Genomic DNA, 57,671 nt, shown 5'->3' with positions numbered 1-57,671 from the left:
TCAGCTAACACCAAACACCAAACACCTAATACCTAACACCTCTCATCCAGTATTTATGTTCAGGAGCAAGATATTCAGATTAGGCGATCGCAAATTCTGTATATTGTCTCATAAGAGGTGGATGAAACCCTAAAACAATTTCCTCTCGTGTGATTCCTTTATGTAACAAATCTGTCGCCACCCCATTTTCTGTCCAATCTTCCTCAATCCAAATTTTGTTATCCTTTAAACGGATATGAATCATCACACTCTTAATCCTCTCATCTTTGTGCCAACCCATCAATAATAAAAGATACTGTTCGTGTACTTCATCAAAAGCTAAAACACTCTCGGTTTGAGAACCAGATTTTTCATTGATTTGATGATATTCTGTTAAGGTTTCTTGGATAATTTGACGATAATGCTTTAATTTATCCATTGCATTATTACCTCACTTTCAGCATCAACGATTAACAACTTAACTTGATTGCGATTAATAATCATCTGGGTTAACTGGCGTTGAAAATAACTTTTATAAGTTCCATAAGTAATCGCTAAATATAATTCAAAATCTAATTCAGTCTCTAACAAAATATCTCGATAAACTACATACTGTCCCACAGCTTGTTCTAAATCATGAATAAAAGACCGACCTAAAAAACTTTTGACTTCTACCAGAATTTTTTGACCCTGTTTTTCTGCTGCAATTGATTTTTCTGCTGCAATATCCACATATAAGCGATCGCCACCATATTCCAAAGTATAATCTTCTGTTAAAATGTTCCAACCATCCTTGACTAATGCAAATCTTACAGCGTTATGGTAAATATCTTTTGCTGGCATCTATATTTTTGAATTACATACCACATCAATGTTATCCTAAAATTGAAAGCAAACGATCATTGATATATAGCACGATGCCTTCCACGTTCTCTCGCAGGACTGAACTTTCAAAAATGCGTTTTAAACTGTAAGCGCGTTAAATTTCGGGGTATAAATCCTTTTGTCTTGGGCGTAGGTTGGGAATTTTACCCGTTTCTGCATCTTGATGGAATTGTCGCCATTTAGAAAGGCGATGGCGCGGAGCGCAGTGCCAGATACCGTTGGCGAATATAATACATCTTTGTATTTTAAAAGATTACATAAGCTCAAGCCTTCAATCTGTGGTTGCTGCTTTTAGTTGTAACACTTTTGTTTATCCGTTTGTAACACTTTCGCCAACAGTATCAGTGCCAAAGGCAATCGCGCAACAGGTCTTCTGTAATTTCTAAGATTCACCTGATCTCAAAAGGGTTGATATTGCAAAGAGAAATAAAATCCATTATCTTGCAAGGAGTCTCCCTTATCCTTCACTCCAAATAAGCGATGTGATTGCCTACGGCACTGGCGTAGCCAATCGCTGCGCTCTCTTCTGTTCGATACGCCGAAGGCATCGCTCTCCCTATTTTTACCAACCAGGCGATTGCGCTCCAGCGCAGCGCCGGAGGCGAATCGCTCGCAAACCCCCAACCCTTAATCCTTCGTTGCTGATTCTCAATAAAATGAGGTTTTTATCAATAAGGATGAGGTGCATTGTGTAAAGAGTAGGTAGATTCTTAGGTCTTGAAACCTTTGCCACATATAAGTTTTAAGATTGTTAAGAAAGATGGGAGTAACGCATAGCAATGGCAATTAAGGTAGTTTTGCCACCTAAAAACATATCAAAATAATTGAGGTGAAAATGAGTTTATCTAATGAATTGTGGACAGCGAATCATGATTTAGCCCTAGCTTGTTTAGAGCATCCTTTTGTACAAGGCATTGGGGATGGTACATTGCAATCTGAAAAATTTGGCTACTATGTAGGACAAGATGCTTTTTTCTTAGAAGCTTTTGCTCGTGCTTACAGTATTGCCGCAGCTAAAGCACCAGATTGGCAAGGTTTTACCATCTTTCATGATTTAGCTAGTGGTGTTTTGGAAGAATTAAAACTACATGAAAATTATGCTCATCAATGGGGTGTGAATCTCCATGATGTAGAACCAGGAACAGCCACCCGTCGGTATACTGATTTTTTGTTGGCCACTGCTTGGACTGGGGAAGTGGGTTTAACTGCTGCTGCAATGTCTCCCTGTATGCGTTTGTATGCTTTTTTGGGAACAAGTTTAGCGGCTGATGGTATTCCTGAACACCGATATACAAATTGGATTCAAACTTATGGTGGTGCAGAATTTCAACCATTAACACAGCAATTAGACAGTTTAGTTGATAATTATGCTGTTGATTCCTCTAAACTTCATTCAACATACCGCTATGCTATGGTCTGTGAATATGACTTTTTTGAAGCTGCTTGGATGAGATAAATTTCACCCAAGAATTTAACCTATAAATCTTAATATTCTGAATTATTGATTACTTTTATTCGCTGGTTATAGTGCTAGTTTGGGATTGTTGTCTGTTAGTAAAATAACTACAAAATACCCAAAAATGTCTGTAAATATTATAGTTGCGTATTTACATTATCTGAGTTTCATGTTGTGTTTTGGTGCTTTGACATTAGAAGCATTTACTTTAAAAAAAGAGTTGAGTTTGCATGAAGCTTGGAGAATAGTAATTGCTGATGCGGTTTATGGTATATCAGCAGTTGGTATTCTTGTTACAGGTATTTTGCGTGTTCTCTATTTTGGTAAAGGTACAGAATATTATTTAAATAATCCATTTTTTTACGTTAAAGTAACAATATTTTTGCTGGTAGGTTTATTATCTATTTATCCTACGGTTTCCTTTATTAATTGGGTAAAAGATTTACTGCAAAATCAATCGCCTAAACTAGATTCAATAAAATTAGATCGTCTGCTGTTGTTAATTAGAGTTGAACTGGTTGGTTTTATTTTGATTCCGTTGTTAGCAACAATTATGGCAAGATATTAACAATTGAGAATTGAAAATGGACAATTGACAATTACAGCAGTTTCTGAAGATATGAAGTACACCTTTGGCGGGCAAGATGCCCGCACCACAAGAGTTTGATGATTTGTTTTTTTACCTCATAACATCGGTAAGTGCTGTATATATATTTTACTAATTATCAATTGTTAATTGTCAATTATCAATTGTTTAAACTCTGCCACAAATACCAACAAGCAATAGTGCGGTAAGGTTGCCATTGTTGGGCGATTTGTTCTAATGTTTTTTTATTGGGCAAATCATCCAAATTATAAAGATTACGAATAGCAGCACGAATACCTAAGTCATCAACAGGTAAAATATCCCAACGATGTAATCTGAAAATCAGCAACATTTGTACAGTCCAGCGTCCTATTCCTTTGACTACAATTAAGGATTTAATGATTGTTTCATCGTCCATTGTTTGCAGTTCATCTATGTTTGGCAGTTCTGTAAAACGTTGTGCTAAGTCTTTGAGATATGTAATTTTAGGACGGGAAATACCCACAGAACGTAAAATATCATCGGGTGTATTGAGAATATCATTAGCTGTTAATGAATTATGATAAAGTTGTAAAAATCTCTGGTGAATAGCTGCTGCTGCTTTTCCTGAAAGTTGCTGATAAATGATAGCGCGAGATAAACAATAAAATAAATCTCCGGTTTGTTGTACCTGGTTTAGTCTGCATTCTCCTATCTGCAATATGACATCTGCTAAAATAGGGTCTTGTTTAAGTGTTTTGATGGCAACGGAGTAATTTATCATTAATTAGCTATTTCCTCAAATTTTAAATGCTGATAGTGAGAAAATTAATAATTTCATCTAAGAGTAATTGGGGTTCATCAACGCGGATCAAATGACCGCTATTTTCAAATATTTTCAAATGGGCGTTAGGAATAGCTTGGGCAATTTCTTCAGAAAATTCTGGGGGACAGATCCAGTCATGTCTTCCGGCAATTACAAGTGTTGGTGAGGTAATTTTAGGTAATTCGTTGAGAATATTATAGTTTCTTAAAAAGCCACTAAAGGCAATGTTAATGGCATCAACTGAGAGGATAGTTTGGTCTGAGTCTGGGGAATTTGTTTTCCGGTTATTGCTTTGGCAATACATTGGATTCATGATTTTAAAAAATTGCCGTAGCTGTTCTTCGTTTTCAAAATTACCTGCCCAAAGTTTTAGAGAGATCGCTTTTTGTTCTGGGTTTCCTCTTTGTGCTAAAATTTCTTGAGCGCGTTGTAAAAAACGAGAACTTGCTGTTGTGGCAATTACTATTAAATGAGAAACATTTTGTGGATATTTGATAGCATAGGAAAGAGCAACCATACCCCCATAGGAAGAACCAATTAAAATAATTTTTTCTAACCCCAAATATTGACGTAATGCTTCCATGTCGTCAACGTTATTTTCTAGGGTATAGGTTTCTTTTAGTCCACGGGCTGACCTTCCCTGACCCCGATGATCAAAATAGACCATTTGTAAATGATGACTGAGGGGAGAAAAGCAGGGTTTATAACTGGTGTGGTCTACTCCAGGTCCACCATGAATGATGAAAGCAACAGGTTTTTCACGTATTCCCTGTTCTTCAACTGCTAAACCACAACCGTCAATATCAAAATAGATTTCTGTATCTCTGATTTTTGCTTTCATTTTTAATTTACTCTTCAAAATAAACAAGATAATATTTAATCATTGTTTGGCGATCGCTAAATCTGACTAATAGGAAGTTACTGAATACCTCTGATTCCAAGATTAATTACCAAATTCTGTTAGTTGACATTTTTAGGGTAAAGTTAGCGATTCAAAATTAGCGATTCAAAATTAGCGATTCAAAATTAGCGATTCAAAATTAGCGATTCAAAATTAGCGATTCAAAATTAGCGATTCAAAATTAGCGATCGCATCGTTCACCGTAGGCATCACCCTACATCAAACTGACACTGGAACTCGCTTTTCTAAGCGATTTTTAAGTTCTAGATTCAGGTTATCACCACTGCGATGAGCTTCCCAGTTTCCAGAACCAAAGATACCTAAATCCCATGTTCCCTGCATGAAATCATCATTTTCGGATACAGTACCCTGATAATTTACTGGTGTTTGTTTGTGGAGCAAATATTTTTTAGTAAATTGCACCCGTCGGCCAATTACTTCACCACTTAACCGGGCTTCTCCCAGATAACTGTCGTCAAGGATATTACCAGTCAATGTATTACCAGATTGAATAAAAGTTGCTTCAAACCGAGTCGGGTTTCCCTCTTGCCAGTAAGTTCCCAACCACATACCACTCAAGTCTGCCATAAGTTAGGTTTTTAAACTGTTAATAAAATATAGCAATCAAACATGAACGTGCAAGCCCAAGAAACCAAAACGAAATTTAATCCATCAGGAGAAGAACACAACCTAAATCAAATCCCATCTTGCTAAACATTGCCGAAAATAGAAGTTGAAGACTCTTATCAAAATTTGAACATCAAGGGGAATTCTGATTATCTTAAACAAAGGTTACAATATATTCAGGGGATTATTCATGCCGTTATAAATTATTGTTCCAAATAATCTATCACTGTCTCCAGGTCTAACATTGCCTGATTGAATCTATTTAACATTGCTTCTGCTACTTCTGGGGGAGCATCAACTTTTGCTAGTTTTTCTCTTACTACAAAGTCCAGGGCTTCTACCCACAATGCTAAATTGGTGTGCTGGGCTGCTTTTAATAATCCCATATTTGTAAGCACTGCTAAATGAAACCCAAGCTGGTTTTGTCCACCGTATCCCATGTATCCGTTACTCAATTCTAATTTTTGGGGCGTGAATTCTACATATTGGTCAAAGGTAATTCCAGTAGGTTCTAATTTTGGTTGAGGTAATGGTGGTTGAGTCATAATGTTAAGCAGCTAGTAATTTTGACATTTGTAACATTCTATTATTCCAGTTCTCTAATTCCTTAGTAAATTGATTTTTAGTTTCTGTGTAACTCCAGGCTTCTACATTAAATAACCAACGAGTTAGAAATCTTCCTAAATTTGCTAACTCAAAAGCATGATCAAATTCTACATCAGGGGCAATCCACTCTATAAAATACATTGTCTCTTTAATCAGAGTTCTGACTACTTCATTATTATCATGATCTTCTGATAATCTCTGAATCTGTTTTAAGTGATTACTTAAATTATTTAACCTGATAGAAACATCATCCTTAATAAAACTTGCTTGGTTATAGGTTAAGTTAGTCATCCTAGAAACCCCATAATACTGCACAGAATGAAGGAAGAAATTTAATTATCCGTATTTATCTGCGGTCATCTGCGTACATCTGCGGTTAATTATTCTTGACATCTTATTCTATGCAACTTCATATTAATTTGGTATTATACTTAATCACTAAATATCCTAGTTTGGAAACAGCCGTTTTTAATACTCATCTTCTATAAGTATACAAATTGTAATTTTTGGTTGTTATATTCTCACCAAATTCATGTATGCTAAATATTAAAGTTTATCTCCATAAATGATGAGAACAAAGCTATGAAAATCCTTCATGGCACCTGGATACCTAACACAGAAACCGACTTTATTCAGTCAGGTTCATTTTATCTGTGGGTAGAAACGCCTGTACTAAAAAACAAACGCAATTCTAAACAACAGATTCATCCTGGACATCTCTCCAAAGATGAATTATTGCAATTTTTAGTTCAGGAATTAGGAATCAAAGAACCATTACCCATATTAAAAGAACGCATATCTGCTAAATATTTTGCGCTGCCAACCGCCGATAATCAACCTTTACCCTCACCAGAATTAATCAAGTATCTAGAAATAGAAACACCGGAAGAATACACAGAATTTGAATATTGGCAAGTAGATTGTTATCAAACATTAACTTCTCTTAAAGGTAATACACCAGGTATTAATATTATTAGACTGCTTAACGATATTCATTTTTTAGCCATCAATAATCTGAGCGAAATACAACTCGGTTCAGATTTATTATTTTGGTATCACTATACCCAATCATTTAAACAAATAATTCTCAAAGACCAATATATCCCGACTCTCAAATATCGCCAATTGGAATCTGCTCAAACCAAAAGTAAAACTAAAAAACCGATTCCAACTGCATTTGAAATTTATACTGGGTGGGAAATTATTTCTGAACAGTATGAAGCTAATATTCAGAAATATATTGAATATATGCCATTGATTTGTGTAGCTGGTTCAGCCACAAAGCATGAAAATATTGATTTTTTTGATGAAGAAACCCTATTACGCCACTTTTCTGAATCTATCCTCAATAACATAGTTAATCATACACCCTCAACCATTGCCTTTGATAAACAAATTACAGATTCCTTAGTTTACTATTGTTTTTATTCTCAACATCATAATCCCCGCACAGCGAATGTAACCTTAGAAGAATATAAACAATGGCAGACATGGAAAAGTAAGATTACTCGCTCCCAATCAGAATTACCTTTTTATCTGTGTTTTCAACTTAACTCTCCTCCTGCTGAACAAATAGACAACTGGGAAATGCAGTTTTTGGTGTCTAGTAAACAAGACCCTTCTTTAAAGTTAGCTTTGGCAGATTATTGGCCAATGAATAAAAAAGAAAAAACTAATATTCACAAACATTATGGTAATAACTTTGAAACTAATTTGTTGTTAAATTTAGGATATGCAGCACGGATGTATCCTCAATTATGGCAAGGATTAGAAACAGATACTCCTATAGGAATGAAATTAACATTAGAATCAGCATTTGCATTTTTACAAGAAAGTGCTTGGGTGTTAGAAGATGCAGGTTTTAAAGTAACTGTTCCTGCTTGGTATACTCCTGCTGGTCGTCGTCGTGCTAAACTGCGACTCAAAGCTTCCGGTAACAGTCGTTCTGCAACTAAGGGAGAAAACAAAAGTTATTTTGGTTTAAATTCTTTGGTGCAATATGAATATGAATTAGCAATTGGTGAGGAAGTTGTTACTAAACAAGAATGGGAACAATTAATTAATGCTAAAGCTCCCTTAGTGCATTTTCGCGGTCAATGGATGGAATTAGACCCAGATAAAATGCAGCAATTACTAGAATTTTGGCAATCTCATGGTGAGGAAAAACCAGAGATGTCTGTCTTGGAATTTCTACAACGGAATGCGGAAGCTGGGGAAGATTGGGATATTGAACATGATGAAATTTTGTCAGATATGATGGTGAAACTACAAGATAAAAGTAGATTAGAACCAATTTCTGACCAATTAAATTTGCAAGTAAGTCTGCGAGAATATCAAAAGCGTGGTGTTGCTTGGTTAGAATATTTGGAACGGTTGGGTTTAAATGGTTGTTTAGCAGATGATATGGGTTTAGGGAAGTCGGTACAGGTAATTGCTAGACTTGTTCAGGAGAGAGAGTCACTTCCTTTTGAGAGGGAGATAGGAACATCGGAAGATGAGAAAAACAAGAAGGATAAAGAAGATAGAGGAAATAAGAGATACCAGAAAGAGTCGCTTCCTGTTGAGGGTGAGATAGAAACAAGGGAAGATGGAAAAAAGAAGAAGGATAAAAAAGATAGAGGAAATGGGAGAGATGGAGAGAATATCAACCGTTCTCAAACATCTGTGTTACCGACGTTATTAATTGCACCTACATCTGTAGTTGGTAACTGGCAAAAGGAAATTGCTAAATTTGCACCTCATCTTCAGAGTATGGTACATCATGGGAGCGATCGCATCCAAACTGTTCCTGAATTCAAAACCGCTTGTCAACAACATGATGTAATCATTACCTCTTTTACCCTAGCTCGCAAAGATGAAAAACTATTGCAAAGTATTGAATGGCAAAGAATTGTTTTAGATGAAGCACAAAATATCAAAAATCCTAAAGCTGCACAAACCAAAGCTATTCTCAAACTGGCAGCTAAACACCGACTAGCTTTAACAGGAACTCCTGTTGAAAACCGTTTATTAGATTTATGGTCAATTTTTAATTTTCTAAATCCTGGTTACTTAGGTAAAGAAGCACAGTTTCGTAAATCTTTTGAAGTTCCGATTCAAAAAGATAACAACAAAGTAAAATCTACTACCCTGAAGAAATTAGTTGAACCTTTAATTTTACGGCGAGTCAAAACTGATAAATCTATTATTAACGATTTACCAGATAAAGTTGAACAAAAACTCTACACCAACTTAACTAAAGAACAAGCATCTTTATATGAAGTAGTCGTCAAAGATGTAGAAGAGAAATTACAAACAGCCGAAGGAATTCAACGCAAAGGTTTAATTCTTTCAACTTTGATGAAATTAAAGCAAATTTGTAATCATCCTGCTCAATTTTTACAAGATAACAGCGAATTTTCCACCGAACGTTCTCATAAACTTAGTCGCTTAGTAGAAATGGTAGATGAAGCTGTTTCTGAAGGTGAAAGTTTGCTAATATTTAGTCAATTTACAGAAGTGTGCGAACAAATTGAGAAACACATCAAACATAATTTACATTGTAACACTTACTATCTGCATGGTGGCACAAGTCGCCAACGTCGGGAACAGATGATTACTGAATTTCAAGACCCGGATACAGAAGCATCTGTGTTTATTCTGTCACTAAAAGCAGGTGGTGTAGGGATTACTTTAACTAAAGCTAATCACGTTTTTCATTTTGATAGATGGTGGAATCCAGCAGTTGAAAATCAAGCCACAGATAGAGCTTTTCGGATTGGACAGAAAAAGAATGTATTTGTGCATAAATTTGTGGCGATTGGTACTTTAGAAGAGAAAATAGACCAAATGATAGAAGATAAGAAAAAACTGTCTGCTGGGGTGGTAGGAAATGATGAATCTTGGTTAACAGAGTTAGATAACGAGGCATTTAAACAACTGATTACTTTAAATAAAAGTGCAATTTTGGAGTAAAATAAGTAGTGGTAAATAAATTGTATATTTAGGAGAGGCAACAGGGAATAAATAAGGAATATAGGCATTTTGGGTTTCAATCAATATGTTAAATTAATTTTGCTCAGGTACTTATTATGGCTAAATTTAGTCGGACATGGTGGGGCGATCGCTTTATTCAAGCATTAGAAAATTTTACTGATGATAGTCGCCTGCAAAGAGGTCGTTCCTATGCCAATAATGGTAAAGTTTTGAATTTTGAAATCGAACAAAATCATATCACTGCCAGAGTCAAAGGTTCAATTAATCCTTACTTTGGCGTGTATAAAGAACCGACTTACAATATTTCTATTGAAATTAAAGCGATCGCTAAAAGTAGTTGGAATGAAGCTATTGAGCAGCTATCATCCAAAGCTAGTATTGTTTCTAGATTGTTACTGAATGAAGTTCCAGAAAATATAGAAGATACTTTTCAGGAATTGGGATTACACTTATTACCTCATAGTAGTAAGGATTTTAAAACTAAATGTTCTTGTCCTGATTATGCTAACCCCTGTAAACACATTGCTGGAGTTTATTATTTAGTTGCTTCCCAATTAGATAATAACCCATTTCTATTATTTGAACTACGTGGTTTATCAAAACAGGAACTTCAGACTAAACTAGCTAATTCTAACTTAGGTAAAGCACTAGCACAGGAATTGAATACCCAAGAAATTAGTTTAGAGTCTTCTACTTCGTTTTATACCAAGCTAGAAAAACAATCTGTTAGTAAAAAGCCCAGTGTAAGGGAATTTTGGTTAGGTAAAAAGCGTTTACCTCAAACTATAGAAGTACCAACTTCTAGTGGTGTTTCCGCAATTCTTGTTAAGAAACAAGGAGATTTTCCGGCTTTTTGGCATAAAGATAATTCTTTTATTGAAACAATGGAGGAATTTTATCAACGGGTGAAAACGAAAAATCAAAGTTTAATTTAGGGCTTCTTCGGTACTTGTTACACTAAATCTAGTTTAAAAAACCTATGTATATTTAGTTTTGGAAAAACCTGGCAGTATGAGAAGGGAGCATCCCAAATGTGTAAATTTATTTTTATCTAAGGTCAAAATGATTTAAGACCTTGATATGATTGAACCGCAAAGGGCGCAAAGGACACAAAGGTAAGAGACTTACAAAGGTTTTTTAGTGTTGCTGCCGTTATTTTTTCAAAATTGGGATGCTCCCGTATGAGAAAGCTATTTTCACCTTTTGTTAAAATAAAATATAGCCGTAGACAGAGTAGTTAGGACATCAATTAATCATGAAACTATTACTACAAAAGAGTTTTACTCCTGACTTCTGACTTCTGCTATAACTTCCTGCTACCGTATAAATTTATGACTTATTTGGATTGTTGATTTTCGTGGTTTAGGTGGAATGCAATTTATTGGTAGTCCTAAACAACCTACTTTCACAGTCTGTCAATTAGTGAAGGGCGTATATCAACAGCAAAAATATCGTTTAGGAGATATAATTGTTTCTGGACTATTTCCCAATTTGCAACTTAAACTTGATGATGTTATGCCATGTTAGAAAACCAGGCGTTCCATAAATGCGAAGGGAAAGTGAATCAGCCAATTTATCCGGGAGTTCGGAGATTTTATAAAAATGTTAATCTCACGCAGGAGAAAGGTTTTGGGTAAGGATTCAGGATAGAAAAAATGATATTGTACCTCTGTTAAAATCTTTCTAAAATGCACATGAGCCAGAAGTAGTAAAGAGAACACTAATGAGACGAGTTGCTATAGCCCAAAATACCTTAGAAATTCTTGATGTCGGTAGCTATATATATCCTAATGGCAATCAAGTTGATATCGCTCGCGAATTACAATTATGAATCAGTACATTACCTTCTCCATGATAACGGGAGTCTTGGGGACATTCAGCCAGCGATCGCAACCAATCAAATTCTGTTTCTAATGCTTGCCAATTTATTATCCAATTGTTTGCATCTGGACAATAGGGAAAAGTCCAATTCATATCTTTATCCTCCATTTATCTAATAGTGGCTAATACCAATTCGCTACAATTTTGTTGCAGGAGCGAGCGTATATTGCCCCCGTTGGATGTTCATATCTTGCACCTCTGGTTACAAACCCAAATGATCTAAAAACGCCATAAGACCACCTTATTTTTATTGGTTTTAAAGAGTAAATTGTAAATTAGGGTGTTTGGGATTATACGGTGCAATGAAATTGCATCAATTTCTATTGGTGCAAGATATCAGTCAATCAATTTTGCATTTTGGATTGACGTTAGCGAAGCTTACGCAGCGCAGCGAGTATTTTGGATTATCCTTTCCTTTAAAGAAGAGGATTGAAGGCGAAAAAATTTGTATTTTTCTCCATAAATGGAGAGGACTGAAACCTTATTTTTAGATTTTAGACTTTGATTTCAATCTAAAATCCAAAATCTAAAATCTAAAATTTTTTTGGTCAAATTAACCTCCTGCCTTCTGCCTCCTGCCTCCTGCCTTCAGGCATGAACTAACTAAATAAATCCACATTTGGACCCAACAAATTAGGGATAATAGGACGGTTAAGCCAATGACTTTCAGATTGTAAAATAGTAGTCAAAAAGCTAGAACGCACATATTTATAACGTGCTGTTACCGTATCCCCTGGTTCAACTTTGATGTACAAACCTTCCATCAAACCACTTTGATCAGTTTGTTTGAGGGCAAGTTCTATATTTAATCCTTGTTGTTGACAAGCTTGGGCAAAATTTTCTAAATATGCCGGGGTTTGATAATGAGATTTAGCCAATAACCCCAACATTTGCTGGTAAGATTGCAGTTTGCCTGTAAACAACACAGGAACAGAAACCAGTGGTAATCCTGCTAATAGCTGCTGACGGCGTTTAGTGCTAAGAAATACTTGGGTTTCTAAGTCCAAGAGGTCGTATTCTAAAAAGTAGTGGGGTAAAGCATCGTAAAAAACTGTGTGCTTGGCATATAGCCATTCCCCAAACAGAATAAAACGACTACCTAAAACTTCCCAAAGTACACTAGCGTGGGTATGCGCCCATTGTTTAAACAGATTAAAATGCTTTTCCCTGCCTCCACCTGTTAAATAATGTCCCCGACTTTGCAGTCGTAGTTGTCCATCAGCTGTAAAACTGATAGCTGCATTTGCACCATCAACTTTTTCTTCAATGACTAGATGCTGTGGTTGGATATTTGCAAAAGGAATGCTATCCAGGTCTTCATCCCCAGGTTGCGATCGCGAACCCTGAATATGAGGGGTACGCGGATATTTATAAATTTGTGACATGACTTTTATACCTTGGTGACTACAATCAAAATCATTGCGTAGGGAATCTTCACGAATAGGTATGTTTAAAGGTTGCTACCATTCGCGATAAATGAGAATTTGATTGAGCCAAGGGATTACATAATCGTTACCTGAATTTGTGTAATGTTTATATTATCTAAGACTTCACAAGCTGAAGCTAGGTTTCCAGAATTTTACACACAAACTGGGAAGATATGGGAAGCTTTGGGGTATAAACAAAACCTACGCAAAATCCTATTCCTTGCGATCGCATGAACTTAACGAGTAATGCGGAGAATTTTATCCCTCTGTGGAGGACAATTTCCCCTTCCATCACAGTTACTGGTGGTGACATATAATTCACCATCTGTCCCCATAATTGCTTCTCGCAGCCTACCATATTGGCCTTGCAAATACACCTCATGACGTTCAATTTTTTGGGGAGATTGGGGGTTGAAAACAACGCGCTGCAAGTGTTGAGAACGAAGAGTGGCAATTATTAAGCTGCCTTTCCACTCTGGAAGAGAATTGCCTGTATAAATTACTGCACCACCAGGAGGTAAAGCTTCACGCCAAACAATGGACGGAGTAACCATTCCTTTCTTTGATTCACAACGGTAGATAGTAGGCCAGCCCAGGTTGTCTCCTGCTTTTGCTAAACTGAGTTCATCGTGACCTCTTCTTCCCAAATCCCCACTAGGTCCGTGGTCTGTTACCCATAGTGTTGATTTATCCAGCCAATCAAACCCTTGAGTGTTGGGAATCCCAGTGATATAAACAGGATTGTTAGCATAAGGATTATCTGGTGGCACTTGTCCGTCAGGAGTGACACGCAAAATTTTACCAGCAAGGCTATTAACGTCCTGGGAAATTTGCGGTTCTCTGGCATCACCAGTGCCAATGTAAAGCATTCCATCAGGTCCGAAGCGAATGCGCCCACCGTTATGAAATTGCGCTACGGGAATATTATCAACAATTACTTTATCCGGTGAAGCAGTAAGTCCGTTCTGAGATAGTCGCCATCGTTCCACACGATTAACTTGTGATCCATTTTTATCAGCTGTGTAGTAAATGTAAAAAAATCGGTTTTCGGCAAAGTTGGGATGGGTGGCAATACCGAGTAAACCATCTTCACCGCTTTCTGTAACATTAATAGTAGCTACTGGTTGGGGAATCAGTTGACCATTCCGTACCAGGCGAACTCGTCCCGGTCGTTCGGTAACTAACATATCTTGATTGGGGAGAAAAGCTATTCCCCAGGGAACTTCCAGACCTGTTACTACTTCTTCTACCCGTAGTTTTACCTGTCCTTGTGAACCGAAGCCATTTTCTACTAAGGTACAGGCTTGATTGTTAGTAGCTGTTTGTTGGCTGACTTGTTGGGCTGTTTGTGTTTGTTGATTGTTAGTGTTGGCGGACTCAGTTGTTGCTAAGTTGCAAGCTGAAATTCCTACTACAACCATGCCAAAAAGTAATTTTGCTGCCAGAGTTTTTGTCTGTTTCATGATTTTTTTGTCTACAAAATTGCTACCTGTATGGTCTTGGGAATGGCAATCAGCTGATGTCTACATTGGATAATCCAAAAACGTTAAGTTATTGTAGTCGCTGCATCTTGCTACTTGGTTTTATCTGAATTAAATACACAACAGTTTAATAAATTTATTTAGTTCTTTCAACAATAGACAATTACCTCTGGCTCATTCGTGAGAGGATTGTGTAATAAGAAATTTTCTCTTTTTTTCTCTTTGAAAGAGGAGACTTTAAACTTGAATGAAAAAATTGTCAATTACAGCACTTTTGGAGTAAATGAGGTACACCAATTTTAGAAGGTAGTTTTAAAACTTGAAGTTCAATCTACTGTACCTCATAAACCTTGAATTTGCTGTATCAATTAATATAGTCAATCAATCCCAAGAGCGGGTTAATGGATCAATGGGTATACTTTGATCAATCTCAATCACGGTGATTTTAGCATTCTCCACCACCGTATTTCCCATAATTGTGTTGTGCATTGCCTCAAACTTCGATTCTTCTTCAGCAATGCGTTCGTAGTGCAGAATGACATGGTAATGCTTGGCAATTGGTTCTCCAGAGTCTGAACGCTCTACTGTTTCCCAATCTATATTTTGTCTTTCTTCCGCTATTCGGCGATACTCATCAGCTAGTTGTTCTAAGGCAATGGCGATGGCGTGTTCTTTTGTTTGACCATAACATTGCCAATTCTGTCTGGTATCATCTAAAGACGATGACATCTGGCAAATGTACTGTCCATTTTCTTGAGGTTGTACTGTGATTGTAATACTTGCAGTAATGTCGTTGTTCAGTTCCGTCATAATATTAAATGTGCTTGAAAGGTGAGGTTTTAAACCTTGAATGAAACGAAACAATTGTCAATTAATCAAAGATTTCTAGTCTTTCGATAATAAACCATTCATGATACAAAATTGCCAGAAAGAAGTTTTCATTTTTCAGGCGGTCACACACTGCCATAAAGCCAGAAAAGAAGGGATCATCTTCATAGGTGGTATCCGATAAAAATAGTGTAAGTGATTTTTTATCTTCAGCCCAAATAGAACGGATTATGGAAATATTGGGGTGATGAGATTTATCTACAGGTAATAATACTGGATATCCATCAATTTCCATAAATTCCGGTTCTTCATATTGCAAAACCGATGACCAATCTTCAGGTCCTTCATGTTTTTCAATAATTCTATCCCACCTAACCAGTTTGATTTTTTCTAATGTTTCTGGTGATAAATCTGATAATTTCATATCTTTTACCAAATCAAAAACTGAAAGTGATTGCTGTTCTATCAAATTCTAAATTAATGTTACAAATTCTCATAAATCTTACTCATCATAACTTTTGCCAAGCCTGTACAAATGCAATACTACTTTCCCAATTGACTGTTTGGTTGAGCAAACACTGGGTGAATATATCCTTTATAGCTTTTAATTCCTGTGGTGTCAGAGTCAAAGCTAAACGATCTAAATAACTTGGTCGGTTTGCATTGGAAGTGAACAATCTATTGAGAAAAGCTGATGTAATGTGCATTAAAGTTGAACTTTGCTCCAGCACCACTTCCACTTTCAAACCTGCTACTTCAAAAGACGTTCGCAAATCCTCAGCGTTCCAATTCAGTATTGAGTCGGAAGAATTAGTATAAATTGCTTCCTCTGCTGCTACTAAGCGACCGTATAACTTAGCACCTAGCTTTTGCTCATCTAGCAAACGATAAAGTCTTTGTGTATGCCGTGGTACAGTCTCTGCCAGTACAATTCTTCCTGACTGGGGTAGGATTTGAGCTAAAATTTGAGCAGCAGCGTTTTTATCAGGCTCGTTGACTAACGCATTTCGACCAATTATATAATCAAAATTTACACCTAACGCTTGAGAAGCTAATACAGCAGGTAACTCTGTTATCTTTGCAGTAACTACTATTGGTCGTCTGATTTCTTCCAACGTCGCAGCTTGTTCACGTAAAGCTTGGGCATCGCTTTCACTGCGAACACAAGCATAAACTCCACCTTCTGGGACATGGCGGACTGCTTCCCAGGTCAGTAAACCAGTACCTGCATTGATGTCTAAAACGACATGATGACGCTGTAATTGAGCGATGGTGAAAATGCGATCGCGTACCGTCGCCAACTGTGTGCCTATTTGGGAAAGTGTGCGTTGCAGCCATCGTTCTGAAGCTGCATCTATATTGCTGTAGGTGAGGATTTCTATTGGCTCAATACCTAAGCCGGACACCATAGCTGCAAGTTGAGCTTCACGGCGACGTGCTACCTGTACGTTAATTTCTCCCTCAAAACCTTGGGTTGATGGTTGGTAAAATACCTGTCCTTGCAAACTGGCTGGCAGATATTGTTGCGCTACCCAATGGTCACGATAAGCGTGAGGATAAAGATAGCCCGCTCCATGCCCAAAACCTTTTTGATCACGATTGGCATCTTTGAGGTGGGTGGGAACTTCTGCTTCTCGTTCCTGTTCAACTGCTGCTAAAGCATCGAAGAAGCCCATGATACTGTTGGACTTAGGTGCAGTTGCTAAATAAAGGGCTGCTTGAGCTAAATGATAACGTCCTTCTGGCATTCCTACACGGTCAAATGCTTCTGCACAGGCATTTACTATCACCACAGCTTGGGGATCAGCTAGTCCCACATCTTCACTAGATAAAATCAACATCCGTCGGAAGATAAAGCGTGGGTCTTCGCCGGCGTAAACCATTTTTGCCAACCAGTATAATGCTGCATCTGGGTCAGAACCACGTAAGCTTTTAATGAAGGCACTGATAGTATCGAAATGAACATCACCTTCTTTGTCGTATAAAACGGCTCGTTGTTGAATGGATTCTTCTGCAACTGCTAATGTGATATGAATAACACCTCTGGTATTGGCTGATGTTGACTGTTGAGTTTTCGGGGTGAATGGTGAATCTTCAAAGGTTAATGGTGTTATTGACTGTTGAGTTTTAGCGGTGAATGGTGAATCTTCAATGGTTAATGGTGTTGTTTCTACAGCTAATTCCAAAGCATTTAACAATGAACGAGCATCGCCGTTAGCAACATTAATAAGATGAGCCAAAGCATCAGGGTCTATTTTGATTGCTAAGTTTCCATAACCACGCTGTTTATCATTTAATGTTTGTTCAACAACACGACATAAGTCTTGCTCGTTGAGTGGTTTTAGTTGAAAAATACGTGAACGACTGACGAGTGCTTTATTAACTTCAAAGTAAGGATTTTCTGTTGTTGCTCCGATTAAGATGACTGTACCATTTTCTACCCAAGGTAGTAGGGCATCTTGTTGGGATTTATTAAAACGATGAACTTCATCTACAAACAGAATTGTTTTTTGGTTGTGGTATTTGCGCTGTTCTTGGGCTGTTTCAATGGCTGCACGAATTTCTTTTACTCCAGAAAGTACGGCGTTAATGGCAATAAAATCAGCGCGGGTGGTGTTGGCAATTACACGGGCAAGTGTTGTTTTACCAGTTCCTGGTGGACCGTAAAAAATTAATGATGATAGTTGGTCTAAACTAATGGCACGTCGCAGGAGTCGTCCTTGTCCGATGATATGGTCTTGACCAATAAATTCATCTAGAGTTCGGGGACGCATTCGTGCTGCTAGTGGTGCTTCTGTTTCTGTTATTTGAATCAAATGTTGGTCAAATAAATCCATAAATTATGTGAAAATTTGGTCAAATAGGATCGCTATATCAAGAACCTAACTATGTTCCGATACGTGATAATCCTATAGTTTTATCTGTAGGTAATACAGGATGGCAGAGCAAAATTAATTGCACATAGTTATTGAAAACAAAAATCTCTGTATTCCTTACTTCCTGATCCTTCATGTTCCCTCTTTTAAATATGAAATTTATTTGGCACAACTACTTAATACCGATCTAACCGGAATTGATATGACTCCCGCTGTAGCAGCATAATAATTATTACTCTATTAAAGCAAAAAAATGTTTGATGTGGAAAACCTACATTTTATTCTCATAAATTTAAACTTGTTCTATCCAGAAATTCTCAAAATCCTGATTTTTATCTCTACTACTTTATATCAAATCATTGCTTGTTGGTTAGAAGACCGCACACCCCCACCAGGTCAAAGGGTGGATGTGGGAGGCTACTATTTACATTATGTTACTGCTGGTGAAGGTTCTCCAACTATTGTGGTAGACCACAGTTTAGGAGGAGTTGAAGGTTATTTATTACTGGAAGAATTAGCAAAAATCTCACGGGTTTGTATTTATGATCGGGCTGGTTTTGGTTGGAGTGATATTAGTCCCTATCCCCGTACCAGTAAGCAAATTGTAGCTGAACTTGAGCAAATGCTAACTTGTGCAGGGTTAGAACCGCCCTACATTTTGGTTGGTAATTCTTTTGGTAGTTATAATATGCGTCTTTATGCCCATCTTTTCCCCGAAAAAGTTATGGGAATGGTATTAACTGATGGTTTACATGAATCTGGGATGCTGCAAATGTCTTTTGCTCTTAAAGGACTACAATTATTTTTTATTTCTGGGTTTTTAATGTCTATTTTTGGTTCTAGTTTCGGGTTAATTAGAGTGATGAATAAAATCGGGGTGTTTGAATTGATTAAGCCAGAATTACGTAATTGTTCAGGTTCATCTTTGCAATTAGTTAAACGCTCCTTTTGTCGTCCTAAACATTGGCTGACTATGACGCAGGAAATTATGGGTTTGGCTGCTAGTGGTCGTCAATTACGCTGTGCAAATGATTTCAAAAATTTGCCTATTGTCAGTATTAAAGCCCAGTCATTTTTTAAACCTTCTCTCATGACTGCTTTTCTACCTTTGAAAGCAGCGAATAAATTACGCGAACGCATTCATTTAGAACTACTCAATTTGTCAACTAACTGCATTCAAATTAATGCGGAAAATAGCGGTCATTTTGTTTGGATTGATCAACCAGAAGTAATCATCAGCGCAGTGAAATTATTGTTGAAATAGTTATATCATTTGCAAAAATGCTTGCTGTTGGGGAAAGTGTTGATGAAAAGCTGCCACTGCTTGGTTCACACCATTTTCTAAGCGAATTTGTTCACCAATAAATTGAGCCTTCTGCCGCATTTGAGTATGATTAACTGCGGTAGTAATTGCCTGGGCTAATTTATCCACAGTTAAAGCAGGTTTAGGAATGGGTTCAGGACTAACACCCAACTGCCAAAGGCAATGTCCCCAAAAGGGTTGATCCCCAAAAAAGGGTATGATAATGGAAGGGACACCAGCCCGCAAAGCCGCCGCACTTGTTCCCGCCCCTCCATGATGTACAATTGCAGCCATCCGGGGAAATAACCAATCATGGGGAACAGATTCTATTTTGAACACGGTTTCTGGTAAGTCAGTTGCAGCAATTCCACCCGAACCAGTTACTAAAATTCCCCGTTGTTTTGTCTTTTTTAAGGCTGTTAGGGCAATTTCGGTCATTTGTTGCGGGTCACGCCCTGTCATGCTCCCAAATCCAATATATACCGGAGGTGATCCGGCGGCGATAAACTCTTGTAAATCTTGGGGTGGTGTCCAATTTGCAGGATGTTCTAAAAACCAATAGCCTGTAATATGTAATCTTTCTGACCAGGTGCTAGGTTTAGGTACTACCACTGGACTAAAACCGTAAAGATAAGGTACATTTACCTTTTGTAACCGCCCATATAATCTTTGCCAATTTGATAAAGGTGTTAGTTGCAAAGTCTTTTCTCGAAACTGGTTTACACCTTTACGGAATACCAAACCAAACCCTTCCAATAATATTGGATAGGTGAGGGAATTTAACCAACCACCTAACTTTAAGGTTTGGGGAAGGGAGGGAAAGGGCTAATCAAAGTTAGCACTTTGAGGCATTAACGCCGCTAAAATAAAGGGAATTTGCAGTTTCTGGGCAATATCAAATCCCCAAATGGTGTAAGCTGTACCAATAATTACATCACTATCCTGGCAATTCTGCCAAGAATCAGCCATTGCTTCTGCCAATAATGGCGCAACCATTTGAGCATATTTCTGAATCAATTTTACAGGATTACTGGCTTCTAGCATTTGCTGTCCTGCTTCTTGTGCCATTAATGCTTGCACATCTCCACCCATTGCGGCAAATTCTAACCCGTAGCTTTGCACCATTTCTTGAAACGGGTGATGGGTGACTAATTTTACACTATGTCCGGCTTGTTGCAATCCCAATCCTAAAGCAATTAATGGTTGCACGTCACCGCGAGAACCTGTAGTTAAAATTATGATTCGCATATTTTTTTTATATTTTTTAACGAACTAGACTGTTCGGTTCGGTTAATAATGCTAATTTAGACCGTACAGTTTGGTTTGTCAAGAGATTTTAGACTAGACTGTACAGTAACAGGACTTACGCAAAATATCTCTCAAACCCTCATTCCTCCGTGTTCTCTGTGCCTCTGTGGTTCGTTTATCCCATACAGGACTTACACAACTGGCACATTGGTAAGGTGCGTCAGATATCAAGAATCTGTTTATTTCAGGATTTATGCAGTCTGACGTACCCTACAACTAAGTAAGAATGTTAAATTTACCCAGTTATGCCAAAACAACCAGATCAAACCTCTGCCAAAGCCGAACAAATCCTGCAAGGAGCAATGCAAGAGTTTCTAAAAGGTGGTTACGCCGATACCAGTATGGCGCGGATTGCCAGTACAGCTAAGGTATCGAAGGAAACTCTTTATAACTATTTTGCAAATAAGGAAGCGTTGTTTGCTGCTATCGTAGAAAGAATTGCCAAGCAACAATTTGAGGATGTATTTTCTTCAGAACCGTTGCCAGCAGATCCCGCAGAATGTTTGCGTAAATTAGCACCTAAAAGTTTAACTGCGGAAAATCTCGACCCCACAAGGATGAATTTTTACCGTTTAATTGTGGCAGAGTCGGGACGGTTTCCCGATTTAGCGCGATTGTATATCAAAGAGTTTGAAAAACCAAATTTAGCAGCTTCTACAGAATATCTGCAAAATTGCCAGGAGTTGCGAAGTTCTGACCCGGAAGCAGTGGCTTGGATTATTGCTGGTACAATTAATTTTTATTATTTGATGATGGAATTATTACATGGTAAACATGAATTGACGATGACTAGCGATCGCCTAACTGAAGCTCTAATTGAGTTACTTTTTCCTAAAAGTGATCGACAATAAATTACAGTTCTAGTTATTAACCATGATTCATGAATAACACAGAAGTAATTGTAATTGGTAGCGGTATTGGCGGTTTGAGTTGTGCTGCACTGTTGGCACATTATGGAATTGATGTCACAGTAGTAGAAAGTCACTCCATCGCCGGTGGTGCTGCTCATGTTTTTGAACGCAACGGTTACAAATTTGAGTCTGGACCATCTTTATATTCTGGTTTATCTTATACCCCTTCCCCTAACCCCCTACGTCAAGTTTTAGATGCTATTGGGGAAGATTTACCTTGTGTTAATTACGATACTTGGGGTTGTTATTTACCAGAGGGAAATTTTGATACTCAAGTGGGTGCTGATCAGTTTTGTCAGGTGTTACAAAAACTACGGGGAGATAAAGCTGTAAGTGAATGGCGCAAACTCCAGGAAATTATGACACCATTGGGTAAGAGTGCGATCGCTCTCCCTCCGGCTGCGTTACGCTATGATTTAGGTGCAGTGTTAACAGTGGGTAAATTTGCCCCGGCTTTACTCCAACAAGCTGCTAATGTTATCAAATTAACAGGGTCTTTTTCTAACATTATTGATGGTGTGATCACAGATCCGTTTATTCGTAACTGGTTAGATTTACTTTGTTTTTTGTTATCAGGATTACCCGCAAATGGGACAATAGCCGCAGAAGTGGCGTTTATGTTTGCAGACTGGTATCGTCCTGGTGTGCAGTTAGATTATCCTATAGGTGGCAGTGGTGCGATAGTTAATGCTTTAGTCAGAGGTTTGACTAAAAATGGTGGTAAGTTAATTTTAAACGCCCATGTCGAGCAGGTTTTAGTAGAAAATAACCGTGCTGTGGGTGTACGTCTGCGGAATAGTCAGGAAATTAAAGCCAGTAAAGCTGTTGTTTCTAATGCTTCAGTATGGGATACTCTCAAACTTATTCCCCCTGGTGCTTTACCCAAATGGTATGTAGAAAAACAACAAAAAACACCTGAATGTGATAGTTTTATGCACTTACATTTAGGAATTGATGCCACGGGATTACCGGAAAATTTAGGTATTCATTATATAGTAGTTAATGATTGGGAAAAAGGCGTAAATGCGCCACAAAATGTAGTTTTAATATCTATTCCTTCCGTTTTAGATTCATCCTTAGCACCACCAGTAAAGCACGTTATTCATGTTTATACACCAGGAAATGAACCTTATCAAATTTGGCAAGGTTTAGAAAGAAATAGTGAAGAATATAAGTTATTAAAACAAGAACGTGCGGAAGTAATGTGGCAAGCTTTAGAAAGAATTATTCCTGATATTCGTTCTCGTTGTGAAGTCAGTTTGGTGGGTACTCCCCTCACTCATGGGCGTTTTTTACGTCGTCATCATGGTAGTTATGGACCTGGGATAGTTGCAGGAAAGGGTTTATTTCCTGGTGCGACTACTCCTTTATCGGGGTTGTTGTGTTGTGGAGATTCGACTTTTCCCGGAATAGGTTTACCTGCGGTGGCCGCAAGTGGGATGATGGCTGCAAATACTATTGTTCCGGTGCAGCAACATTTACAATTACTTAATGATATTGGGTAATTGGTGACTGGTGATTGGTGATTGGTAATTGGTAATTGGTAATTATTAACCAACAACTTACATCGTAAATGATTACCTAGACTCGATATGCTTGTAAGCAAGCTATTAGTAATCAGTAAATGGCTACGCTAACAACTTTTTTTCATTTAGATAATTAGTGTTATTCAGTTGTTGGTAAGATAACTGATGCTATAATTTAATCTGTGTTTTAATCTCTTTGAGGTCATAAATTATGATACAAACACAGAATATAAAAGGTTTAATTTTTAGAGAAGCTGAAAATAATAATATCAGAGCAATTGTTGATATTCATAATTCTAATGTTCGCGGTGAAAATGGCACAAATGAAAATGGTTTTTTATTGGCTAAAATCTCTGAAGAAGAGGTGTTAAATAATTTAAACAATTCAACTCAATATTTCGTTGCTGTTAATGAAAGTGATGATATTGTTGGATATTTATCTGTATCAAAACCAAAAATTACCGATGAATTTTTAAATCAAATAGTTTGGGAAGATAATGATTCTAAAAACAAAATTATCAATCACCAAGAACAGCACCTTTATATTCAAGTATTAGCAACTAAGCAAGAATATATGGGTAAAGGAATCGCTCAGTTTATGTATAAATCACTATATGAAAACTTTCCTCAGACATTGTTCTCATCTTTTATTGTGACAAAACCTATTTTTAATCAGCGTTCCCTTATTTTTCATAAAAAACAAGGTTTTAGACACATAGGAACTTTTCAATCCCCTCAATTAATGGATTTGCAAAATTATGAGAGTATTTTAATGTTTAAAGATATTGGATAATTATATCATTGATACAGTGAAATTGTATACAGCAGAATTCAGGAGTCAGGAGTCAGGAGTCAGGAGTAAAACTGGCTGATTGCGATGATTTTTGATGGTGATAATACCGAAATCATTGAGTTAAAAGTTCCCCAAGATTTATATTTTGTGATTGTGGATCTTGCTGCTGCTAAAAATACTCAGGTTATTTTGAGTAAATTAAATGAATGTTATCCTTTTGCTGAGAACAAATTACAAAAGAATGTGCAACAGTTTTTGGGTAAAATTAGTTATGAAATTACCCAAGCTGCAATTGAGGCTTTACAAACAGGTGATGCTGAAAAAATCTGTATGCTGATGAAATAAGCACAGGCAAATTTTGATCAATATCTGATTCCTGCTTGTAGGGAAGAGTTGACTGCTCCTGTACTTCATCAACTGTTGAATTATTCACCAATTCAAGAGTATATTTATGGTGGTAAGGGTGTAGGTTCTCAAGGTGATGGAACAGCGCAGTTTATTGTAAAAAATAAGGAATGTCAAGATAAAATTATAGATATAATTAATCGTGACTTTCCACAAATGCAATGTTTAAAGTTGACAATTTATAGAAGGGAATAGGGAACAGAAAAGCTAAATTTCTCTTAGTATATGACTATGATGTGAAAATTTGTATTTCATTTACTCTAAAAATACTGTATACTAAGAGAGCATACTATTCTGAAAAAAATAACCGCAGCAAGCATAAAAAATCTCTTAAACTCTCTTCCCTTTGTGTCCTTTGCGACCTTTGCGGTTCAATCATATTAATCTTTTGGTATATTATTTCCATAGATATAGATAAAAATAGAAATAAATAAATTGACACATTTGGGATGCTCTCGTATGCTGATAAATAAAATTAAAAAAGCTGTAATTCCTGCTGCTGGATTTGGTACTAGATTATTTCCAGCTACAAAAGTTGTAAAAAAAGAACTTTTCCCAATTATTGATCAAGATGGTAGGGCTAAACCTGTGATTTTGGCAATTGTGGAAGAAGCGATCAATGCGGGAATTTCTGAAGTCGGGATAGTGGTTCAACCAGATGATAGAGAAATATTTACGGAGTTGTTTAAATCTCCACCAAAACCCGAATTATTCGCTAAACTTTCACCAGAAAATCAAGCATATAGTCAATATTTACAAGAGTTAGGAAGTAAAATTACAATCTTAACTCAAACAGAACAGGAAGGTTATGGACAAGCTGTTTTTTGTGCTAAAGATTGGGTGGGGAATGAGCCTTTTTTGTTGATGTTAGGGGATCATGTTTATAGGTCAGATATAGAAATATCTTGTGCTAGACAAATATTAGATATTTATGCAAACGTTAATCATAGTGTGATGGGTTTGACGACAATGCCAGCAGAAATTATTCATAAAGCTGGGTGTGTTGCTGGTGTTTGGAATGATGATCAATCTTTGCTTTCTTTAACCGAAATTTATGAAAAACCCAGTGTTGAATATGCACGGGAGAATTTGCGGGTTGAGGGGATGGGAGAGGATGAGTTTTTATGTGTGTTTGGGTTATATTTACTGACACCGCAGATATTTGATTTTTTGGCAGAAAGTATCAATCAAAATTTACGAGAACGGGGTGAATTTCAGTTAACTTCTTGTTTGGAGAAATTGCGTCAACGGGAGGGAATGACGGGGTATGTTGTGAAAGGGAAGTGTTTTGATACGGGTTTACCTGATGCTTATCGTCAGAGTATGATTGATTTTAGATTATAATTGTTAGTGTGAGGGTGGCGATCGCTAACTGAAAATCCCCAAGTTCCTAAGTTCCTAAATAATTAATTATTCCCCAGCAGATTGTATAATTGTTGTGTACAATTTGTCATTTACTCGAAAATCAGCTTGCTCAATTAGTTGATCCATCAAAATTTTCATTTCATTATAAACGGCTGTGGGAATAACAATCCCAGTGTAAAGTTCTTGCAGTAAATCTAGCTGATTAATGGCTGCTAAATTAGTAATTGGTGATGTATCACTAACAATAATCATAATAACCCCATTGATTCTAGGGTTTTTACATCTGATTCAAAATCCTCTACATCATAATTAATACAAAGTCCCCGTAAGGCAAGTTGATGTTGAAATTCAATTACTGTTAGTCCAGTCCAAGCACGAACTTTACCACTACTGATTTTTCCCTGTTTATAAAGCATGATAGCGATTTCTAATTTTAGTTCCTCTTCTGTCATTTTGCTGGCGCGAAGAATATCATCAGGTATTAAGACACTCATAATCAATTTTGTAGTTGTAATTTATATAATTTTAGGATAATTCATGGGGTATTCGGGAGGCGATCGCTATAAATTTTCGTCTAATAGCAATTTCATATAGATGCAACAAATAATTTTTTCTTTCGTTCAGCAGCAAAAGCAAGACAAGCCTTAATATCTTCAGATGTCAGTTCTGAAAAGTCTTCAAGAATTTCTGCTTCTGTCATTCCACCTGCTAAATATTCAAGAATATCATACACAGTGATACGCATTCCACGAATACAAGGTTTACCACTACGTTTTCCAGGTTCAATGGTAATAATATCTTGATAATTCATAATTTCGCCTTCTTTTTGATCTTTAGTCTATATCATTTTATGGTAATTCATGGGATGGTAGATTGATAGTAGGGTAGTGATCGCTTATTGAGAGAGAAAGTAAGAAAAGGGCGATCGCATTAAGAGACTGTTGGAGGCGATCGCTTGTTGAGAGAAAAAGGGCGATCGCAACTTCTAACTAATAACCTCGTTTTTTACGACATACAGAACAGAAAAGCTGAGTATTATCCCTAATTTTCTTACCACATAAACAAGTTCTAGCTGGAGAAGAATAATTAAAAACTTTTGGGACTTTGATTTGTGTGCTTAAATTATTATTTTTCTTACAAGCAGAACATTGTATCTCTCCCGCTTTCCTGATTGTTTTCCCACATAAACAAGTTCTAGCTGGAGAAGAATAGTTAAACATTTTTGGCATTTTCATTTGTGTGCTTAAATTCCTATTTTTCCTACAAGCAGAACATTGTATCTCTCCTGCTTTTCTAATTGTTTTACCACATAAACATTTGTATGTCATGCTGATCACCTCATTTACTGTTTAATTATGTGATTACTTATCTAGTATGCTATTAATATACTCTGAGTATTTATAGTGAAATTACTAGACTATTTAAACAAATTTGTTCTAAGTAAGCATCGGAATTTACTTACATCTTAGATGAGATAATTTCTTGGCAACTTCTCTATAGTTCATCTGACAGATATACAGCAGTTTCTATCAAAGTTAGTAAATTTTTGTCCACAGATTGTAGGTTGTGAGAAAGTTCTTTACCTACATCTTCATACATTTTAAAAACTACTTTTAAGGCATCTTAAACATGGTTCATTATAATTTAGGTAATTTCAGATTGAGTGACCAAAGTTTATTCAAATAGATTAAGCTGTACAGCATCATAACTTTCATCTCCTTCAGAACCATAAAAAAGAACTAAGCGTTCCGCCTCATATCTCTGTCTTAGATCCTCTAAACCTTGAGGATTAGCTCTACGAATTCCTGGATCTCCAATAAAACACTCGAAATGCTCTTGATAAAAAGCAGCCATTGTTTTGCTGGTAAGCTCATGAGGATTACATTCTCTTGATGCAAGGATTTCTGTTGCAGGAACAACTACGATACCGGATTGTTGGGAGTAAAGGAAAACAAAAGAAGCAGGGGAAAAATCTAACATTTTCTTGCATTGGTCTTTAAGAATAGCAAACTCTCTTTTGGTAAAAGTATGGCTTGGCTCAACAAGTTTGGACTGAACCAAGAAGCCCTTTCTAATGTGAAAACCATCCATTGAAAGTTCTAACGCTGCCATAAAATCAGCACCAAATATACTTTCCTGACTTCTTCCACCTCTATCCGTTAAAGTTTTAACAGTCCATTTTATCCCTGCTATACGTTTGTTATTCAGTACACTTTCCATCTTTCCCAGTAATCTATCTGTAAGGGCTGGTTCTTGCTCAACTCTGCCATCACGGAAAGCTTCTAGTGTTTCACGTTCTACTTGAGCTATTTTTTTCACTAGGCTCTTAACAAGTTTTTTGTTATTAAACATTGTAAGTTATGTAATAAAATCACTGTTAATTGTATTGCTATCTCATGTCTATGAAAACATTTTGCTGACATTAATCAGGACGAGAATTAATTACACCTTCATTTTCCCAATATTTAACAAGTTCTGCTCCAGTTTTGGGTAAATTATCTACAACTTTTTTGGTAGATAAAATATGTAAAATATATTCAGATAACGGTAAATTCAGTTGAGAAGCTTCGGCGTGAAGTTCGGTTTCTAGTTCGGGTGGTAGGTTGAGGTTAATACTCATTTTGTGCTAATTCTATTGAATGGAATTTCACTTGATTCCTACAGTACATTATATCAAGGCGGCATATCCCGTAAAAAGTATAAATTTACGTATTATAGATTTTTGTCATAAAATAGATAAAAGCTCAACTCTAACTCCTTACTCATGAGTCTCCATCCCCTCTTAAAAATTGATATTTCTGAACTCAGCATTGCAGAACGTATCCAACTAGCTGAAGATTTATGGGACAGCATCTTAGAACACCAAGAAGAACTTCCTTTGAGTCCGGCGCAACAACAGGAACTAGATAGACGATTAGAAAATTATCAAAAAAACCCTACAAATGGTTCTACTTGGGAAGATGTTAAAAAACGCTTTAGTTAACTACACCCAATCAAAAGTCTTACTAACAGCCTTCTTCCAAAGCCGATAACAACCTTCCCTCTCCACCTCATCCATCTTCGCTTCCCAAGTCTGATCTAAAAGCCAATTCTCAGACAACTCCTCCAAACTCCCCCAGAAACCAGTCGCCAACCCAGCAGCATAAGCCGCCCCTAACGCTGTAGTTTCTGCTACCTGCGGACGAATCACAGGCACACCTAACACATCACTTTGAAACTGCATCAGCAGGTTGTTGTACACCATCCCACCATCTACCTTCAAAGCAGTTAAATTTACCTGCGCGTCTTCTTTCATCGCCTCCAAAACTTCACGAGTCTGCCATGCTGTAGCTTCCAACACCGCACGGGCAATATGACCTTTATTTGTGTAGCGAGTCATCCCCACAATTACACCCCTAGCATCATTGCGCCAATAGGGAGCAAATAACCCAGAAAAAGCCGGGACAAAATAAACACCACCGTTATCTGTAACTGTACTGGCTAATACTTCTACCTCTGCACTGGTTTGAATTAATCCCAAATTGTCACGCAACCATTGAACCAAAGCACCGGCGATCGCAATACTCCCCTCTAAAGCATAAACCGCCGCAGCATCTCCCAATTTGTAAGCTACGGTTGTCAATAAACCATGTTGGGAAAATACGGGTTGTTCACCTGTATTCAATAACATAAAACAACCAGTACCATAGGTATTTTTAGCATCACCTACCTGAAAACAAGTTTGTCCCATTAATGCAGCTTGTTGATCTCCTAAGTCAGCAGCTATGGGAACTCCTGCCAAAATACCCGTAGCTTGACCATAAATAGCTGAGGAAGGGCGAATTTCTGGTAACATTTGCCGGGGAATACCCATAATTTCTAATATTTCCCCTTCCCAGTCCAGAGTTTTCAAGTTCATCAACAAGGTACGACTAGCATTTGTGACATCGGTGATATGTAAACCCCCTGCTGTACCACCTGTTAAATGCCAAATCAAAAAAGTGTCAATTGTGCCAAAAATAGCATCACCATTTGCGGCTGCGGCTTTTAATTCTGGTATATTTTCTAGCAACCATTTTATTCTCGGTGCGCTGAAGTAGGTAGCAATTGGTAAACCAGTGATAGGGCGAAAATAGTCTATTCCCAAATCTTTGACTAATTGATTACAGATATAGTCAGTTCTGGTATCTTGCCAAACAATGGCGTTATAGTAAGGTTTGCCTGTGTGTTTATTCCAAACTACGATAGTTTCCCGTTGATTGGTAATGCCAACGGCTGTGATTTCAGCCACAGTAATATTACTTTTATTTAAGGCATCTTTAATTACAGTTTGAGTACATGACCAAATTTCCAGAGGATCATGTTCTACCCAACCCGGTTGGGGGTAAATTTGCTGATGTTCTTTTTGGGCGCAGTCAACAATTTTACCTTGTTTATCAAAAATCATGAAGCGGGTGCTAGTTGTTCCTTGATCAATGGCTGCTACGTATTTGGTCATGTTGTTTGTTGCTGGACTGAGGTTTTCAACCTTGCATGAAACTATTATCAATTGAGATTTTCTCAAGGGGTGATTTTTCCCACACCCTATACCAAGTTTCTACTTTAGGTTAAGTAAGTCGGCTTGAAAAAACTGAGGTATGTTACAAAATGTAAATTCCCTAAAAGTCTCTTCCCTCTTGCCTTTTTTGCCATAACGATAAATTTTAACGCCTAACTACTTATATCTATCAGGTTATCTTTCACAATATCAGACTCAATCGCTGTAATCCTTATCTGGCAAGGTGTTTAGTCGGTTATTTGACTGGAATTAGTCGTTTATCTGTGAAGGTTTGTTGTCTGATATTTTTGATATGGCAACTTGATATTATTTTGATATAAAAGTAGTATTAAAATGGGTTATAAATACACCCACTTACACATAAGTTAATTTGATATAAAAGTGATATCAGACTGGTATTAAATACTGTTATAGTGGTAGGGATAACCTACTATAAAGATATTGATAATGACTACAGCTTATATGCCACGACAGAAACGACCTACAACAGCAAGGTCAATCAGACTTATAGAAGAAATAGCCACAGCAGTTGATAATTATGCCGACGATCAACTTATTAGTTCTAATGCTGCTGTAAATAAATTATTGCGAGATAGGTTAGCCGACTTGGGTTATATGCCAGAAACAGATAAAGCCAGTTAGTTAACAAGAAAGGCAGAGGGCAGGAGGCAGAGGGAGCAACGCGAAAATGTGAGATCGGGGTTAAATTCGCAATTACATAACTCCATTCTCAATAAAATCCAGTTTTTCCGTTGCGATGCCTTGGGAGCATCCCAATTTTACAAAAATAACCACAGCAACACCAAAAACTCTCTTCTTCTTTCTTACCTTTGTGTCCTTCGCGTCTATGCCTTCGGCACGCTTTGCGAACGTGGTTCGTTCATTTGAGGTCTTAACCTCAGAGAAAAAATAAACTTACACATTTGGGATGCTCCCGATACCTTCGGCGGGCGTAGCCATCGCATCTTAAAATAGGCTATTTACGTACCTGGTTTCTGCACATCACTTTCATCGCGTTGCTCCCGACGACAGTTGTTGCAAAATGGGGAAACAGTACCAAGTATGTTGCTTATGTCAGATATATATGATATAATAGATGACATATAGAAGATAAGCGACATACATAACATATAAGGACAAAATACAAAAAAAGATGCAAAATAGGTTAAGCAGCGTATCTATATCAGCTATGTCAGAAAACCTAGATGAAAAAATGGTTAGCTACCGTGTATTTTTACCGGAACAGTTAAGAACAGAATTTAAAGTGTGTTGCGCTAGAGACAATACAAATATGAGTGAAAAAACACGGGAACTTGTCGAGAAATACATTCAAGAACGTCAACAAAAGGGAGGCTAACCCATATCGGGCGCAATGCGATTGGCTACGCCAGTGTCGTAGGCGATTGGCTACGCCAGTGCCGGAGGCAATCGCCCAACTAACCACCAATCCCAAAAACTAAAACAGAGGCGTTATGACCACACCACAGCCAGTGGATACAGACACCAGGCTCAACCAGCTTGAGGATGAATTTGAGACAGTTAAGCAGCTTTTGATATCAGCCGCTTCCTATGCTGAATCAGCTGATAAACGGATTGACAGATTATCTGAAAGGCAAGATATTACCCAACGACAGCTTGATGGTTTAGCCGTAACTGTTCAAGTCATGGGTGAAACAGTTCAATCTATGGGTGAAAAAGTTGATAATTTTGTCACCAAGGTAGATGACTCTTTAGACCGCTTAACCCGCAAAATTGATGATTTTGTGGAAACCACCACAGCACGTAACGCTGTAGTAAATAATGTTGTCCTTGAATTACGGGACTCTCAGCAGTCTATTAATGCGTCGTTGGTAAGAATGGAGTCCATGATCTTGCAGCTGCACAAACCAAATAACAGTAACGAAGCTGGTAGTTAGGGATGGGATTGCAAGATAGGTTACGCCAAACTGCGCTATCGCCAGTGTTTGAAGCGCGATAGCGTATCCCTTACTTGACTGAAGGAAAGAGATAGCGCGACCTAGTAATCGCAAATTGAGCAAATTAGTGTAAAATAATTTCAATAGCAAAACCCGGTTAGCCGTGGAAAGTGAACCGGGAGTTGCATTTAAATAATTCACTCACCATTTAGGGCGAGTCGTTTTGTTTCAACCCCATTGAAAAAGGTCGCTATCTATAACTCCATTCGCAAAAGTAGCTATCCATAACTCTATAACTCTATTTGCAAAGGCTGCTATCTATAACTCTATTCACAAAGGTTGCTATCTATGACTACATTAACAGCTCTCGACCCAATTGATCAACAAATTTGTGACCAAATTCAGAAACAAGCGCAAGAAATGACTCGCGTCTTCATCCAGTTGTGTCAAACCGTCTACTTTGCGAAACTGACGTGCAAGCGTACTGAGTTGAAGACCATTCAAGAATCATTAGAGTGGACAGGAACTACGGCAACCTCCTATGCTAAGGTAGGCGAGTTCATAGCGGACATCGAACCTAGCAATCTAGATTTACTCGATTGCAACACAATCAAAGCTTTGTGCTACGAGAAGTTTCAACCAATATTAGAACGCCTAAAATCAGAACGTCTCACAGTAGCAGAAGTTCGCCAGGAAATGACGCAAATAAATAAGTCGCTGAAAAAAGAGAAGCCACCGCAGCGATTATTGGAGTGGAAGAGAGAGAAGACTGGTGAGGGAACGTTAATTATTCGTTTGCAAGATGTGGAAGCAGGTTTAGAATTTGAAAGCAGGTTCAAAGCCTCCTGTCTCCCGTTGCCATTGTTCATTAGGAATTTACTCAGACAACAGCCAGTGCAACCGGATATTGCTTGGCAAGCAGCCCCAGAAGAATCAACCGCACAGATGGAAGAAAAATCAGTAAAAGCAGAGGAAATCGCAGAAATCGAGAATAATATCTATGGAGAGAGTCCCTTTCACAAACAGGGGAACAATCAGGATGCGATGCCTACGCCCAACGTAGGTCCTGCGGACAGGCTACGCCAACGCGTAGCGTCTGGCAGGGAAGGCATCGCACCGAAAATAAGCTGTTAAACCTTTAAAAAAGCATATTGACGCTTTTTCCCAACAATCAAAAATATGCAAGTTAAATTTCCTTCAGCTTACCTAGAGCTTGCTGATAGCGGAGTGTGGCGTAAGCCATATAAACATGAAAAGATTACAGGTGTGATGATACTGAAAAATCCTTCTCAGAAACGCCAAACCAAATATTTAATACTAAAGAAATCACGGATAAATTTTCTGAGAGGAAACCATGAATCAAAGTTTAGCAGTGACACTGGGAGAATTACAAACAGAAATATATTGGCTACATGATGCTGAGAAATTTAGAGAATTGGCGATCGCTGCATCTCACATTTACAGCACTTTTGGAGTAAATGAGGTACACCAATTTTAGAAGGTAGTTTGTAAGCATTCAGCTATCAGTAATCAGTAATCAGCTAATAATAGCAAAAGCGAAGATTGAGAATTATTAATTTTAAAAAAGTGACACAATCGAGTTACACACTGCTGATTTTTTCACCTTTCTTTTTATTTCAATCTTTAAAGCGGATGGCTGATAGCTGACGGCTGAATACTTACGATAGTTTTAAAACTTAAACTTCGATGTTTACTGTACCTCATAAACATTGAATATGCTGTATATACTTCTAATTATTCGCTTAATTTGCTTCTAATTGTTGCCTAACCCATGCACGAAATAGTCTCATCGTCGCATTTCTACCATTAGTTTTACTTAACATCAAATATTGAGGTATTACTTGAGAAATCGCTAAGTTAGGAAAAATAGAACTGGTAGTTGATTCTACATACTTACCATTTACCAGCACATTAATTTCTAATTTTCTTCCATTCCATCGCCATAGTTCTGGTACTTTCAAAGCTTGATAATTATTGAAACGAGTACGGGAAGTAATATCAACTTCAATTGCTAAATCTGGAGGTGGATCAATTCCTAAATCTATTCTATCTTTCCCTCTGACTCTAGCTTCATTCTCGATGTAGAAACAATCATCAGGTTCTACCCCTGCGTCCATGCTCTCCTGATCAAAAGTCGTAGACCCCAAACTCCAGAATTCCCAATTAATTTCCTCTAATAAAGCTTTTACTAAGTCCCCAATAATTACTTTAGCTACTTCATGCGCTGGTAATGGAGCCATTATTTCTAGCACCCCTTGACAGTACCCTATTTTATAATTGCGGTTGTCTCCTAATTCTGCTAAAATACGTTTGTATGTAGACCAGGAGATATTTTTAATTAACAACTGATGACCGGGTTTAACAATTAGTTGGTTGAGTTCAAGCAACATACTCATTTTTTACCTCTTTTTCACCTAACTTAGCCCAATCAGTATTTTTTTATTATATTTCATTATCGAATTTTTGTAGTATTTGACTAAAACCTCTGGTCAAATAATAGGTTGTAATTTAACAGAACAGGATCTACGCATAGCCTACGAAAAATAAAAAATATGGGTTTGAGATTGCTTAATATTGCTCGCGATGACGAAAGAAAATACGTTAATTTTTGATGAGTCCTAAAAATCCTCATAACACACGCGCTATTGAGGGGGCTACGTCATTGAGGGAACAAACTGCCATAATAATTTGTATATAATGAGAGTTAAATATTGAAATATTGCGGATCACTACCAATCACCAAATTATGACACAAACACTCCAAGCAAGAGATATTGATTTACGCTACTTAATTGATAATTTTGGCATTGAATTAGTTTTACATGGACAATTCTTCCCAGAATGGCAAGAGGAATTACCAGAAATTACGGATTTAGATAAACAACTTTTAGACAAAGTAAAAGCTGGTTATTTGAATCTTCTCAATTATCCCCCATTGCTAGAAGATGTTGTCCGCATGGCAATTGTAGATCCGATACTTTTTATCGGTGATTTTTACTTATCTCCCTTTTACGTAAAATCAGAAGAATCTATAGATATTGCCGTACCAGATGAAGACGTAATCATCAAAGGTAGAATGGATATTTTAGTTTTAAAAGAGCAATTCTGGGTGATGATTATTGAATCGAAAAAATCTTCTTTTTCTATTGAAGAAGGACTTGCACAAATTCTTTATTATATGTTAGGTAATCCCTATCCTGATAAACCCAGTTTTGGGATGATTGCCACAGGTAGCGAGTTTATTTTTGTGAAATTAGTAAAAGGAAACCCACCCCGTTATGCTTTATCAAAAGGGTTTTTAATGCGTAATCCTGGAAATGAATTATATGATGTGCTGCGTATTTTCAAGCATTTAACTCAATTGGTGAATGCTTGAATTTTTCCAATGAAATTCCTAAAATTAAAAAGTCTGAATCCTTGCTATTATTTTGCATGACTACTTATCAAGCAACGATAGCTGTCCTTCAGGAACATTACCCCTACCCCCAAGATGGTAATTAAGGCGGCATGATGAACACACCGAGATCAGGTTCTAAAACTTGCTTGAGTCTGGTTTACCTGGCCATAAGTAGGTAAGCGTTAAAAATTGTTGTTATGGAAAGGTAGTCCCTATGAAAAAATTTCATAGCCAAGGATGAAAGTGGTCTTTGAACCTACCTATTTGCCATACCCAACCCACACTTTCAAGTCAGGAGGGAAGAGGTTTTTAGAAATTTTACATTTTTGTACTTGCTTTGGTTTTTTCGTGCCGACTTACTTAACACCACTTAGTGGTTTTCATTACTCCACCAGCTTGATTAAAAATAGCAATAATTTTAGTCACAATTTTTCTTAAATTCTTGGTTTAAAGGTTACGATAGTAGTGACAGCAGTTTCCAATGTGATGAAGTACAAATTAAAATCACAAAGCCTTACAGTAAAAGGATTCACAAGTTGATGGCTGACTGCTGAAAACTGAAAGCTGCTGTAAAAGTAAATAATTTCCAGGTGTTATTTTTTAGTAAAATCCTAGATTCTATTATAGCATTTTTTGTAAAGCATTTTTTGGTCACCAAATCTCTAACTTTAGGCATTTTTTAACAATAAAATTATGAATAATTTTACCATTGCTGGCAATATAATAGACGTTCTCCACCGTCGTATTTTTCCAGGTACTGTTCACATTCAAGATGGAAGCATTCAAACCATAATCCCTGACCAGGGGCAATATTCACAGTACATTCTTCCCGGTTTTGTTGATGCCCATATTCATATTGAAAGTTCCATGCTTGTACCGACTGAATTCGCAAGATTAGCAACGGTGCATGGTACGGTCGCCACTGTTTCTGACCCCCACGAAATCGCTAATGTTCTGGGTTTAAAGGGTATCCGCTTCATGGTCAATAATGCCCTACAAACTCCCCTAAAAATCGCTTTTGGTTTTCCTGCCTGTGTTCCTGCCACTACTTTTGAAACTGCCGGGGCAACCCTGACGGTAAACGATTTCCATCAACTGTTTAAATATGGTGTTTCTTATTTAAGTGAGGTGATGAATGTACCGGGGGTGTTGGCTGATAGTCCAGAAATAATGGACAAAATTCATTTAGCGCAAAGTTTGGGAATCCCCATTGATGGTCATGCACCGGGGTTAGTGGGTACGGGTTTACGTAAATATGCAGAAGCAAAAATCACTACAGACCATGAATGTTCTTTCTTGAGTGAGGCTTTGGAGAAAATAGCATTGGGGATGAAGATTCAGATTCGGGAGGGTTCAGCGGCTAAAAATTTTGATGCCCTGCACAGTTTAATTGATGTCCACCCAGAACGGTGTATGTTTTGCAGTGATGATAAACACCCTGATGATTTAGTTACTGGACACATTAATCTCTTGGTAAAACGGGCAGTGGCTTTAGGTCACGATGTTATGAATGTGTTGCAAGTTGCCTGTGTAAACCCTGTCAAACATTACAATCTTGATGTGGGACTGCTGCAAGTTGGGGACAGTGCAGATTTGATTGTTGTTGATAATTTACAAGATTTTACGGTGTTGGCTACCTATTGTCAGGGTGTGTTAACAGCCAAGTCAGGGTCAACTTTGTTACCGTTTGTTCCAGTTAAACCCATTAATAATTTTAATACTGCTGCAAAAACACCGGGGGATTTTGAAATAACTGCCAAGGGTTCAACAGTCAGAGTGATTACCGTCACTGATGGTCAGTTGATCTCAGGGGAAAAGCGTGTACCCGCAAAGATTGAAAATGGTAAAGTCACAGTTGATCTAGAGCAAGATATCTTGAAAATTACGGTGGTAAATCGCTATCAAAATACACCGCCATCAGTGGCATTAGTGCAGAATTTTGGATTGAAACGAGGGGCGATAGCATCAAGTGTAGCCCATGATTCCCATAACATTGTGGCAGTGGGGACAACGGACTTAGAAATCTGTACTGCGGTAAATGCCATCATTCAACATCAAGGTGGTATTGCGGTAGTCGAAGGTAATAAGGTTGACGTATTACCCTTATCGGTGGCGGGTTTGATGAGTGATGGTGATGGTAATGAAGTTGCCAAAAAATACGCAGAACTCGATGCCTGGGCAAAACGATTAGGGTCAACACTATCTGCACCATTCATGACTCTTTCTTTTATGGCGTTGCTGGTGATACCCGATTTAAAACTTAGTGATCAAGGATTATTTGATGGGAGAAAATTTCAGTTTATACCACTGTTTGTTGATGAATTATAGCATTTACCAAGAGTCGTTTGCTGTTAAAATTAAAGAGGTTTGAGAGGGCATAAAGCTATGACTATTGCAGCAATTCAACCGACAAATATAGAAGAATTTTTGCAATTGCCAGAAACAGAACCAGCTTCTGAATTTATTCATGGACAAATTATACAGAAACCAATGCCTCAAGGGGAACATAGCCAACTTCAAATTGATCTATGCGAAACTATTAATCAAATTACTAAACCTCAGAAAATTGCCAAAGCTTTTCCAGAACTACGCTGTATTTTTGGTGGATTAGCAATTGTCCCAGATATAGCGGTATTTCGTTGGGAGCGAATCCCTCGGTTGCCATCAGGACGCATCGCCAATCGGTTTGAAATTCATCCAGATTGGGTAATTGAAATTCTCTCTCCCGAACAGAAATATAAACAAGTTCTCAGCAAATTACTACACTGTGCTGAGTATGGTACTGAGTTAGGTTGGTTGGTTGATAGTGACGATGAAAGTATTTTGGTGGTAGATAGCGATCGCCGAGTTAAGGAACTTAAAAATAGCGATTACTTGCCAGTTCTCACAGGGATTGAATTAAATATTACTGTTCAAGAAGTCTTTAGCTGGTTGAGTTTATAACCCACATTTCGCACCCTCCGATGTCACAATCTTGTGCTGTAAAACACCCTACATCAAGTAATACTTAAATTTTGCAAAGGTAAAAAATGGCTTTCAGTAATTTCAAAACTATTGGGGAAGTCCTCACAACTTTTCAAGTTATCTACACCGAAGACAATTTTATCAGTGAAATTGCCTTTAATATTACCGACTACTTCCGCGAAGATTTAGAATTAATGATGCGGGATGCTGTTGTTGATAACTCAGAATTTGCCATTTGCGAAAACTTAATTTATCCCGTTCTCAAAGAAGTTTGGAAAATCTACCGCCAACATTTTATTTTATGGAGTCATCAATCCTTAAACTACGATGAAAAATTATCAGGATTTCCTGAATATATTTTAGCTAAACGTTCCCCATTAGGTAAAGTTGTTTTTGATAAACCATACTTTATTTTAGTAGAAGCCAAACAAGACAACTTTGAAGCAGGTTGGGCGCAATGTTTAGCGGAAATGATTGCTGCTCAAAGATTAAATGGAGAATATCAAATCATTATTTGGGGGATTGTTTCTAATGGCGCGACATGGCAATTTGGTAAACTAGAAAATAACAAATTTACCAGAAATATGACTCCTTTTACCATTTATGAACTAGATAAATTATTTGCTGCTGTTAATTTTATATTTAAACAATCTGAATTACAGCTAAATAATTTAGTTCGATCTGCTGTTTAACTTTAGGGACTTCAAAAAATAAAACAGATTTGGAGTAAATGAGGTATAAATTTTAGGAACAAAACCTGATGTTAACAGACTTTCAAGCCTGTTCCCTGTTCCCTGCTGTAAAACATACCGTGACCGAAAAAATTTTAGATTTTAGATTAAAATCAAAGTCTAAAATCTAAAAACAAAGTTTCAAGCCTCTCCATCCATTTATGGAGAAAAATACAAATTTTTTTCCGCCTTCAAGCCTCTTCTTTAAAGGAGAAGATAATCCAAAATACTCGCTGCGCTGCGTACGCTTCGCTAACGTCAATCCAAAATCCAAAATTGATTGACGGCTTATGCTAGTGTGTTAATTCTGAAACCTTTATTCCATAAGATTTCATGCACAAAATCTGTCGCGTATTTTTACAAAAAATCATCTGTTCCAGTAGCTTTCGGTGTAAACTATAAACTACAGTAATACCCATAATTTTCGAGACAGTCCTTCCAAAACACACAAAATTAACATACTAGGCTTCTGCTGTTTAAGCTAAAGTATCTGCTTTAAAATTATTAATCTTTTTTATGTCTATTCAAATCTACGGAATACCAAACTGCGGAACTTGTAAAAAAGCCTTCAAGTGGCTTCAAGAAAATGGTGTTGATTATGAGTTCATTAACACCAAAGAAACTCCTCCAACTCGTGAGATGATTAAAAACTGGGTCAAGTCTTTAGGTTCTGCACCTATGCGAAACACATCCGGTCAGTCTTACCGGGCTTTAGGTGATGAAAAGAAAACTTGGACAGATGAGCAATGGATTGAAGCATTCACTAAGGATGCAATGCTGCTTAAACGCCCCCTTTTCCTCAAAGATGGAACGGCTGTGCTGGTAGGTTTTAAAGATAAAGATGAGGTAGTAAGGCAAAAGTTGGGGCTTTAATTTTGCTGGGTTTTACTTTACAAAGAAGGTAGGAGGCAGAGGGCAGGAGGCAGGAGGAAATAAGTATAAATAAAAACTTTAGTTGGGAGCAACGCGAAAACGTGAGGTGGCGAAATCGGGTACGTAAATAGCCTATTTCGGGATGCGATCGCAACGAAAACACCTAATTTTGTTGAGAATTTAGTGGTGTAATTGAGAATCGCACCCGATCTCACAAAATCGCGTTGCTCCCACTTTAGTTCTGGGTTTAAAGCCCAGTTCAAAAAAAGAATTGTATCGAGTGAGAGTGCCACTTTAACGAAGCGGCACGGAGTGCAATACAAAGCGTATTTGCTTCAATCCTACGTTTTTAAACGTGGATTTCTCCTGCCTCCTTAATTTACTTAATTCTGAAAACTTGACCCTTGGGTACAAAAGGTAAATACCGACCCACAGGAATTAAAAAAGCGTGTTCTCGACGAATATGTAAATTATCGCAATAGCCATCAGTAATAATTAGCAATGGTCCATTTTTGGGAAAATCATCCGCTTTTTCCAGTAAATCAATACCGGGTTGTAAAACAGTACCCCCTCTACCCTTGACTTGAACTCTATCTGCTAAAGATTCTGGGGTCAAATAACCTTGATCATAAGCAAAAGCATCACAGAAAACAACCCGCACCAAAGAAACATCATGGGAAATACTATAACTAGCGATCGCCCCTAATGCCTTTCCCAATAATTCCCGCTCCATTGAACCAGAAGTATCTAAAACCACCCCAAATGTGCGACCTTCTTCATGATTGCTATCAGGTACATAACAAGGACGAGGAATATCAGGAGTTGCTGACTGACGACGACTAGGACGGCTATAGGATCTAACTTTAATTAAAGGCGAAAAATAATTATCAAACCACTTAGCTAATTCCACATCCCAAGGAATTGGTGGATAACTCAAAGCGCGAATTTCTTCAATTAAACCTGCGGGTAAAAAACCGCGATTTTGTTCTTGGTGATATGCAAGTCCTTGACTTAAACAACGACGATAAAATTCATCCAGTGCCACACCATCACCATAAGTCCACCAATCTGCTCTTTGTGGTTCTAAAATGTCACATTGTCCAATTCCCCGGAGAGTAGCTAGTTTACGATAAAGGCGTAAATCTTTCACAATTCTGTCATAAATTGACTCAGCAGATAAATTTTTCAAATCAGGATCATACAATGCTCCCACTTGAGGTAATTCACCTACCCCCATTTCTATTAACCAAGAATTAATCACATAATCACAAGCAACATTCCACAAATAAGGCTCTCTTCCTTGACGACGGGTATCATGTCTCAGTCCGGCGTGTAATAATTCATGAGCCATCACAAATCGGTATTCTTCATTAGTTAAACCGCCGGCAGGATTAATAAAAATTTGCTGATTTTCTACATCAATAGCGGCTACAGAAATTTCTAACCGTTGACAAATTAATGGATCTTCAATAATTTCAAAATTAGTTGCTAAAGCTCCCAATAAAGGATAACTATTAATAAACCAAGCCTTAGCTTTTTGTGCAGGAGTGTTATTTTTACTTTCTCCTGCTAAAGAAATATCCTGTCCTGCGGCTACAGATACGGCATTAGTAACAGCTTTTGTTAAACCTTCTCCAAAGACAGCTTGCCAATCAATTTTAGCATACCAATAATAACTTTTGGGAGTTTCTATAAACATATCAACAAAGTCATTTCCGGGAATACCCCGCTCACAAAATTCTTGATATAAACTGTCTTCATTGCGGTTAGCAAAGTTGAGGGGAAAGAGGTATTCTTCTGGAGCAGTTCCTAATTTTAAATCTGCCAGAAATTTAGCAATAAAATAATTACAAGCGGCATTCCATTCACGGAAATAGGTGCGTTCTTGGAAGTGACCAAAGCCTAAATGTAGGAGACAATGAGCCAGTACATAAACCCATTCTTCAGGAGAACCCCGTCGGGTGGGATGTACATGAATTGTACCTAAATTATTAATGACAGCCCAATGTTTTGGCGGACATTGATTACTCGGTTGACGATTAATGTTAGCATGATAAAGTAAAGATGTAAAAATTGGATGCTGTCGCAAGATATTATATCCTTGCTCAAATTGCTGTTTAGCAATATCTTTTTGATTCTGTTTACGTGGCATTTTCTTTTTTGACTAAACGTGGTAAGTCTCTAACTATTTCTACCATTAACCAACTAGGTAAAACATCTCCTTTCTCGGTTTCAGAAACCACCATTTGGGCAATTTCAAAGCTGATAGCGGCTAAATCTTTGAGTAGTCCTTTGGCGCGATGGGCTAAGTCTTTGTGATTACCTGTAATTGCTTGGCGTTCTTGGGGTAATTCTTTGATGAGTTGAGCGCGGAATGATTGAGCTAAAAAATAGAGGACATCTCTATCTTCTGGTAGGTGTGGCCAACCAATTTCGCCTTTAAGAATTGCTGTTAGTTGGTATTTACTTTTAATTTGTTTAATAAAACCTTTGAATTGGGTAGCATGGTGGGGAGAAAGACACCCCAAAGCGAGAACTTCTAGCCAGTGGTCTGTTAGGTTGTCTCCATATTCATGTAAGGTATCACTTAGCATATGCCAAGAGCGGGGGGTGGAAAAAGGTTCTTCATGTTTAGGAGGTTGACTCCACAGATGATCTGGGCGAGTTTGAATATATTCAATTACCCAAGGATGAATATTATGATTTTTTGCCCAATCTAACCAGTCTCGATGGGAAACTTTTAAATGAACATGAACCATACGATTTAGCAAGGGTGAAGACATGGGTTTCACAATTGCACTATCTTGAGCGCGATTACCTGCACCAATGACGATTGAACTTTGGGGAAGATAATATTCACCAATTCTACGTTCATGGATGAGGCTATAAAATGCTTTTTGCACTTCATGAGAACAGGCGTTAAGTTCATCCAAAAATAGGCAATAGGGTTCTTCTCGTGCAATCATTTTTGGTGGACAGAAGCGACTTTTTCCATCTATGATCTGTGGTACTCCGATTAAGTCTTCTGGTGCTAGTTGACTACCAAGTAGTGAAACGCAAGGTATTCCTACCTCGGTTGCAAATTCTTCTACTAATGATGATTTACCAATTCCTGGCGCTCCCCAAATAAATACGGGTCGCACTACTGCGACATTGAGCAGAAATTCTGAGAGTTGTTTTTGGGTTACTGTAATTGCTGGGTTCATTTAAGTAGTCGTGCAAAATAAATTTTATATTTGGGAGAGGTAACACTTCGACAGGCTCAGTGCATCGCAGGGAACAGGTAAGAAATACAGGCATTTTGGTTTTCAATCAATATGTTAAATTAATTTTGCTTGGGTACTTATATTTGGGAGAGGTAACAGATAAGGAATACAGAGATTTTTGTTTGTTCCAAAAATGTTAAATTAATTTTGCCCAGGCACTTACCAAATTGATAAAAGGGAATAGGAAACAGTGATAATGCCAATCATTACAAGTCAACGCAGATCCCCTATCTCCCACTGTCTACTCTTCAATTTCTACATCTGCTACTAAATCTTTTTCGCTCATTTCTTGGTTATACATCATCAATATATTTTTATTTTGCAGCCAACCAATTCTGCTGTTCTAATCGCTGCCAAGCTTTACGTATATGTTGTGGTTTAAAGATGGTGCGTTTGCGGTCGCTCCAGGAATGAACTAACTCTATGGCCTGTTCACTATTTTGGGCTGGGTTGGTTTCGTGAGTTCCTACCCAATGAACTGTAGCCAATACTTCCATGCCATAAGGAGTTTCAAAACCGTTTATGAGGTTACTAACTCGTTCTAACCGTTCCTGTGCCAATGGTTCATTGGCTAAAAATGCCTGTGCAGCTTCTCTACCTGCGGGTAAAACGTAAATTTCCGCGTTTTCTGCCTTGGCTGTTCCATCGCCATAACCACATATATAATACCCTTCTATATGTTTTAAAACATGATTTAAGTTATGGGCATAAGGTCCATATTTGTGTTTTACATACTCAAGGCGTAGGGGTTCACCAGCTACTTGTAAAAAATAGGCGAGTTTTTGAATTTCTAGTTTGGTTAATTCATAACCGGGAATACCGTACAATTCCAGTAAGCGAATAAACAAGGCACGGGCGCGAGTCATATTTGGCTTTTTGCTGGCTACGGGCATTTGTGCGGGTGCGGGTGCGCCACTGGGTTCAAAAATAATGACTTGGACATCTGGAAGTGCAGCAAAGGCTGATTCTATTAAGGGTTTTACCTCACTCCAGTCTAAGCCACCGTTACCGCATCCCAAGGGAGGTATAGCAATGGAAGTAATGTTTAATTGCTGTACTTGAGCGACTAATGCCACCAGTCCGGTTTTGATATCTTCTAATTTAGATTTGCCCTTCCAGTGGCGTTTGGTGGGGAAGTTAATAATGTACAGGGGGTTAAATAAGTTACCTGTAGCGACGGTAAACATCTGCCCCGGTTGCACCTGTCCAGCACGACAGGCTTTTTCGTATTGGCGGAAATTTTCTGGATAAGCTTGTTTAAATTGCAAGGCGATACCTTTACCCATGACACCGACACAGTTCACTGTGTTTACTAGGGCTTGGGCTGGTTCTGTTAATAAGTTGCCTTGCTTAATTTCAATCATTGTTTTTACTGGATTAAAAAAATTTAATTGTTATTTATACTGCTGTATTTTTTGTAGGATTTGCTGATTGGGAATAATTGATTACCAATTACTGATTATTTCTGCTGGAACAACTAGAAACTAATTTTAAACCAATATTATTTTACTACTTTATCTGCATTTTGATTTATAATAATGTAAAATATTATTTTCAGTCTGGATTGCAGATTTTAATAATACCAACTGGGATAAATATTTACTGGTGTTTCTATATTCAGTTGATTAAGGATTTGTTGTACCTGTTGAGCAATGGTTTTATTGATTACGCCTATTTGCTGAATCAAATTCCAGGGACAATATTCATAAACTAAAAATTCTGCTTGTCTTCTCCATTTGCGGTTGGGGTCATCTGGGGTATTAGCCCAATATTTTGATTTCATTAATTCCCAATCAATGACAGATTGTAAATCAGATATATCATCATAAAATTCGCTATATGCCATGATAGCGTGTCCATCAGTAAATGCAAATTTGAGTTTTAAAGAATTGATGGTATGGGCTTCTGAAACTAGATGGATAATTGGCTGTTGTCCACCGCTATAACTATCTACATTTTGTTTATGAATGGCATAAAGCATGGGTGAACGCGGAGCAAAATAAAAGGGGACATAATCATGTAAATATCCCCCAGCACTACAGGGGACTTTTGTGGTGGCACGTCTATCTTGAATGTGTCCGTGTGCGATGTCAAGATAATTGGTTTGTTGTATCTTGAGTTTACTGTTTGCTATCAATCCCCCACTGGTGATTATGGAGGTTAAGTTATCAATGTGGGTGATGTGATAAATCGGTGTAGACATCTAGTGATTTTAAATTATACTCTTGGAGATTTCAGGTACAAACAAACCTATTCTCTAGATTTTAAATCGTCTTTATCGGAATGTTATACACCTAGATATTAACAACGGCAAAATTTGGTTACAACAAAATCTCACAGAAGAAAATCCCACCGCAGATTTAGTAAAAATGGGAGTACCTAAAGAAGATATTGTACTAGGTTTACATCCTCCTTATAAACGCCCCTATACAGATTATGGAGTAGCCTAAAAATCTCTTCTTATCTTTGCTCCTTTGTGTCTTTGCGTGAGATAAAAAAGAAAGGTAGAACCTTTCAAAAACCATTCTCAGTCTCCAGACTGGGAATGAGAGACAGATGTTGCGATCGCAATGAGTAGTTTTGGATCATTTATTGGTTGGAACATTCTTATAGAGATTTTAGAAGGTAATTGTTAATAATCATAACCTGTAATTTTTTTACTGTTAATTATGAGAGCGATCGCCTATAATTTTTATACCTGATAAATGCCTCTTTTTTCAACGTGGCTTTCAGGCTCTATCCCTTATGAAACAAGCTGTTTAGCCACCTTGCCACCCATTAAGTGAAAATTGGCTTTTGGATCAGACTTGGGAAGCGAAGATGGATGTTGTGGAAAGGGAAGGTTGTTATCGGCTTTGGAAGAAGGCTGTTACTAAGACTTTTGATTGGGTATAATCAATAAAAGCAAAATCTACAGTGATTAAATCTATACTTTCTAAAAACTTATGAATAAAAATAAAATGATAGAAAAAATTATGAAAAATTGGCGGGGATTTCCTAACATAAATATCGTCGGTAAATATGACTTTCTAAGCCAAACTGTATGCGCTAATTCTTTGGAGATAACACATCTATCACATTTAATAAACAATCCTAAAGATATACAGATAAAACGAAAAGTTTTGGGAATATTTATCCATGAAATAACTCACTGGCTAGACCATACTAGCACTTTATGGGGGCAAAAATTTTTAATTGATATCTTTAATGCTTTCAATGCAAAATATAACGAAAACATTGATGAATTGTGGCGAATACAAAAGTTATTTTCTGACTTAAGTAGAATTTATTTTGCAGACTACTATACAGCTAATGGTTCTGCTGCTAACAAAACTTGGAATCAGAAACCTTGGCGGTATCAATTCGGTTCTGGCTTACAATTTGATAAAGATGGCAAAATCAGCGAACAGTATCCGTTTTTATTTACTAAATTTTTCACGAGTGATGATGAGCTTATCAAAAGAGTTCCTCTATCGGTAGTTTCTCTGCTAGAGACAAATGCAGTAGCATCCGAAAAGAAACTAGAAATATCTTTATTATCATCACTTTCTCAGGAAGAAATGTTAATTGAAAATAACTTAATAGAGCAAAATTCATTAAAAACATTATACGATCCACAGCTAACTGTTTATTCTGTTGCTGCTCACTGTTTGGCAAATCTTGTTGGAATTTCAGAGATAACAAGTGCTTATTTTTTATCATCTGCTTTATCAACACTTTGCCTTAATCTTCCTTCTCAAGTATTTCCATTACTAAAAATTCCTTATGACATTCAAGAAGCTATAGGTGATAGAACTAAACAAATGTTGAAAATTCAAGACCGTGGTTTTGTGTTTTATCTTCTAGCAAATTTCGCACCTAAAGACAATTTATCAGATGTATTAACCAATTCAGATATATTAAACTGGTTAGAATCAGCAGTAAATGCTGCTGGCTTACCATCTCTTATGCAATTAGAAGAACTAGCATTCATAGAAATGAATGAATTAGATAAGGAAATACTAAAAGATCCTTTAATGGAAAATTTTCAAGAATTAGGTGCAGCTATTGACGAAGATAACTTTATATCTGAATATTCTCGATTAAAAACTCTACTAAAAGCCGGAAGGGAGAATTTTACAAAACGAGGTATTTGTGGAAATCATGAACTGAGTCTTAAATCATTACTTTCTGAAGATGATAGCTGTCTTAAACTACCACCAATACTTTTAGGTGATGATGAGGTAATTCAGTTAGGAATAGAGGCTTTAGGACAGCAATATCAAAACTTAGAAGAATGGATATATTATGTATGGAACATTGAAGATAACCTGAGAGAGTTTAATAAAGCTTGTTTTGTGTAGAATTCCTTTTGTTTTGACACATAAGTTTTTATCATAACTCATGTTTCTGGACCCCAATAGCTTCAGCCATAACATAATCTGAAGGTCTATATCGCAGTTTACCTGGCATTTGACTGTTGACATTAAATTCTCTTATCAATATAAAATCGGTATTCATACCTTCATTTATAGCATTTTGAATAACTGATGCAGTCATTTGATCATCTGCAAAAATTCCTACAATATTATATCCACTTTTATTCATAAAGTAACGATTACCATCTTGGCAATATTCCCTTAATTTCATTTCTACACATTCCGCCAAAAACAGATTTTTTTTAATTTGTGCAGAATGTATTTCTATAATTCTCGAACCTATTATGGGTATTTTTTCACCATTCATACCTAAAATATCCTTATATAACTGTAGTTTTGTATCTCTATATAATTCATTTATTGATTCATAATAATTATTTGGTAAGTAGAAATACAAAGGAATAACTGTACCTTTAGAGTTAAATCTAAAATTTTGAATTAATGATTTTAAAATTGACCCAAAATCAAACCCATCTCTTTTGTAGAAATCTAATACATAAAAAAGTTTTTCAACTAAGTATTTAACATCAATTATTGCTAATGATCTACTAAAATCAAATGTCAGATTATTTTTGTCAGGTTTTTTAGTTTTTTTAGTAAGATTTTGGCGTTTATTATATCTTATAGTTTCAAGTTCATTCCACGAAATATGACTTAAACTTATTAATTCACTAATAATTTTGCTAATATAGTTTTGAAGTTCAACAAAAAGAGATTCAATGTCAATAGGTTCATTAAAAATCTCAGTAATGTGTTTGCCATTATGAACAACATCGGTTCTATAATCTTTGCTAAATTTCATAAATCTATCAACTAGAAAAAGATATTCTTGGTTATTATTTGCTATCTGGGGTATGAATTTCTTTTTCGCATCTTGAAATACTTCAAATTTATCAGGATTTGCCAAAAACTCAAACAATGTTATTATTTGTATAAATTTTGTTGTCAAATTATCTTGCTCAAGTATTTGAGAATTTAACCTTAGAGCATAGTTAACTATATGATATACTTCCCCAATTGTTTTGATATTACTATAATAGCTCTTTATTTTGGACAAATCTCTAACTTTCAGACCATTTCCAATCACTATTTCTGTACTATATTTATTTTGGATTGCAAATCTGCAAATTACAGGATAACGGAAGATAAGGACAATTGATTTGCTATTGTATATCTGTCCTACTCTACCAGGAAGAGAATGAGGATAAAAGTAATCACAATAGTAAAATCTAAATAAATCTAGAATTGGTTCTAACTTCTTGGTGGCTATGTCTATTATTTTAGGATCATGTTCTACTGAAATAGGTAAATATGTTTCATCAATTTCCGATGTTTTTATTTTAAAGCATCCTAAAACGTATGAATTTATTTTATCTTTAAGTAAATTTTGTTCATCATCTGCATGAAATATATTGCTGAACAATTCATCTATATTTACTGTTTCTTTTGGATATAATGTAATATCATTTATAGTAATAACTTCAGGAATATCAAATCTTGGAATAGGAACAAGCATCAAACATTCATCACTTTGTAGATTAACTTGTGAAATTGCTGAATACATATCAATTTTTTCCTGTATTTATAATTTTGTGCTAATATTCAACATTTATTGTATACCAAAAATCTCAATGAGTAACGAAACTACGGGAAAACTCTAAAGAAAATTTAGTATAATTTTGAACACATTATTAATTATTCAAGTGTGATCGCCCTTTTCTTACTTTCTCTTTCAGCAAGCGATCGCCTAATAATATACTCACCGAAAAAAGCCACCCCTCAATAAGAAAGCCAGTTAAGTTAAGAAACGGCTATCTTGTAAAGGCTCTTCATCGCTTATAGTAAAGGTTTCAGTAGCCAATGAGGTGTAACTTCCTTGCGAAGCCGAGGAGGCTAAATTGGCCTTGATAAGAGATTGACTAAATTCAACTCTTGTTATTGATATCAAATTCCCAAGGCTATTCCCATCAGTAGATGAACTGAAATTTTTACTAAATAAACTATTGAATCAGGGCGAGTTAATCAATCATTAAGTGGCATCGTCAGATAAAAAACAAATTCAATAGTGACTACCAACTATTTTTGACCAAACCCAGCATCAACCATTTAACAGCTATGCACAATCCTCTAATTCTGATGCTCGTTACAGTCACTATTTTTTTTCTGATGTTAGCACTAGGGAGCAAACTCTCTGTTGAGAATATCCTCTGCTTCTGGCGAAAACCAGCCTTAGTATTGCGTGCGCTTCTAGCCGTGTTGCTGCTTGTTCCTCTAGAGGTGATTGTGCTGATGAAATTTTTTCACTTACCGCCGGAAGTAACGATAGGATTAGCTTTATTGGCGGCTGCTCCAGGTGCGCCTCTAAGCACAAAGCGAGCGCAAATTGCTGGAGGCAACTTAGGTTATGCAGCAAGTCTTCAGCTGACCCTAGTAATACTTGCGGTTTTTGTGACTCCCTCTACCTTGGCGATTTTTGCGATTTTATTTGCAGATATTTCGCAAAAAGTGGCAATTTTAGATGTTGCCCGACAAGTGATGATGGTGCAAATATTGCCTGTGAGTCTCGGTCTTTTCATCAACAAGTTCGCTCCTACATTTGCTCAAAGAATAGCCCAACCCTTAACTTTGATAGCTGATAGTCTCTTTTTCGGGCTGGTTATTTTGGCGTGTATCTTCGGACTACCATTGTTGTACAAGCTTTGGGTATTACCACTCGGAGCGATAGCGAAGCGCTGCTGCAAGCAGTTCGCCATTATGGTAATTGCCTCTCTAGGAATTGGACACGCTTTAGGCAGATTCGACCATGATACCCGCTCTACCTTGGCGATTTTCTGTGTTGCTCGCAATTTTGGTTTAGCTTTGTTTATCGCCATTTTGAATGATGTACAGCAGCAGGTGATGCCGACGCTGGTGGCTTACTTAATTTTGGGAGCCTTTGTAGGTGTTCCCTACTCAATCTGGAATAAGCGCAGATTAGCTGAAAACCCATCATGAGTCAACAATAGGGTCTTGGGGGTAGGGTGTAGGCTGCATATTTCAATATTTCAGGAGTTTAGCTTTATGTCTCTGCGTGAATACAAACCCGGAACTACTTTCCCTGGAGTCATCGGCCGGACAGTTGATAAATCCAGTCCAGCTTGGCCAGAACCATTGCGGGCAAAAGAAGGCTTACCAAACGTGCTATTTATTGTCTTTGATGATACAGGATTTGGACAATTTGGGTGCTATGGCAGTCCCATCAACACACCCAACCTAGACGCATTAGCAGCCAATGGCTTGCGCTATAACAATTTACACACGACGGCGTTGTGTTCACCCACCCGCTCTTGCCTTCTCACTGGGCGCAATCACCATTCCAACGCTATGGCCTGCATTACAGAAGGGTCTACTGGTTATCCCGGTAGCAATGGGAATATTCCTTTTGAGAATGGGTTTCTCTCCGAGATATTACTACAGAAGGGTTATAACACCTATGCGATCGGCAAATGGCATTTAACCCCCGCCGACCAAATATCTGCGGCTGGCCCCTATGATCGTTGGCCTCTCGGTCGTGGTTTTGAACGTTTTTATGGTTTTCTCGGCGGAGAAACTCACCAGTATTATCCAGATTTGGTTTATGATAACCACACTGTTCAGCCAGAACAGACCCCCGCACAAGGCTATCATTTGACCGCAGACTTAGTAGACAAGGCAATTAGCTTTATTGCTGATGCCAAGCAGGTTGTCCCTAATAAACCCTTTTTCATGTATTTCTGTCCTGGGGCGATGCACGCTCCTCACCATGTGTCGAAAGAATGGGCTGATGCCTATGCTGGACAATTTGATGATGGTTGGGAAGCTTACAGGGAAAAGGTTTTTGCTCGTCAGCAAGAAATGGGCATTGTCCCCGCTAACACAGAACTATCCCGCCATGACCCCGATGTTGCATACTGGGATTCTCTCTCAACAGCAGAAAAACGGCTTTATGCCCGGATGATGGAAGTCTTTGCTGGCTTTTTAACCCATACTGACTATCACATCGGTCGCTTATTCGATTTCCTCAAAACTATTGGTGAGTTCGATAATACTCTAATTATGGTCATCTCCGACAATGGGGCAAGTTCTGAAGGTGGGCCAACTGGTTCGGTTAATGAAAATCTATTTTTTAACAATGTGCCAGAGTCTTTAGAAGAAAACCTCAAAGCATTAGATAAACTGGGTAGTCCAGAAACCTTCAACCATTATGCTTGGGGCTGGACTTGGGCGGGTAATACGCCTTTTCGTCGCTGGAAACGGGAAACCTATCGGGGTGGTATCAGCGACCCGTTGATAGTCCATTGGACTCAAGGTATTGAGGCAAAAGGTGAAATCCTTACTCAGTATGCCCACGCCATTGACTTAGTACCAACGGTACTTGAATTATTAGAAATTGAGCCACCAACAACTATTAGGGGTGTCAGCCAATCCCCAATTCAAGGTGTCAGCTTTGCCCATACTTTTAATAATAGTAATGCACCCACTAAGCACTTGACGCAATATTTTGAGATGATGGGACATCGTTCGCTTTACCATGATGGTTGGCGGGCTGTTTGTCCTTGGCCTGGCCCCTCATTTACAGAAGCAGATGGGTTTTTTGGTGCGCCTATCTCGGCGGAAACTTTGACAGAGTTAGATACTCATCATTGGGAACTGTATCACGTTGCTCAGGATTTTGCCGAAAATCACAACATTGCTACAGACAACCGCCCCAAGTTGATTGAGATGATTGCCACTTGGTATGTAGAGGCGGGTAAATATAATGTGTTACCTGTGGATGGCAGGGGTGTACAACGATTAGCACAAGAACGTCCTCAGATTGCTGTCAATCGTAGCTGCTATACTTACTATCCTGATACTCAGCCAATACCAGCTAATTGTGCTGTTAAGTTGCTCAATCGTTCCCACAGTATTACAGCAGATGTAGAAATTCCCACAGGTGGCGCACAAGGAGTATTACTTGCTCACGGTGGTAATGATAGTGGCTACTCCTTCTATGTCAAAGATGCTAAACTGCACTGGGTTCATAATTATGTAGGGCGATCGCTCTACCATGTCGAGTCTGAGTCATTAATCTCGGAGGGTCGGCACCAGTTACGTTTTGAGTTTAAAGTGACGGGTCAGGCAGATTTAGCCAAGGGGATAGGATCACCAGGTCATGCCCGACTTTATATTGATGGGAAATTAGTTGGGCAAGCGAATGTTCCTGTAACTACTCCCTTAGCACTAGGTCTGACCAGTGGTGTGATCTGTGGGATAGCCCCTGGTGCGCCTGTAACACCCGATTATGAACCGCCCTTCAAGTTTACGGGCAAAATTCATAGTGTGATAGTGGATGTTAGTGGAGATTTGATTCAAGACCGTGAAGCTGAAATGCGTGTGATAATGGCACGACAGTAGCAACAAGATGAAAGATTCTTGTACCTGAAACAGCAAGAAGGCTTACGTCTCATCCGAAGAAGGTTGGAATGCAAAAGCTATAGCTCGTCAAGTTGGTATTGGTGTAACAAGTGTACTTCGCTATTTACGTACTCCTACCTTCCCAGAAACAACTGGACGAAGAAGCCGAGGTCGAAGCATCCTAGTCCCTTACCAGGAATATATCCTTAGACGCTGGAATGAAGGTTGTCACGAAGCCTTAGTCTTGTTTGCAGAGATTCAACAGCAGGGTTACAAAGGGAGTTATGATACTGTAGCTCGTTACACACGACGTATCCGTACAGCCCAAGGAATTAAGCCACGAAAACGCCATTTAGTTAAGTCTTTACCAAAAGTCACTCAACCCAAAAAACTTTGTCTCACACCACGTCGTGCAGTATGGCTAGTGCTACGAAAACCGGAGTCGCAACAGCCAGAAGATAAGGAATTAAGGCTGATGAATATTGACACTCTGCGTCCTAAAGGAGCGCAGATTCTTAGTTCAACGAGTCCACTTAGCTTAGATCCCTTGCGGTGTCTAACCCAGAGGTGGTTCTCTCCACGCCAGTTGCTTCAAGTCGGGAAACCCGCCCAACGCACTGGCTCCTAAGCGTTACTTTCCCCCTGCCCGGAGGTAGTTGGATTACTCCAAGTTTTGTTTGAGTTTAAATTCTGTTTCGTCCAGCCCCCATGAAGATTTTACCTATTCCTGGTTAGGAACTAGAACTATGGAATAGAACCCCATATCTTCAATTGTCAAGGTACAGATTGCCGTTAGGCAGTTAGGTTTTTATACAGGTTGTTTACCATTCCTGTTAAAGCTATTGTAGTATAACTGCCCCTAGAGGGGCAAGCCGCTCCCCTACATCCATCGTCTAAAGCACGATAAAATATTTACGCCTTGCTCCGATACTTTATCTCGATGGTTTTAGCTCGCTCGATTTTGTTATAAAACTATATTTCCCAAAGCGATCGCCATTTATAATAACAATATTATAATCTTCAATGTCACAAGGATAAAAAGAATGGACAGTACAAAACTGAGTGACACAACAATAGAACTATCAGATATTACCGCTTGGGATAAAAACGGAAATAAACTGCTAGTATCAAAAGTTAGAGCTAGGGATATTGTAGAGGATATTACCGCTAAAATCGAAAATATCCTCAAATTTGAGTATGAACATAACAGAGTGATAATTCCCTATGCTATGACAGCTACCCGTGAAGAAATTAAAATCTTTCAATGGGATGGTGAAACGTTAGAAAATGTCTACATCTTCCCAACGCATGAAGTTTTATCTGAATATGATCTAGAATTTAGTAAAAAAAGGATTTTTGAATATTATCTAGAAACATTAGTTGAAGGATGGTTAAGAGATTTAGCTTATCATTGGAAAACAGAAAATCCCCCCAAGTTACAAGAATTACAGCAAATAGGATTTGTAGAAAATCTAGCAGATGCAGCACAATAAAGGTTAGAAAATTGAATGATTACGCTTTATATAGAAACTAATTTTTTTATTGAGTTTGCGAAGAATCAAGAGCAAGAAGCTGAAGAGTTAGTATATTCTACTTCTCCTGAAAAAATGTCGTTAATAGAAATTGTCACTCCGGCAATTTGTTGTATGGAATCTCTTTCGGTTTTGGAAGATGAACGTACAAGGAGAAATCGTTTTCAAGTTAACTTAGAAAGAGAAATAAGTGAACTAAGAGGAAATACGAATTCTGAATACTCTGTAGAAATTATGAAATCTCTTCAAAATGCAAAATATAATAACGAAAAAATGGCTAATAATATTAATATTCGTCTGTTTGAAGTTTTAGAATGGGCTAAAAATTATGTAGAATTCATACAATTAAAACCAGATATACTCAGTACAAGTCTGGAAAATGTACTTATTACTGATCCTACAGATAATTTAATTTTACATTGTATTCTTGATCATGCCAAAACATCTTTAAATAATCAGAAAGTTCTATTGAGTGGAAATTCTAAAGATTTTGGTACAAAAGAGATTAAAGGAATATTGCAGGAAGCAGGTATACAAAGATATTTTGTCAAGACGGGCGATTTTTTAGGCTGGTTAAATTCACAGTTCTAATTATTGTGTTAAATCCCACATTTTGCACTTCAAAAAGTAGCATAATCAAACTACATTGACGGTCAATTAAAACATTAAAACTTATGGTTTGAATTGGAGTGCGGAATGTGGGTTATAGAAAGCTTTGAATTTACCAGTTTTCTCCAAATTGATCAGGTCAATATTTAGCAAAAACATGGGTTGAAAGCTCCTCGCCCCTGTTTGCCCACAGGCAAGCTTCTAGGGCGACTTTTTGATAGAATAGTACAAACAGGGCATTGTCTGTTGGGCGAGACAGTGTAAGACGGGGATTCCTGCAACTGTTGTTTGAACCCAGAATCTTCGCGCTTCTAGGGCGGGGAGTGTGTCAACCCAAATAGGTCTTTCCGCAGTATCTATAGCGTCTAAACTTGAAATAACAAACTTTAGCGAATACGCACTGGTAGAGTGACAAACCCGTTGCCAGGGAAGGTTTCGCGCTCTAGGGTCTCGTTTGAGGCAAGCGATATCTCTGCGGTGTGGGCGAGCAGCGTTTCGACAGTAACGCGCAACTCCAGTTGAGCGAGAGGCGCTCCCAGACAGTAGTGGATACCCCCGCCGTAAAGCAAATTGGCTTGCTGTTCGCGGTCGAGATGGATTTCATCCGGGGCGTTGAACGCTCGCGGATCTCGGTTAGCGGCGATCCACATCAGCGAGATCCGCTCACCTGCGGGAATCGTACGGCCGTTGATCGTGGCTTCCCGCGTTGTTACTCGGGTGTTGGCAACCAATGGACCGTCCATTCGAGGAATTTCATTGATGGCGGCGGGAATTAGCTGTGGCTGTTCGCGCAGACGGTGTTGGAGGTTCTGGTTTTCTGCTAGATGGGCAATGACAATGCCGATTGCTGCGGCGACGGTGCCATGCCCTGCTATCCAATTCCGCAGCACCGCGATGATATCCTCGTTGCTCCAGCGGTGACCGTTTACCTCGGTCATCATCAGCCGACCGGTAACATCGTCCCGGATGTCCTGACGACGATGATCCTCGATTGCCTCGGTAACAATTGCCTCGTACTCCACTGCGATCGCACGCGCAGCCTCATGATCGTGGTGGAAAGTCGCCGCCTGATTGCCGTGACTCCAGTTGCGGACGCGTTCCCACGTTGTCTGTGGCCAGCCAAGAAACGCACACATCGTTCGGAAGGCGATCGGCTCGGCAATGTCTGCCACTGCATCAGTTGTACCTGGCATCTTGATCGCCTCCATTACATTCGTAGCGATTTCTCGACACTTGGGTTCAATCGATGCCATCTCGGAGGCTGAAAAGTAGGGTGCTAGGATTTCGCGGTATTTCGTGTGTTCGGCTCCATTCATGGCATTCGGAATAGCACGATGCAGCGAGGCATTGATAAAAGTGTCCGGGTCATCCAGCACTGCGACAACATCCGCGTGGCAAAAGAGTGACCAGTGCATTGCATCGCTGTAAGCAACGGGACACCGCTCGCGCAGCTCGTCGTAGGCGTGAAGCTGATCGGCTAATACTGCTGGGTCTCGCGGATTCCAATCCTGTGGGGTGTGGTCAGACATTGTCATAGATACCTCCAGTAGATCAATTAATGTTTGCAAAAGCATTGATCGCGTTAAATGTGAACACACCTTTAATAAAATTAGGTCTCTAAATTGTAATTGGGATATTATTAACAGAGGTATCTCTTATGAAATAAGTCTCATGACAAAGAAAGGCAGAGAGAGGAGGACATCTCTACTATCTATTGAGAATATCTTTTTAATTTTTTCTACTATTCCTATCTCATCTATTATTCCTGAGTGATCTATAACTGAGGATTAAGGGTTGGGGGTTTGCAAGTGATCGCCTGCGGCACTGGCGTAGCCAATCGCCCTCCCCACTTCCCACTACCATCGCCTAACACCTAAAAACCTAACCTTCATGAATCAATTGTAACAAAGCCTCCGTTGATATCTTCCCACTCATATCAGAACCCTCCAGCAAACTATCCGCCAAATCCCGCTTATGGTGATGCAACTCCACAATCTTATCCTCAATAGTGTCCTTTGCTACCAACCTATAAATAGTCACCGGGCGTTGTTGTCCAATGCGGTGGGCG

Annotated in this window: 56 protein-coding genes and 6 pseudogenes; 32 read left to right on the top strand and 30 right to left on the bottom strand. The window is 37.9% G+C overall.

Going from position 1 to position 57,671, the window contains the following annotated elements; genetic code table 11:
* Positions 1-79: 79 nt before the first annotated feature.
* Both FFR48_RS01055 and FFR48_RS01050 read right to left on the bottom strand, forming a co-directional pair.
* Positions 80-418, bottom strand: coding sequence for a XisI protein (locus FFR48_RS01055; protein WP_096572960.1), 339 nt, complete (start codon positions 416-418; stop codon positions 80-82).
* Positions 406-822: a XisH family protein gene (locus tag FFR48_RS01050; protein WP_096572961.1), complete on the bottom strand. Its 417-nt coding sequence runs from the start codon at positions 820-822 to the stop codon at positions 406-408. The genes FFR48_RS01055 and FFR48_RS01050 overlap by 13 nt, the downstream gene beginning before the upstream one ends.
* A gap of 877 nt (positions 823-1,699) precedes the next feature.
* Between FFR48_RS01050 and FFR48_RS01045 the strand changes: the two genes are divergently transcribed.
* Positions 1,700-2,320, top strand: coding sequence for a TenA family protein (locus FFR48_RS01045; RefSeq protein ID WP_096572962.1), 621 nt, complete (start codon positions 1,700-1,702; stop codon positions 2,318-2,320).
* A gap of 124 nt (positions 2,321-2,444) precedes the next feature.
* Positions 2,445-2,888, top strand: a complete 444-nt coding sequence (locus tag FFR48_RS01040; protein WP_096572963.1) for a DUF2214 family protein — start codon at positions 2,445-2,447, stop codon at positions 2,886-2,888.
* Between the two features lie 178 nt (positions 2,889-3,066).
* Here the strand turns inward: FFR48_RS01040 and FFR48_RS01035 are convergent, their stop codons facing one another.
* The 5 genes from FFR48_RS01035 to FFR48_RS01015 form a co-directional block, all read right to left on the bottom strand.
* Positions 3,067-3,669: a DNA-3-methyladenine glycosylase family protein gene (locus FFR48_RS01035; RefSeq protein ID WP_236103961.1), complete on the bottom strand. Its 603-nt coding sequence runs from the start codon at positions 3,667-3,669 to the stop codon at positions 3,067-3,069.
* Between the two features lie 22 nt (positions 3,670-3,691).
* Complete coding sequence (locus tag FFR48_RS01030) at positions 3,692-4,552, bottom strand: alpha/beta fold hydrolase (protein WP_096572964.1); 861 nt, start codon at positions 4,550-4,552, stop codon at positions 3,692-3,694.
* 279 nt (positions 4,553-4,831) lie between these two features.
* Positions 4,832-5,200 carry a hypothetical protein gene (locus FFR48_RS01025; RefSeq protein WP_096572965.1) on the bottom strand — a complete coding sequence of 123 codons (369 nt, stop codon included), beginning with the start codon at positions 5,198-5,200 and terminating at the stop codon, positions 4,832-4,834.
* Positions 5,201-5,442: 242 nt separating this feature from the next.
* Complete coding sequence (locus FFR48_RS01020; RefSeq protein ID WP_096572966.1) at positions 5,443-5,784, bottom strand: hypothetical protein; 342 nt, start codon at positions 5,782-5,784, stop codon at positions 5,443-5,445.
* Between the two features lie 4 nt (positions 5,785-5,788).
* Positions 5,789-6,136 carry a hypothetical protein gene (locus FFR48_RS01015; RefSeq protein WP_096572967.1) on the bottom strand — a complete coding sequence of 116 codons (348 nt, stop codon included), beginning with the start codon at positions 6,134-6,136 and terminating at the stop codon, positions 5,789-5,791.
* A 291-nt stretch (positions 6,137-6,427) separates the two neighbouring features.
* Between FFR48_RS01015 and FFR48_RS30480 the strand changes: the two are divergent.
* The 4 genes and pseudogenes from FFR48_RS30480 to FFR48_RS01000 all read left to right on the top strand — a co-directional run.
* A pseudogene (locus FFR48_RS30480) lies at positions 6,428-7,984 on the top strand (SNF2 helicase-associated domain-containing protein); the annotation flags it as partial.
* Positions 7,985-8,098: 114 nt separating this feature from the next.
* Positions 8,099-9,799: a DEAD/DEAH box helicase gene (locus FFR48_RS30475; RefSeq protein WP_371851414.1), complete on the top strand. Its 1,701-nt coding sequence runs from the start codon at positions 8,099-8,101 to the stop codon at positions 9,797-9,799.
* A 116-nt stretch (positions 9,800-9,915) separates the two neighbouring features.
* Positions 9,916-10,755 carry an SWIM zinc finger family protein gene (locus FFR48_RS01005; RefSeq protein WP_137666065.1) on the top strand — a complete coding sequence of 280 codons (840 nt, stop codon included), beginning with the start codon at positions 9,916-9,918 and terminating at the stop codon, positions 10,753-10,755.
* A 406-nt stretch (positions 10,756-11,161) separates the two neighbouring features.
* Positions 11,162-11,347, top strand: a pseudogene (locus tag FFR48_RS01000) (Uma2 family endonuclease); the annotation flags it as partial.
* Positions 11,348-11,617: 270 nt separating this feature from the next.
* Here FFR48_RS01000 and FFR48_RS00995 read toward each other — a convergent pair.
* From FFR48_RS00995 to FFR48_RS00970, 6 genes are all read right to left on the bottom strand, one after another.
* Positions 11,618-11,794: a hypothetical protein gene (locus tag FFR48_RS00995; protein ID WP_201277552.1), complete on the bottom strand. Its 177-nt coding sequence runs from the start codon at positions 11,792-11,794 to the stop codon at positions 11,618-11,620.
* Between the two features lie 506 nt (positions 11,795-12,300).
* On the bottom strand, positions 12,301-13,086 hold the full coding sequence (locus FFR48_RS00990; protein ID WP_137666064.1) for an RNA ligase family protein: 786 nt from the start codon (positions 13,084-13,086) through the stop codon (positions 12,301-12,303).
* A gap of 278 nt (positions 13,087-13,364) precedes the next feature.
* Positions 13,365-14,591, bottom strand: coding sequence for a PQQ-dependent sugar dehydrogenase (locus FFR48_RS00985; protein ID WP_137666063.1), 1,227 nt, complete (start codon positions 14,589-14,591; stop codon positions 13,365-13,367).
* 399 nt (positions 14,592-14,990) lie between these two features.
* Positions 14,991-15,419 carry a hypothetical protein gene (locus tag FFR48_RS00980; protein ID WP_137666062.1) on the bottom strand — a complete coding sequence of 143 codons (429 nt, stop codon included), beginning with the start codon at positions 15,417-15,419 and terminating at the stop codon, positions 14,991-14,993.
* A 61-nt stretch (positions 15,420-15,480) separates the two neighbouring features.
* Positions 15,481-15,861: a hypothetical protein gene (locus FFR48_RS00975; protein WP_137666061.1), complete on the bottom strand. Its 381-nt coding sequence runs from the start codon at positions 15,859-15,861 to the stop codon at positions 15,481-15,483.
* Between the two features lie 85 nt (positions 15,862-15,946).
* Positions 15,947-18,274, bottom strand: coding sequence for an AAA family ATPase (locus tag FFR48_RS00970; RefSeq protein WP_137666060.1), 2,328 nt, complete (start codon positions 18,272-18,274; stop codon positions 15,947-15,949).
* A 301-nt stretch (positions 18,275-18,575) separates the two neighbouring features.
* On the opposite strand from FFR48_RS00970, the gene FFR48_RS00965 reads away from it, so the two are divergent.
* Positions 18,576-19,577: an alpha/beta fold hydrolase gene (locus tag FFR48_RS00965; protein WP_236103960.1), complete on the top strand. Its 1,002-nt coding sequence runs from the start codon at positions 18,576-18,578 to the stop codon at positions 19,575-19,577.
* Here the strand turns inward: FFR48_RS00965 and FFR48_RS28850 are convergent, their stop codons facing one another.
* Entirely contained in the window at positions 19,578-20,315 is a 738-nt protein-coding gene (locus tag FFR48_RS28850) for a glycosyltransferase (RefSeq protein WP_201277551.1), read from the bottom strand. It lies immediately after the preceding gene.
* A gap of 126 nt (positions 20,316-20,441) precedes the next feature.
* On the bottom strand, positions 20,442-20,864 hold the full coding sequence (locus FFR48_RS28845; RefSeq protein WP_201277550.1) for a glycosyltransferase: 423 nt from the start codon (positions 20,862-20,864) through the stop codon (positions 20,442-20,444).
* Between the two features lie 305 nt (positions 20,865-21,169).
* Here FFR48_RS28845 and FFR48_RS00955 point away from each other — a divergent pair, with 305 nt between their 5' ends.
* The 6 genes from FFR48_RS00955 (at position 21,170) to FFR48_RS00935 (ending at position 25,903) form a co-directional block, all read left to right on the top strand.
* Positions 21,170-21,775, top strand: coding sequence for a TetR/AcrR family transcriptional regulator (locus FFR48_RS00955; protein ID WP_137666058.1), 606 nt, complete (start codon positions 21,170-21,172; stop codon positions 21,773-21,775).
* Between the two features lie 29 nt (positions 21,776-21,804).
* Positions 21,805-23,340, top strand: a complete 1,536-nt coding sequence (locus FFR48_RS00950; protein ID WP_137666057.1) for a phytoene desaturase family protein — start codon at positions 21,805-21,807, stop codon at positions 23,338-23,340.
* Positions 23,341-23,572: 232 nt separating this feature from the next.
* On the top strand, positions 23,573-24,154 hold the full coding sequence (locus tag FFR48_RS00945) for a GNAT family N-acetyltransferase (RefSeq protein ID WP_199291247.1): 582 nt from the start codon (positions 23,573-23,575) through the stop codon (positions 24,152-24,154).
* Between the two features lie 84 nt (positions 24,155-24,238).
* Positions 24,239-24,499 (top strand): hypothetical protein, encoded by a 261-nt coding sequence (locus FFR48_RS30335; protein ID WP_307722496.1) that lies wholly within the window; start codon positions 24,239-24,241, stop codon positions 24,497-24,499.
* A 48-nt stretch (positions 24,500-24,547) separates the two neighbouring features.
* Positions 24,548-24,754, top strand: coding sequence for a hypothetical protein (locus FFR48_RS30330; RefSeq protein WP_307722495.1), 207 nt, complete (start codon positions 24,548-24,550; stop codon positions 24,752-24,754).
* Positions 24,755-25,018: 264 nt separating this feature from the next.
* Entirely contained in the window at positions 25,019-25,903 is an 885-nt protein-coding gene (locus tag FFR48_RS00935) for a UTP--glucose-1-phosphate uridylyltransferase (RefSeq protein WP_137666056.1), read from the top strand.
* Between the two features lie 156 nt (positions 25,904-26,059).
* Here FFR48_RS00935 and FFR48_RS29215 read toward each other — a convergent pair.
* The 6 genes and pseudogenes from FFR48_RS29215 to FFR48_RS00905 form a co-directional block, all read right to left on the bottom strand.
* Positions 26,060-26,176 (bottom strand): annotated as a pseudogene (locus tag FFR48_RS29215) (PIN domain-containing protein); the annotation flags it as partial.
* Complete coding sequence (locus FFR48_RS00925; RefSeq protein ID WP_137666054.1) at positions 26,173-26,418, bottom strand: UPF0175 family protein; 246 nt, start codon at positions 26,416-26,418, stop codon at positions 26,173-26,175. The gene FFR48_RS00925 and the pseudogene FFR48_RS29215, both read right to left, overlap by 4 nt.
* A 92-nt stretch (positions 26,419-26,510) precedes the next feature.
* The gene (locus tag FFR48_RS00920) at positions 26,511-26,735 is read right to left on the bottom strand and encodes a DUF433 domain-containing protein (RefSeq protein ID WP_137666053.1); all 225 of its coding nucleotides are present in this window, start codon (positions 26,733-26,735) and stop codon (positions 26,511-26,513) included.
* A gap of 178 nt (positions 26,736-26,913) precedes the next feature.
* A complete protein-coding gene (locus FFR48_RS00915) occupies positions 26,914-27,252 on the bottom strand; it encodes a hypothetical protein (RefSeq protein WP_137666052.1) in 339 nt (112 codons plus the stop codon).
* Between the two features lie 346 nt (positions 27,253-27,598).
* Positions 27,599-28,276, bottom strand: coding sequence for a hypothetical protein (locus FFR48_RS00910; RefSeq protein ID WP_137666051.1), 678 nt, complete (start codon positions 28,274-28,276; stop codon positions 27,599-27,601).
* Between the two features lie 73 nt (positions 28,277-28,349).
* Positions 28,350-28,544 (bottom strand): annotated as a pseudogene (locus FFR48_RS00905) (YlcI/YnfO family protein); the annotation flags it as partial.
* Between the two features lie 144 nt (positions 28,545-28,688).
* Between FFR48_RS00905 and FFR48_RS00900 the strand changes: the two are divergent.
* The gene (locus FFR48_RS00900) at positions 28,689-28,907 is read left to right on the top strand and encodes an addiction module protein (RefSeq protein WP_137666049.1); all 219 of its coding nucleotides are present in this window, start codon (positions 28,689-28,691) and stop codon (positions 28,905-28,907) included.
* Here the strand turns inward: FFR48_RS00900 and glpK are convergent, their stop codons facing one another.
* Positions 28,908-30,401 carry a glycerol kinase GlpK gene (gene glpK, locus FFR48_RS00895; RefSeq protein ID WP_137666048.1) on the bottom strand — a complete coding sequence of 498 codons (1,494 nt, stop codon included), beginning with the start codon at positions 30,399-30,401 and terminating at the stop codon, positions 28,908-28,910. It abuts the gene before it with no gap.
* A 507-nt stretch (positions 30,402-30,908) separates the two neighbouring features.
* Between glpK and FFR48_RS00890 the strand changes: the two genes are divergently transcribed.
* From FFR48_RS00890 to FFR48_RS00870, 5 genes are all read left to right on the top strand, one after another.
* Positions 30,909-31,103 carry a hypothetical protein gene (locus tag FFR48_RS00890; protein WP_096572986.1) on the top strand — a complete coding sequence of 65 codons (195 nt, stop codon included), beginning with the start codon at positions 30,909-30,911 and terminating at the stop codon, positions 31,101-31,103.
* Positions 31,104-31,614: 511 nt separating this feature from the next.
* On the top strand, positions 31,615-31,818 hold the full coding sequence (locus FFR48_RS00885; RefSeq protein WP_137666047.1) for a copy number control protein: 204 nt from the start codon (positions 31,615-31,617) through the stop codon (positions 31,816-31,818).
* A gap of 115 nt (positions 31,819-31,933) precedes the next feature.
* Complete coding sequence (locus tag FFR48_RS00880; RefSeq protein ID WP_096572988.1) at positions 31,934-32,377, top strand: hypothetical protein; 444 nt, start codon at positions 31,934-31,936, stop codon at positions 32,375-32,377.
* 348 nt (positions 32,378-32,725) lie between these two features.
* Entirely contained in the window at positions 32,726-33,511 is a 786-nt protein-coding gene (locus FFR48_RS00875) for an Alr2735 family protein (protein ID WP_503827303.1), read from the top strand.
* Between the two features lie 220 nt (positions 33,512-33,731).
* A complete protein-coding gene (locus tag FFR48_RS00870; RefSeq protein ID WP_162501821.1) occupies positions 33,732-33,875 on the top strand; it encodes a hypothetical protein in 144 nt (47 codons plus the stop codon).
* Positions 33,876-34,140: 265 nt separating this feature from the next.
* On the opposite strand, the gene FFR48_RS00865 is transcribed toward FFR48_RS00870, so the two are convergent.
* The gene (locus tag FFR48_RS00865; RefSeq protein WP_137666045.1) at positions 34,141-34,788 is read right to left on the bottom strand and encodes a Uma2 family endonuclease; all 648 of its coding nucleotides are present in this window, start codon (positions 34,786-34,788) and stop codon (positions 34,141-34,143) included.
* A gap of 356 nt (positions 34,789-35,144) precedes the next feature.
* Here FFR48_RS00865 and FFR48_RS00860 point away from each other — a divergent pair, with 356 nt between their 5' ends.
* The 5 genes from FFR48_RS00860 (at position 35,145) to FFR48_RS00840 (ending at position 40,363) form a co-directional block, all read left to right on the top strand.
* Positions 35,145-35,774 carry a restriction endonuclease subunit R gene (locus FFR48_RS00860; protein WP_096572991.1) on the top strand — a complete coding sequence of 210 codons (630 nt, stop codon included), beginning with the start codon at positions 35,145-35,147 and terminating at the stop codon, positions 35,772-35,774.
* Positions 35,775-36,488: 714 nt separating this feature from the next.
* On the top strand, positions 36,489-38,123 hold the full coding sequence (gene ade / locus FFR48_RS00855) for an adenine deaminase (RefSeq protein WP_137666044.1): 1,635 nt from the start codon (positions 36,489-36,491) through the stop codon (positions 38,121-38,123).
* A gap of 57 nt (positions 38,124-38,180) precedes the next feature.
* Complete coding sequence (locus FFR48_RS00850) at positions 38,181-38,738, top strand: Uma2 family endonuclease (protein ID WP_096572994.1); 558 nt, start codon at positions 38,181-38,183, stop codon at positions 38,736-38,738.
* Positions 38,739-38,824: 86 nt separating this feature from the next.
* The gene (locus FFR48_RS00845) at positions 38,825-39,451 is read left to right on the top strand and encodes a hypothetical protein (protein ID WP_096572995.1); all 627 of its coding nucleotides are present in this window, start codon (positions 38,825-38,827) and stop codon (positions 39,449-39,451) included.
* Between the two features lie 555 nt (positions 39,452-40,006).
* Complete coding sequence (locus FFR48_RS00840) at positions 40,007-40,363, top strand: Spx/MgsR family RNA polymerase-binding regulatory protein (protein ID WP_096572996.1); 357 nt, start codon at positions 40,007-40,009, stop codon at positions 40,361-40,363.
* Positions 40,364-40,742: 379 nt separating this feature from the next.
* Here the strand turns inward: FFR48_RS00840 and FFR48_RS00835 are convergent, their stop codons facing one another.
* The 4 genes from FFR48_RS00835 to darT all read right to left on the bottom strand — a co-directional run bounded on the left by FFR48_RS00835 (position 40,743) and on the right by darT (position 45,832).
* A complete protein-coding gene (locus FFR48_RS00835; protein WP_137666043.1) occupies positions 40,743-42,515 on the bottom strand; it encodes a vWA domain-containing protein in 1,773 nt (590 codons plus the stop codon).
* Positions 42,505-43,569, bottom strand: a complete 1,065-nt coding sequence (locus tag FFR48_RS00830) for an AAA family ATPase (RefSeq protein ID WP_096572998.1) — start codon at positions 43,567-43,569, stop codon at positions 42,505-42,507. Before FFR48_RS00830 ends, FFR48_RS00835 begins: the two co-directional genes overlap by 11 nt.
* Before the next feature lie 374 nt (positions 43,570-43,943).
* Entirely contained in the window at positions 43,944-44,993 is a 1,050-nt protein-coding gene (darG, locus tag FFR48_RS00825) for a type II toxin-antitoxin system antitoxin DNA ADP-ribosyl glycohydrolase DarG (protein WP_096572999.1), read from the bottom strand.
* A 209-nt stretch (positions 44,994-45,202) separates the two neighbouring features.
* Positions 45,203-45,832 (bottom strand): type II toxin-antitoxin system toxin DNA ADP-ribosyl transferase DarT, encoded by a 630-nt coding sequence (gene darT, locus FFR48_RS00820; protein ID WP_096573000.1) that lies wholly within the window; start codon positions 45,830-45,832, stop codon positions 45,203-45,205.
* A gap of 61 nt (positions 45,833-45,893) precedes the next feature.
* Between darT and FFR48_RS00815 the strand changes: the two are divergent.
* Both FFR48_RS00815 and FFR48_RS00805 read left to right on the top strand, forming a co-directional pair.
* A pseudogene (locus FFR48_RS00815) lies at positions 45,894-46,079 on the top strand (element excision factor XisI family protein); the annotation flags it as partial.
* 495 nt (positions 46,080-46,574) lie between these two features.
* Complete coding sequence (locus tag FFR48_RS00805) at positions 46,575-47,972, top strand: hypothetical protein (protein WP_137666042.1); 1,398 nt, start codon at positions 46,575-46,577, stop codon at positions 47,970-47,972.
* Between the two features lie 31 nt (positions 47,973-48,003).
* Here FFR48_RS00805 and FFR48_RS00800 read toward each other — a convergent pair whose 3' ends face one another.
* Positions 48,004-49,611: a hypothetical protein gene (locus FFR48_RS00800; RefSeq protein WP_096573003.1), complete on the bottom strand. Its 1,608-nt coding sequence runs from the start codon at positions 49,609-49,611 to the stop codon at positions 48,004-48,006.
* Between the two features lie 391 nt (positions 49,612-50,002).
* On the opposite strand from FFR48_RS00800, the pseudogene FFR48_RS30470 reads away from it, so the two are divergent.
* From FFR48_RS30470 to FFR48_RS00775, 6 genes and pseudogenes are all read left to right on the top strand, one after another.
* Positions 50,003-50,120: pseudogene (locus tag FFR48_RS30470) on the top strand (IS630 family transposase); the annotation flags it as partial.
* 9 nt (positions 50,121-50,129) lie between these two features.
* Positions 50,130-51,041 (top strand): bile acid:sodium symporter family protein, encoded by a 912-nt coding sequence (locus FFR48_RS00795; RefSeq protein ID WP_236103959.1) that lies wholly within the window; start codon positions 50,130-50,132, stop codon positions 51,039-51,041.
* 66 nt (positions 51,042-51,107) lie between these two features.
* Positions 51,108-53,462, top strand: a complete 2,355-nt coding sequence (locus tag FFR48_RS00790; protein WP_137666041.1) for an arylsulfatase — start codon at positions 51,108-51,110, stop codon at positions 53,460-53,462.
* A gap of 244 nt (positions 53,463-53,706) precedes the next feature.
* Positions 53,707-54,090: a hypothetical protein gene (locus FFR48_RS28840; RefSeq protein ID WP_190647363.1), complete on the top strand. Its 384-nt coding sequence runs from the start codon at positions 53,707-53,709 to the stop codon at positions 54,088-54,090.
* Positions 54,091-54,505: 415 nt separating this feature from the next.
* On the top strand, positions 54,506-54,955 hold the full coding sequence (locus FFR48_RS00780; protein ID WP_096573006.1) for a hypothetical protein: 450 nt from the start codon (positions 54,506-54,508) through the stop codon (positions 54,953-54,955).
* Between the two features lie 15 nt (positions 54,956-54,970).
* Complete coding sequence (locus FFR48_RS00775) at positions 54,971-55,585, top strand: PIN domain-containing protein (RefSeq protein WP_096573007.1); 615 nt, start codon at positions 54,971-54,973, stop codon at positions 55,583-55,585.
* Between the two features lie 404 nt (positions 55,586-55,989).
* Here the strand turns inward: FFR48_RS00775 and FFR48_RS00770 are convergent, their stop codons facing one another.
* Both FFR48_RS00770 and FFR48_RS00765 read right to left on the bottom strand, forming a co-directional pair.
* A complete protein-coding gene (locus tag FFR48_RS00770; protein ID WP_162501823.1) occupies positions 55,990-57,132 on the bottom strand; it encodes a cytochrome P450 in 1,143 nt (380 codons plus the stop codon).
* A gap of 352 nt (positions 57,133-57,484) precedes the next feature.
* The coding region (locus FFR48_RS00765; protein ID WP_162501822.1) for a hypothetical protein at positions 57,485-57,671 on the bottom strand (187 nt) is incomplete at its 5' end.

Source organism: Sphaerospermopsis reniformis, assembly GCF_005402885.1.
Lineage (GTDB): Bacteria > Cyanobacteriota > Cyanobacteriia > Cyanobacteriales > Nostocaceae > Sphaerospermopsis > Sphaerospermopsis kisseleviana.
Note: the sequence above shows the minus strand (reverse complement) of the source record. Positions and strands in the feature narration are given on the sequence as shown.

Coding starts and splice junctions, on each gene's coding strand:
- FFR48_RS01040 (WP_096572963.1), top strand. CDS start 2,445: ATGTCTGTAAATATTATAGTTGCGTATTTACATTATCTGAGTTTCATG.
- FFR48_RS00990 (WP_137666064.1), bottom strand. CDS start 13,086: ATGTCACAAATTTATAAATATCCGCGTACCCCTCATATTCAGGGTTCG.
- FFR48_RS00900 (WP_137666049.1), top strand. CDS start 28,689: ATGAGTCTCCATCCCCTCTTAAAAATTGATATTTCTGAACTCAGCATT.
- FFR48_RS00985 (WP_137666063.1), bottom strand. CDS start 14,591: ATGAAACAGACAAAAACTCTGGCAGCAAAATTACTTTTTGGCATGGTT.
- FFR48_RS00925 (WP_137666054.1), bottom strand. CDS start 26,418: ATGAGTGTCTTAATACCTGATGATATTCTTCGCGCCAGCAAAATGACA.
- FFR48_RS28845 (WP_201277550.1), bottom strand. CDS start 20,864: ATGCGAATCATAATTTTAACTACAGGTTCTCGCGGTGACGTGCAACCA.
- FFR48_RS00875 (WP_503827303.1), top strand. CDS start 32,726: ATGACTACATTAACAGCTCTCGACCCAATTGATCAACAAATTTGTGAC.
- FFR48_RS00885 (WP_137666047.1), top strand. CDS start 31,615: ATGCAAAATAGGTTAAGCAGCGTATCTATATCAGCTATGTCAGAAAAC.
- FFR48_RS00915 (WP_137666052.1), bottom strand. CDS start 27,252: ATGACATACAAATGTTTATGTGGTAAAACAATTAGAAAAGCAGGAGAG.
- FFR48_RS01025 (WP_096572965.1), bottom strand. CDS start 5,200: ATGGCAGACTTGAGTGGTATGTGGTTGGGAACTTACTGGCAAGAGGGA.
- FFR48_RS30475 (WP_371851414.1), top strand. CDS start 8,099: ATGATGGTGAAACTACAAGATAAAAGTAGATTAGAACCAATTTCTGAC.
- FFR48_RS00920 (WP_137666053.1), bottom strand. CDS start 26,735: ATGAATTATCAAGATATTATTACCATTGAACCTGGAAAACGTAGTGGT.
- FFR48_RS01050 (WP_096572961.1), bottom strand. CDS start 822: ATGCCAGCAAAAGATATTTACCATAACGCTGTAAGATTTGCATTAGTC.
- ade (WP_137666044.1), top strand. CDS start 36,489: ATGAATAATTTTACCATTGCTGGCAATATAATAGACGTTCTCCACCGT.
- FFR48_RS00770 (WP_162501823.1), bottom strand. CDS start 57,132: ATGTCTGACCACACCCCACAGGATTGGAATCCGCGAGACCCAGCAGTA.
- FFR48_RS00975 (WP_137666061.1), bottom strand. CDS start 15,861: ATGAAATTATCAGATTTATCACCAGAAACATTAGAAAAAATCAAACTG.
- FFR48_RS00945 (WP_199291247.1), top strand. CDS start 23,573: ATGATACAAACACAGAATATAAAAGGTTTAATTTTTAGAGAAGCTGAA.
- FFR48_RS00950 (WP_137666057.1), top strand. CDS start 21,805: ATGAATAACACAGAAGTAATTGTAATTGGTAGCGGTATTGGCGGTTTG.
- FFR48_RS00870 (WP_162501821.1), top strand. CDS start 33,732: ATGAATCAAAGTTTAGCAGTGACACTGGGAGAATTACAAACAGAAATA.
- FFR48_RS00805 (WP_137666042.1), top strand. CDS start 46,575: ATGAATAAAAATAAAATGATAGAAAAAATTATGAAAAATTGGCGGGGA.
- FFR48_RS00955 (WP_137666058.1), top strand. CDS start 21,170: ATGCCAAAACAACCAGATCAAACCTCTGCCAAAGCCGAACAAATCCTG.
- darG (WP_096572999.1), bottom strand. CDS start 44,993: ATGATTGAAATTAAGCAAGGCAACTTATTAACAGAACCAGCCCAAGCC.
- FFR48_RS00890 (WP_096572986.1), top strand. CDS start 30,909: ATGACTACAGCTTATATGCCACGACAGAAACGACCTACAACAGCAAGG.
- FFR48_RS00845 (WP_096572995.1), top strand. CDS start 38,825: ATGGCTTTCAGTAATTTCAAAACTATTGGGGAAGTCCTCACAACTTTT.
- FFR48_RS00790 (WP_137666041.1), top strand. CDS start 51,108: ATGTCTCTGCGTGAATACAAACCCGGAACTACTTTCCCTGGAGTCATC.
- FFR48_RS00775 (WP_096573007.1), top strand. CDS start 54,971: ATGATTACGCTTTATATAGAAACTAATTTTTTTATTGAGTTTGCGAAG.
- FFR48_RS00980 (WP_137666062.1), bottom strand. CDS start 15,419: ATGACGGAACTGAACAACGACATTACTGCAAGTATTACAATCACAGTA.
- FFR48_RS00970 (WP_137666060.1), bottom strand. CDS start 18,274: ATGGATTTATTTGACCAACATTTGATTCAAATAACAGAAACAGAAGCA.
- FFR48_RS01020 (WP_096572966.1), bottom strand. CDS start 5,784: ATGACTCAACCACCATTACCTCAACCAAAATTAGAACCTACTGGAATT.
- FFR48_RS00800 (WP_096573003.1), bottom strand. CDS start 49,611: ATGTATTCAGCAATTTCACAAGTTAATCTACAAAGTGATGAATGTTTG.
- FFR48_RS01055 (WP_096572960.1), bottom strand. CDS start 418: ATGGATAAATTAAAGCATTATCGTCAAATTATCCAAGAAACCTTAACA.
- darT (WP_096573000.1), bottom strand. CDS start 45,832: ATGTCTACACCGATTTATCACATCACCCACATTGATAACTTAACCTCC.
- FFR48_RS01045 (WP_096572962.1), top strand. CDS start 1,700: ATGAGTTTATCTAATGAATTGTGGACAGCGAATCATGATTTAGCCCTA.
- FFR48_RS01035 (WP_236103961.1), bottom strand. CDS start 3,669: ATGATAAATTACTCCGTTGCCATCAAAACACTTAAACAAGACCCTATT.
- FFR48_RS00840 (WP_096572996.1), top strand. CDS start 40,007: ATGTCTATTCAAATCTACGGAATACCAAACTGCGGAACTTGTAAAAAA.
- FFR48_RS30335 (WP_307722496.1), top strand. CDS start 24,239: ATGATTTTTGATGGTGATAATACCGAAATCATTGAGTTAAAAGTTCCC.
- FFR48_RS00910 (WP_137666051.1), bottom strand. CDS start 28,276: ATGTTTAATAACAAAAAACTTGTTAAGAGCCTAGTGAAAAAAATAGCT.
- FFR48_RS00880 (WP_096572988.1), top strand. CDS start 31,934: ATGACCACACCACAGCCAGTGGATACAGACACCAGGCTCAACCAGCTT.
- FFR48_RS00850 (WP_096572994.1), top strand. CDS start 38,181: ATGACTATTGCAGCAATTCAACCGACAAATATAGAAGAATTTTTGCAA.
- FFR48_RS00995 (WP_201277552.1), bottom strand. CDS start 11,794: ATGAATTGGACTTTTCCCTATTGTCCAGATGCAAACAATTGGATAATA.
- FFR48_RS00780 (WP_096573006.1), top strand. CDS start 54,506: ATGGACAGTACAAAACTGAGTGACACAACAATAGAACTATCAGATATT.
- FFR48_RS00865 (WP_137666045.1), bottom strand. CDS start 34,788: ATGTTGCTTGAACTCAACCAACTAATTGTTAAACCCGGTCATCAGTTG.
- FFR48_RS01005 (WP_137666065.1), top strand. CDS start 9,916: ATGGCTAAATTTAGTCGGACATGGTGGGGCGATCGCTTTATTCAAGCA.
- FFR48_RS00860 (WP_096572991.1), top strand. CDS start 35,145: ATGACACAAACACTCCAAGCAAGAGATATTGATTTACGCTACTTAATT.
- FFR48_RS01030 (WP_096572964.1), bottom strand. CDS start 4,552: ATGAAAGCAAAAATCAGAGATACAGAAATCTATTTTGATATTGACGGT.
- FFR48_RS00835 (WP_137666043.1), bottom strand. CDS start 42,515: ATGCCACGTAAACAGAATCAAAAAGATATTGCTAAACAGCAATTTGAG.
- FFR48_RS01015 (WP_096572967.1), bottom strand. CDS start 6,136: ATGACTAACTTAACCTATAACCAAGCAAGTTTTATTAAGGATGATGTT.
- FFR48_RS00830 (WP_096572998.1), bottom strand. CDS start 43,569: ATGAACCCAGCAATTACAGTAACCCAAAAACAACTCTCAGAATTTCTG.
- FFR48_RS00935 (WP_137666056.1), top strand. CDS start 25,019: ATGCTGATAAATAAAATTAAAAAAGCTGTAATTCCTGCTGCTGGATTT.
- glpK (WP_137666048.1), bottom strand. CDS start 30,401: ATGACCAAATACGTAGCAGCCATTGATCAAGGAACAACTAGCACCCGC.